Here is a 55,683-nt window from a genome sequence, read left to right on the forward strand (position 1 = left end):
CTCCCCCTGCCCGATCGGACCTTCACGCATGGCCATAACCCGCCGCCGCAGCCGCCTGGCGGTCGCCGTGACCCTCATGATCGCGGTCTCGTTCCTGGTGGATGCCTGCGGCGGCGCGGGAAGCGAGGGCGGTGCCAAGGCGGGTACGGCCACCGCCTCGGGCGCGCACTTCGACGCCTCGTCCATGCTCAAGCCGTCCGGCCGCGCGCTGGGCGTCGTCGACGACAAGACGCCCTGGCAGTACGGCATCGTCGACACCTTCACCAAGGAGGCCGGGCGGGCCCCCGACATCCGCGAGTACTACAGCTCCTGGGGCGACGACTTCGACACGGAGGGCAACGCCTTCCTGTGGCAGCACGGCCAGTTGCCCATGATGGCGCTGGTGCCCTCCGACACCCCGCTCGCCGACATCGCCGAGGGCGAGGACGACGCGTACATCCGCCGGCTGGCGGGCCAGATCGCCGCCTACGACGGCCCGCTGGCCCTCTCCTTCGCCGGCGAGATGAACGGTCCATGGAACTCCTGGGGCCCCAAGGACACCAAGCCCGCCGACTTCGTCGCGTCATGGAAGCACGTGCACGACGTCTTCGCCGCGCGGGGCGTCACCAACGTGATCTGGGTGTGGACTCCGCACGTGGTCGACTCGGGCACCACCGCCACACTGCGTCCCTACTACCCGGGCGACTCCTACGTCGACTGGGTCGGCCTCATCGGCTACTACGGGCCGATCGACGGCGTCGCCTTCTCCAGCCTGTTCACCCCCACCATGCGTCGGATCGCGGACTTCTCCAGCAAGCCGGTGCTGATCGCGGAGACCGGGGTGGCGCAGAGCGACCGCAAGGAAGCTGACATCCGCGACCTGTTCCACGGCGCCGCGAAAGCCGGCGTCATCGGGCTCGTCTGGTACGACCAGCGCAAGGACTGGCCGGGCGGCAAGCAGTTGATGGACTGGCGGATCAGCACCTCGGTGGGCGCGCTGGCCGCGTTCCGGGTGGAGACGGCCCGCAACAGCTTCGGCCATTCGCTCAAAAACCGCTGACCCGGGGCAATCAGGGGAAGCCGGGCGCAAGCCCGCAAGGAACGACATTCACCACGGCGCATCACCGCGGCTGGCACATGCGGATGCCCGACCAGGGGAGATCACGGAGATGACGACGGAATCGTCGCCGGGCCAGGGGGCTCCGCAGGAGGATCACGGCTGGGCCTTCCGGCCCCGCAATGCGGCTGCCGGCCCGCAGCCGCACCGGGAACAGCAGCCGGGGCCGGCCACACGGTGGGACGGCCGGTCGTCGGCCGAGCGGTACGGCGGGGCCTCCGGCACGCGGTGGGACACCACCGTCCCGCTGCGGTTCCCCGAGCCCCGCGCCGGCGACCACGAGGCCATACGTGAGCCGGGCCCCCGGACACCCCCGCACGCCCGGCGCGGCGGCGGAACGGCGGACCAGGAGGCCGGATACCCGTCAGCCGCCACCACCGTCCTCGACCGGGCGGCCGTCCGCCTCCCCGAGGCCGTCGCCGCGCAGCCGCGCCCCCCTGCGGGCGCGGGCGGCGAACGGGCCGGCAGGACCAGGTGGGTGGGCAGGATCGCGCTCACCCTTGCCGTCCTCGTCGCCGCCGGCGGGGCCGCCGCCGTCCTGCTCAAGCAGCAGGACGCCGCGGCCGTCGCCTCGGAGAAGCTGACGCAGGAGTGGCAGATACCGGCGCCCGCCGCCGACGACGCGCTCATCGGCAGCTGGCTCACCGACAAGCTGCTCGTCCGGGCCAGCAGCCGGGGCAGCCTGCGGGCCTACGGCCTCACCGACGGCAAGCAGGTATGGAGCGCCGCGTCCGTCGCCACCGCCGCCGCCGGGCGCGGCACCGTCCCCTGCGCCATGTCGCCGACGCTCGGTGCCCAGGGCATCGGCACGGTCGCCTTCGGCAAGGACGGCAGCACCTGCACCTGGCTGGCCGGTGTCAAGGCGTCCACCGGCAAGATCCTCTGGTCCATGCCGCTGACCAGCACCAGACACCCCACGGCGGCGACCGCCTCGACCTACCTGCAGGGTGATGTCGCCACGATAGTCAGCGAGAACCTCCTCGGCGGTGTGGACGTCCGCACCGGCAGCCGCGTGTGGGGCTACAAGGCCCGCGGTCACTACTGCAACGCCTACGACTGGGGCGCCGACGGCACCGTCCTGGTGGACGAGTTCTGCCTCGACAAGAAGACCAGGTTCACCCTCACCGCGTACGACGGCAGGACCGGGAAGGTGGTCTGGCGGAAGTCCGAGAAGGCTCACTCGGACGTGACGCACATCCTGTCCGGCTCACCGCTGGTCGCCGCCGTCCACACCGCGCGCCAGGACGCCGTGCGGGTCTTCGGCAGCACCGGGCCCGGCCGCAAACTGGCCGTGGGCGACGACGAGTTGACGCCCGGCAACGACACCGGCGCCGACCACTCCGCCCGGCTCTACGGCAAGGTGCTGGTCACCCCGGCCTCGGCCGCCGGCAGCGCGGTGATCGACGGCTTCGACACCACCACCGGCGCCAAACTCTGGACCCACCGCTCCGCCGCGCTCGCCGTTCCCGCGTCCGGCGCGGACGGCAAGGTGTACGCCGTCACCACGTCCGGCGCCCCGCAGCTCGTGAGCATCGACCCGCGCACCGGTCACAGCACCCCGGTCGCGGGCCTGCCGGTGGGGACCGGCAGGTGGAGCTTCACCTCCGGGACGGTGTACGTCACCCCGGACGGCGGCGTGCTGGAACTCAACGCCCTCGGGTCGAACGGCGGCGTGCGGCTCTATCACCGGTAGAGCCTTGCGCCGATCAGGCTGAGGCGTCGCCGGGCGAGCGGCCGGAAGGTCACGACCGCTCACCTCGAGATGCGGTCACCGGCATCCGCTGGCTACGCTCGCTGAGTGGCCGGGTGACGATGGCCCGAGGCAGGGCCGTGGCGCGGCAGCCGCCTCACCCCGCCCCGCGGAAACGAGGACGTCCGCAGTCCAAGCCTCCGCAGTGCTCACGCCTCCACGGGAGGAAGGTCGCGATGAGGTTCACCCGCACGCGTACAGCAAAGGCCGCCGCGGCAGCCGTGTTCGCCATCCCGCTCACCCTCGGGGGGATGGCGTCGCAGAGCCACGCACAGGACGCGTCTCCCAGCCCGTCGGGGACGTTCGGTTCCGGTTGCTCGGCGCTCGCGCAGAAGGCCGACACGGCGAAGGACAAGGTCGTGGAAGCCGCGTCCGCGTATCCACAGCTCAGCCAGCTCGTCTCGGCCGCGGTCAGGGCGAAGTTGACCGACACCCTGGACGGCAGGCCCGACGTCACCGTCTTCGCCCCGAACGACGAGGCCTTCAAGAACGTCACCGCCTCGCAGCTCGCCTCGCTCCTCAGCAACCAGGGGCAGCTCAAGAAGGTGCTGACCTACCACGTCGTGGACAAGCAGATCACCCCGGACCAGCTCTCCGACGGCTCCTTCACCACGGTGGAGGGCGGCAAGCTGACCACGTCGGGCTCGGGCAGCGACTTCAAGGTCAACGGCAAGGCGAACATCGTCTGCGGCAACATCAAGGCCGCGAACGCCACCATCTACGTCATCGACCAGGTTCTCCAGCCTCCGTCCTGACGCTGCCCGCGCCAAGGCCCTCCGGTCCCGTCGACCGGAGGGCCTTCGCGCGTACGGACACCGCTGTCCGGCCCTGGCCCAGGGCCGGACAGCCCCTGCCGCGGGTGGCCGGTGGCGCGGTGTGATGGACCGGGGCCGACCCGATGGCCGCCGCGCCGGACGGACCGAGGTACGTCGGGAACCCCATCACCGGCTGGGAGCACTACGCCGTCGGTCCTGCGGCCGCCCTAGAGCTGACGGACCGCAAGCCGGTGGTGGGTTCGCCCGCCACCACCGGCGTTGCGTTCGCCCGCATTCTTGACGGTTTCATGACGCGGGTGGCCGCACCCTTTGCCGCCGGGCGGGTGTCCTATCCGGTGTCTCTGCCTGGAGTGAGGATTGGAGTGCCATGGAAGGCACCGTCGTCGCAGTGGTCGTGGTGGCCGCTCTGCTGCTGATCGTGCTGAAGAGCGGGATGCGCGTCGTCAATCAGGTGGAGCGTGGTGTGGTGTTCCGGTGGGGCAAGGCCCAGCCGGCGCACCGCCAGCCGGGCATCACCTTCCTCATCCCGTTCGCCGACCGGATGCGCAAGGTGAACGTGCAGGTCGCGACCATGCCGGTGCCCACCCAGGAGGGCATCACACGGGACAACGTGTCGGTGAAGGTCGACGCCGTCGTGTACTTCAGGGTGACGGACCCGGTGCGCGCCACCATCGAGGTGCAGGACTACGTCTTCGCCGTCGGGCAGGTCGCCCAGTCCTCCCTGCGGTCCATCATCGGCAAGAGTGATCTGGACGACCTGCTCAGTGACCGGGAGCGGCTGCACGAGGGCCTGGCGCTCATGATCGACAGTCCGGCCGCCGGGTGGGGCATCCACATCGACCGGGTCGAGATCAAGGACGTGCAGCTCCCCGAGTCGCTGAAGCGGTCCATGTCGCGGCAGGCCGAGGCCGAGCGTGAGCGGCGGGCCCGGGTCATCACCGCCGACGGCGAGTTCCAGGCCGCGCAGCAGCTCGCCAACGCCTCGCGGATCATGTCCGACACCCCGGAGGCCATGCAGCTCCGTCTGCTCCAGACGGTCGTCGAGGTGGCCGCCGAGAAGAACTCCACGCTCGTCATGCCGTTCCCGGTGGAGCTGCTGCGGTACTTCGACCGGGCCGTGCAGAAGATCGACGCCGAGATCGGGGAGAAGGGGCAGGGTCAGCGTGTCGTTCCGGAGCAGCAGGCCCCGGCCCCGGAAGGGGAGCAGCGGGCGCCGGCTGGCGTGGAGCAGGTCTGAGCCGCCCGGACCGGCCGGTCCGGGCGGTCCGGCCGGTGGCGGAGCGGGCTAGCATCCGGGCATGACTGCTACTGACCACAACGCTTCCGTGCTGGACACCGAGATCGGGGCCCTCAAGGGCGGCTCCGCGAACCTGCCGGGCTACGCCGGCCAGGCCGTGCTCATCGTGAACGTGGCCTCCAAGTGCGGGCTGACCCCGCAGTACACGGGTCTTGAGCGGCTGCAGGAGCGGTACGCCGAGCAGGGCTTCACCGTGCTCGGCGTGCCCTGCAACCAGTTCCTCGGGCAGGAGCCCGGCACCGCCGAGGAGATCGCCGAGTTCTGCTCGGCCACGTACGGGGTGACCTTCCCGCTGACCGAGAAGGTCGAGGTGAACGGGGAGGGGCGGCACGCGCTGTACGAGCGCCTCGTCGGTTTCGCGGACGGCGAGGGGCACAGCGGGGACATCCGCTGGAACTTCGAGAAGTTCCTGATCGGCCGGGACGGGCAGGTCGTCGCCCGGTTCTCGCCGCAGACCGAGCCGGAGGCGGCCGAGGTCGTCGCGGCCATCGAGGGACAGCTGGGCCGGTAGTACCGGAACACTGACTGGATGGGCGCGACGCTCGGATGCGCAGAGCCCTCTCGGCAAGGACGGCGACTGGTCGAGAGGGCTCCGTGAGTGACGCTTGTGCAGTTGTCGTAGAGCGACGTCTATGCGCGAGGGGCAGAGAGAGCCCCCTAGGCCTTGACCGAGGTGACGAAGACGTTCCACGCCTCGGCGGGGAAGGCCAGGGTCGGGCCGTCGGTGACCTTGGAGTCGCGTACGGCGAGTTCCGCGGTGGTGGGCGACTTGACCTCGACGCAGGCGCCGTTGCCCGCGGAATAAGAAGACTTCATCCACGTCTCCGAAGCGCCCTGAATCAGTGCCATGTCCACTCCTGTTGCCAGTTGCTGTAGTGCGGTTCGCGCCAACCTTGTCGTCTGATTGGCGTGATCGACGCTACCGGGCAACTGCCGCCCGCGGAGTAGTCGTTCACTCAAGCGGATGGCATATTCCAAGTGAGCCTTCCGCTGGAGTGGACCAATGGTGTACGATCCCGCGCTTCTGTGGAAAACGGCTCAGTCCGCGTACTCCTTGGCCACCTTCGCGATGAGTTGCCGGGACTGTTCCACATTGAGGGACTGTGCCCGCAGATGTTCGTACATCACGGCGTACTTCTGCACGTCCTGCGCCTTCTCCAGGTACAGGTCGCTGGTGACGCCCTCGAGGTAGACCACGCTCGAGTCGGCGGCGTCGGTGAACTCCAGGATCGCGTACTGGCCGTTGAGCCCCGGATGGGCGCCCACCTCGAACGGCAGCACCTGCACGGTGACGTGCGGGAGTTGGGACATCTCGATGAGGTGCTCGAGCTGTTCGCGCATCACCAGCCGGCTGCCGACGACCCGGCGCAGCGCCGCCTCGTCCAGCACCACCCACAGCCGCAGGGCGTTGCCCTCGGCGGTGATACGTTCCTGTCGCCGCATGCGGACCTGCACGCGCTTCTCGATCTCGGCCGTCGACGTCTCCGGCAAGGCGCCCTGCACCAGGGCCTCCGCGTATGCGCGGGTCTGCAACAGGCCGGTCACGAGTTGGGGCTCGTACACCCGCAGCGACTCGGCGTCGGTCTCCAGGCCGATGTACACGCTGTACGGGATGTCCCCGAACGTGTGCCACCAGCCCTGCTGACGGGAGTCACGGGCCATCTCCATCAGCGAGTCGACGATCCGCTGGTCCTCGACCTCGTACACCCCGCACAGGTCGCGCACATCGCGCTGGCTGATGCTTCTGCGGCCGTTCTCCAGCCGGCTGATCTTCGACTGCGACACGAGCAGCCGCTCTGCCACCTCTTCGGCCGTCATGCCCTTGAGCTCGCGGAGCCTGCGCAGCTCCTGGCCCAGCCGGCGCCGCCTGACGGTGGGATTGACATTGGACGCCACGGGACGTGCACCTCCGGCTGCCTGCCTGTACTGACCACTTTGTGTATCTGCTGTTGAGCAGACTGCCACCAAGGTGCTTTCCACCGCTGGGAAACGGTGGATATGCAGCGCGTACGCACCGATTCGGGCGTGGTTCGACGCTCCGGACACGGCCGAGCGGGGCGGTGAGACCACGCGGATCTCACCGCCCCGCTCGAACCAGCGGCTCCCGTAACGGTTTTCGGGGACTGCGTACCGGTGTCGTGGGGACCGGCGGTGCGGCTCAGTGGGTCACGGCGCGTGCCATGGACCCGCGGTGCGGCTGCATCGGAACCCCGCGCGCGGGTTCCGCCACGCCCCTGGCTCCGGGCCCCGCCGGGCGTCCGGCCGGGGCCGGACCGCGCCGTGGCTGGGCCACCGCGCCGTTCTGCACGTCCATCACGGCATGCGCCACCAGCCCGCCCATGGGGTCGTGCCGGATCAGGTCCCGCAGCCGGGAGCGGGAGGATCGTCCCTCGTTCCCCGGATACAGGTGCTTGCCGAGCCCGACCGCGTGCGCCAGCGCGGCGAGCGCCGCGGTCCGCGGGTCCGGCGGTACGCCGGTGCGGATCGCGTTGTCCAGCCGGGCTCGGATCTCCCGGCTGATGTCGGTGTCCGTCGCCTGGTAGCGCGTCGTCGGCAACACCCCGCACATCTGGCCCGGTACGGCGGCGACCATGCCGCACCGCTCCAGGTGCGAGAGATAGATCTGGCGGAGCCCCAATCGCGGCCCGCCGATCCAGTGGACGGCACGCACGGGAGCGCCACGCCTTCGCAGCAACTCCAACGCGCAGTCCAAAGTTGGATCTCCAGTCGGCCGTGGCACCACCACGGCGATACGATCCCCGTCTGGGGCTATCCGTCCGGCCAGCGCCAGCTCCACTAGCTGTGCTCCGGCCAGACCGAGGTCGAGCGACTGCGGCTGTGCAGTGGTACCCGTGGCCGGGTCCAGTGCCAGCAGCAGAAGCTCCTCCGGAATTGTTCTGCGGCTCCTGCCCATCCATGCCTCCCCGCGTGGATGAATGACAGGGTGACCCCTCTCACATTGGTCTGTCGAGGGTGCGTGACCGGTTCGTAAGGGAACCGGCAGGTATGTCGTTCTCGTCTACCGCAGGGGCCAAGTCCTCACACAGGACACTGGTACATGGTTCGGACAGGGCGCGCGAGTGTGCGTGCGGCGCATGGAGGAGGCATCGGTGGCGGGCGAGTCCCCCGACAGGTCGAAGCAGCGCGAGTCGTCGGCGGAACCGACGTCGGGGAGCGCGGGTTCGGTTCCCGAGGCGCGCGATCCGCGTCTTGCGGTGTCCCGAGAAAAGGATTCCTCGGGAGCCGTCGACACGGCGACGAAGATCCTTTCGGTGCGGGACGTGAAGACCGCCGACGCCTCGGAGGAGTCCGAGTCCCGGACGCCGGAGGAGGACCAGGACTCCGACCTCCGCGAGGCGGTCTCGGCCTGGATCCGTTCGGCCAAGAACCCGGAGACGGAGTCCGGCTCGGAGGACACCGCGACCGCGAAGGGCGAGGACGCCTCGCCGGCGGACGAGGACACGGAGACCGAGGCGGGGCCTGACGCGGACGAGGGCACCGCCGAGGACTCGGCGTCGGCCACGAGGGACGCCGAGGCGGACTCCGGCGCGGACGCGAAGGCCGACGCGGCCGCGGAGACGAAGTCCGGGACCGGCGCGGGGGCCGAGGCGGCCGCGGGTTCGGGCTCGACGTCCGGCAAGACCGGCACCGAAGCCGACACGAAGGCCGATGCGGACTCGGACGAGAACGCCACCGACGCGCGGGCGGACGACGCCGCCGACACGAAGGTGAGCGCGGGCTCGGACCCGAAGACGGCCACCGACGCGGCAGCCAGGGGCACCGGCACGGGCCGCGACGCCGCCCGGAAGGCCGGGGCAGGCTCGGACGCGAAGGCGGACGCCCACGACGGGAAGGCCGCCACCGGCGCCGACACGGCTTCGGCGAACGCCGACGCGGGCCGGAAGGGCGAAGCGGGCTCCGACGCGAAGGAGGACACCGACGACGCCGGGAAGGCCGCCACCGGCGCCGACACGGCTTCGGCGAACGCCGACGCGGGCCGGAAGGGCGAAGCGGGCTCCGACACGAAGGCCGACACCGACGACGCCGGGAAGGCCGCCAAGGGCCCGGGCACGGCTCCCGCGGACGCGGACGGCGACACCGGGGCGAAGGCTGCCGCGGCCACCGACGCGAAGGCCGCCAAGGTCACCGACGCGAAGGCCGCCAAGGTCGCCGGTGCGAAGGCCGCGGCGGCTGCCGCCAGGGCGGCGAAGGGCGCGGCGGAGGCCGGCGAGTCGAAGGACGCCGACGGCGAGGACGCCCCGCAGGGGCCTGCGGCGGCCGACGACGAGGGCCGCACGGGTGGTGCGGGCAAGAAGACCTCGGCCGCCGAGGGCGAAGCCCAGGCGAAGGGCGTCGATCAGCCCACCACCGCCTTCAAGGCCGTACGCCCGAAGAAGCCCGCGGTCGACCAGCCCACCACCATGCTCAAGCTCGGCACGGCCAGGCCGAAGCCCGAACCCAAGGGCGAGAGCAGCGCCAGGACCGAACCCAAGGCCGGGGCCAAGCCCCCCGCCCCCGAAGCGGAGCGCGCCAGCAAGTTCGTTCCGCTGCGCGACTCCGAGCTGACCGCGCCCACCAGCGCCATCCCGCAGGTCGGCCCCGAGCGCACCACCCAGCAGCCCCTGCCGCCCAAGCCCCCGCTGGACCTGCTGGCGGAGCTGACGAACACGCCCCCGCCGCCGGAGACCCCGGTCCGCACGCTGGTCCGCCGGGTCAAGATCTGGACGCCGCTGGTCATCCTGCTGGCGATCGTCTTCGCGGTCGTACAGGCGATGCGCCCGCTCCCCCAGCCCACGCTGGACCTCACCGCGAAGGACTCCTACACCTTCGACGGCGCCCGGACGGACATCCCGTGGCCGGCCCAGGGCCAGGCCGCTCTGGACGTCCAGGGCATCGGCACGTTCGGTTCCTCGGGCACCCAGAAGCCCGTGCCGATCGCGAGCGTCGCCAAGGTCATGACGGCCTACATCATCCTGCGCGACCACCCGCTGAAGAGCGGCGCCGACGGCCCGAAGATCAAGATCGATCAGGCGGCCCAGGACCAGTCGAAGGCGGGCCAGGAGTCCACGGTCGACGTCACGGCCGGCGACAGCATCTCCCAGCGCGAGGCCCTGGAGAGCATTCTCATCGCGTCCGCGAACAACGTGGCCCGGCTGCTCGCACGCTGGGACGTCGGCTCGGAGAAGGAGTTCGTGGCGAAGATGAACTCCACCGCCAAGGGCCTCGGCATGACCGACACCACGTACACCGACCCCTCGGGTCTGACGAACTCGACGGTGAGCACGGCCGTGGACCAGGTGAAGCTGGCCAAGGCCGCGATGGAGGAGCCCGCGTTCCGCGAGGTCGCGGCGATGATGTCGTACGACGACTACAAGGGCGTCAACCACTCCAACTGGAACCACCTGGTCGGCCACAACAACGTCGTCGGCATCAAGACCGGTACCACCACCTCCGCCCTCGGCAACCTGGTCTTCGCGGCCAAGCAGGAGGTCGGCGGTGAGACGCGGACCATCGTCGGCGCCGTGGTCCGCCAGCCCGCCGGCGGCTCGGACAACACCATCCTCAGCGGGGCGCTGGACGCGGCCGACAAGCTGATCCGCTCCGCCCAGGGCGCGCTGAAGTCGGCGACGGTGCTGAAGAAGGGCGACGTCGTCGGGTACGTGGACGACGGGCTCGGCGGCCGTACGCCGGTGGTGGCCACGAAGGACGTCGCCGCGGCCGGCTGGTCGGGCCTGAAGGTGAAGCTGTCCTTCGCCTCCGACGTCGTACCGCACACCGCGAAGGCCGGTACCAAGGTCGGCACGCTCACCGTGGGTGACGGCGGTGCCGGGGCGGTGAAGGTGCCGGTGGCCCTGCAGAAGGACCTGGCCGAGCCCGGCTTCACGGCCAAGCTGACCCGCCTCGGCTGAGCCGGCCCCTGGCCCGACCTGGCACGCACCCCGTCGACGGAGCCCCTCGGCGGGGTGCGTGCTAGCGTCACGAAACGGGGCAGGCCGACGGTCGGGGAACGAGACCGCGAACTGAACGGGAAACGGCCGGGAACAAGAGGGACACGGCCGAGAACAGAAGACGGGACACGGGGAGTGCCTTCAGGTGGCCACAACCGAGCGGACACGCTCCGACGACGCCGATCCGGACCCGGGATCCGGCCGGCGAATACGCCCGTCCGCGACTGACACGGACGGTCATCACACCGGTCACGCGGACAGCCGTCACGACGACCGCGTTGCCCGGCACCACGGCGACCGCGCGGGTGGCCCTGCCCCGGCGCGGCGGAGCCTGCCGCTCATCCGGCTGCGCCTCGCCGTCGAGCCCCTCCGGCAGCGGTTCCTGCGGCACCCCGTGCTGTCCGTGACCGTCCTCTCGGGCGCCCTGCACATCATCTGGTTCTTCACGTTCGCGAACAGCGGTGGCGACCTCGCGGCCCAGGACGCCTGGGCGGAGTTCGTCGGCCGGCACCCGGACTCGGCGTACAACCTGGCCTGGTACGGCGGCATGCACCCGGTGTCGTACAGCGTGGTGTCGCCGTACCTGATGTCGGTGCTCGGCGTCCGGACCACGATGATGCTCGCCGGGACGGTCTCCGCCGGCCTGCTGACGCTGGTCCTGCTGCGCAGCCGGGTGGTGCGGAACCCGCTGTGGGCCTCGCTCGCCGGGGTCCTCGCGTTCGTCTGCAACGCGGTGTCCGGGCGGGTGACCTTCGGGCTGGGCACCATGTTCGCGCTCGGCTCGGTCGCCGCCGTGTTCTGCTGGCCTCACCGGTGGCGCTACAAACGCTGGGCCAAGGCACTGGTGGCCGCTCCGCTGGCCGCGCTCGCCACGATGTCCTCGCCGGTCGCGGGGCTGTTCGTGGGCCTGGTCGCGGTCGCGCTGTTCCTGCAGAAGCGGCGGCCCGGCGCGTGGGCGCTGGGGCTCGCGCCGTCGGCGGTGGTCGCCGTCTCGGCGTGGCTGTTCCCGTTCTCCGGCACCCAGCCGATGACGTTCGGCTCCGTGGTGATGCCACTGCTGTACGGGCTGCTGTGCCTGTTCCTGGTACCCAAGGAGTGGATCACCGTCCGGCTGACGGCGGGCGTCTACAGCCTGAGCGTGGTGCTGGTGTGGCTGATCAACTCGCAGATCGGCTCGAACATCTCCCGGCTGCCGATGCTGTTCGCCGGTGCGACGCTGATCGCCGCACTCCCCTACACCGTGCCGCGCTCACGCAAGTGGTACGTGACCGTCCTGGCGTTCCTCGGCTTCGCCGGCTGGATCGGCTTCAAGTCGGTCGACGACATCGTGCACACGACCCCGGCCGCGTCCTGGGCCCGTGAGCTGGCCCCGCTGGTCAACCAGTTGCAGAACGTCGGCGCCGAGAAGGGCCGCGTCGAGGTGGTCCCGGCGCGCTCGCACCGGGAGGCCTCCGCGCTCGCTCCGTACGTCAACCTGGCGCGCGGCTGGAACCGGCAGGCGGACATGGAGCGCAACCCGCTCTTCTACGACGACACGCTCAACTCGGCGAACTACCACGAGTGGCTCCAGCGGTGGGCCGTGCACTTCGTGGTGCTGCCGAAGGACAACCCGGACGGCAACGGCGGCGGCGAGCGCGAGCGGACGCTGCTGCGGCGCGGGATGCCGTATCTGCGGCAGATCTGGGGCGACGCCAACTGGCAGTTGTTCAAGGTGACCGACCCGGCGCCGCTCGCCGAGCCGAACGCCGTGGTGGACCGGGCCGAGCAGGGCGAGATGACCCTTCAGGTGCGCGAGCCCGGACGGATCCTCATACGGATCCCGTACTCGCCGTGGCTGAGCATCGTCGACGCCGAGGGCAGGAGCCTGAAGCCGCCGCAGGAGACGGACGCCTCGAAGCAGCGGGACGGGGGCACGCCGAGGACGTACGAGAACGTCAACGGGTGTCTGACGGAGACGGCGGAGGACGCGAAGGGCGACCGGTGGACGGTGCTGCTGGCGCCGAAGGCCGGGACGTACCACCTGGCCGCGCCGTACCAGCTGCCGCGCGGCACTCCCTGCCCCGACGAACTCAAGTAGCCCCCCAGGCCCCCCGGCCGGGGGGGCTCCCCATTTCCATTCCGTTCATGAATATGAACATCGATCATCACAACGAACAATTTTACTCTCTCTTGACGTTCCCCTTCCTTGCCGCGCGTACACCTCCGAAACCAGAGTTCACGTGCCTGACCCTGGCCCGCGAACTCTGGAAGGGGACACATGAATGGTCTCGACTGGGCCGTCCTGATCGGTTACTTCGGAGTGATGGTCGCGATCGGCGTCTGGTCGCACAAACGGGTGGACAACGTCTCCGACTTCTTCACGGCCGGCGGCAAGATGCCCTGGTGGCTCTCCGGCATCTCGCACCACATGTCGGGCTACAGCGCGGTGATGTTCACCGGGTACGCGGGCATCGCCTACACCTACGGCGTCACCTCCTTCGTCACCTGGTCCTTCCCGATCGCGCTCGGCATCGCCATCGGCGCCAGGCTGTTCGCGCCGCGCATCAACCGGCTGCGGTCCCGGCTCCACGTGGCATCGCCGCTGGAGTACCTGAAGAACCGTTACAACCTCTCCACCCAGCAGGCGCTCGCCTGGTCGGGCATGCTGCTGAAGATCGTGGACGTGGGCGCCAAGTGGGCCGCCATCGCGACCCTGCTGTCGGTGTTCACGGGTGTGTCGCTGAACCAGGGCATCCTCATCACCGGCGCCATCACCGCCGTCTACTGCACGATCGGCGGCCTGTGGGCGGACGCGCTGACCGAGCTCGGCCAGTTCGTCATCCAGTTGCTCGCCGGCGTCTCGATGTTCGTCGCGGTCGTGCTGAAGCTGCACGACAAGGACATCAGCCTCTTCGGCGCCTTCGACGAGCCCGCGCTGCACGGCCACGGCAAGCCGCTGGTCGGCCCCTACGGCACGGTGTTCCTGCTCGCCTTCCTGTTCATCAAGCTCTTCGAGTACAACGGCGGCATGCTCAACCAGGCCCAGCGCTACATGGCGACGGGCAGCGCGCGGGAGGCCGCGCGGTCGGCGCGGCTGTCGGCGGCACTCTGGCTGGTGTGGCCTGTGGTGCTGTTCTTCCCCATGTGGATGTCCCCGCTGCTGGTCCACGCGCAGAAGCCGGACGGCTCCGACTCCTACGCCCTCATGACCGAACAGCTCCTGCCGCACGGGCTGCTGGGCCTGGTCATCGTCGGCTTCTTCTCGCACACCATGGCCATGTGCTCCTCCGACGCCAACGCGATCGCGGCCGTGTTCACCCGGGACGTGGCGCCGGTGCTGTCGGCGCGGGCCCGGGCGTGGGGCGAGCGGTCGGGGCTGATCGCGGCCCGGGTGACGACCGTCGTCTTCCTCGGCCTGTCCATGGCGGTCGCGACCCAGGTCAACTCCCCCGCCTTCAAGGACATCATCACGGTCGTCATCAAGTGGGTCGCCGGTCTGATGGGGCCGATCGCGATCCCGATGATGCTGGGTCTGCTCCGCCCGTTCCGCCGCTCCGGCCCGACGGCGGCGCTCACCAGCTGGGCGGCGGGCCTGCTGGCCTTCTGGCTGGTGAACTACCCGATCAACTGGAAGGTCGACGGCGGAGTCCCGCTGCAGTACCAGGTGTCCATCCCGCTCGCGGTCTCCCTGGTGCTGTACATCCTGATCGGCTACCTCAAGCCGGAGGACACCCCGGAGCGGCTGGCGGTCATCGAGAAGGTCAACACGGACGGGGACGCGGCGATGGCGGTGCCGGTGCCCGCGAGTGCCGGGGACGACGTGGTGGGAGCGCCGTAGAGGCGCCGCCGGGACGGCTCAGGCCCGGGGGTAGCGGGCCAGCCAGCCCGGTGCGGACCCGGCGGGCCCGTGCAGGGCGGGGCCCTGGGTCATCTCCATCGCGAAGTCGTCGGCCAGTTCCAGGACGGTGGGGCGGCCCTCCAGCTCGGCGAGCCAGGCCGGCGGGAGGGCCGTCTCGCCGTGGAGGGCGCCGAGGAGGCCTCCGGTCAGGGCGCCCGCCGCGGCCGAGGGTCCGCTCTGGTTGACCGCCAGGCACAGGCCGTGGCGTACGTCCTCCCCCACCAGGGCGCAGTAGACGGCGGCGGCCAGCAGCCCGTCGGCGGTGCCGTCGCCCGCCAGCTCCTCCACCCGGCCCGGGCCGGGCAGGCCCTGCCGTACCGCGCCGAGCGCGTGCTGGAGGGCGTCGGCGACGGGCTGGTGGCCGGGGCGGGCGGCGAGCAGGGCGAGGGCCCGCTGTACGGCCGCGTCCAGGCTCTCGCCGCGGGCGAGGCCGTGCACGATGACGGCGTACGCGCCCGCCGACAGGTAGGCGATGGGGTGCCCGTGGGTCTGGGCCGCGCACTCCACGGCGAGCTGCGCCACGAGCTGGGGCTCCCAGCCGACGAGGAGGCCGAAGGGCGCCGAGCGGGCGACGGCCTCCGGGCCCAGCTCGCCGGGGTTCTTCGGCGTCTCGAGGGTGCCCATGGTCTCGTCGCCGAGGCCCAGGAGCAGGGCCCGGGTAGGGTCCCGGCGGGCGTAGAGCCACTCCTCGCGGGCCAGCCAGCCGTCGTCCTTGCGGCGCTCGTCCGGTCCCCAGTCCCGCTGGGTGGCCGCCCAGCGCAGATACGCCCGGTGCAGATCGGTCGGCGGGTGCCAGGCGCCGGTGTCGCGGCGCACCTGGGCCCGTATCAGCCCGTCCACCGTGAAGAGGGTGAGCTGGGTGTGGTGGGTGACCGTGCCGCGCCGGCCGTGCCCGAAGGCCAGGTCGAGCAGGCCCTCTCCGCCGTACGCGGCACGGATCTCGTCGAGGTCGAGGGCGTCGGCGGGCCCGCCGAGCGCGTCGCCGACGGCCACGCCGAGCAGGGCGCCGCGCACCCGGCTGCGGAAGTCCTGCTGCTCGGCGCGACCCCAGACGGCACCGGACGTCGCCTCCATGCAGGCCTCCTCGGCACCGTCCGTACGTACGACGCCCAGCACTGTAATCGACCGGGGACGACCCGTTCACTGGGGCGAATCGGTCCCGCCCGGTCATTCCCGTACAGCTGTGAGCGCTTCCACCCCGTCCGGGGCGGCAGCCAGCGGTTGGGCCGCGCGGACCCCGGCGCGCTGACGGGTCCAGGGGCGTGAACTCGGCCTGAACCAGGTGGGATTCTGGCGCGATGCGCAGGGGAGAACTCGTCTCGCGACGGGGAGAATCCAGCCATGACCACCACCCCCACCACAGCAGCCACCCCCACCACGCGCACCTCAGGTACCGGTGCTCACCTGGCAGCCGGTGTCCTCACCGGCGTCGTCGCCCTCTACATCGCGCTCGTCGCACTGGGGAACATCACCGACTTCGGGACCAACCAGCAGTTCGTGCGGCATGTGCTGGCGATGGACACGACGTTCAAGGACGACGACCTGATGTGGCGGGCGATCACCAGCACGGCCCTCCAGGACACCGCCTATGTGGCGATCATCGCCTGGGAGTCGGTGGCGGCGCTGGTGCTGATGGCGGGCACGTACCTGTGGGCGCGGCGGGACCACGACCGGGCCCGGCGGTTCTCCGCCTACGGGCTGCTGATGCTCGTGCTGCTCTTCGGCGCCGGGTTCATCGCCATCGGCGGCGAGTGGTTCGCCATGTGGCAGTCGAAGACCTGGAACGGACTGGACGCGGCGACCCGGGTGCTCGTGCTCAGCGGGGTCGCGCTGATCGTCAACCTCCTGCCGGGCGGACGGCGGAGCGGCGCTAGCTGACGACGGTCACCTTGGCGCCCAGATCCCCGAAGGACCACAGGGCGGCGCCGTCCTGCTTGTGCATGCGTATGCCGCCCAGCTTCTGGCCGCCGGCCGGCGGGGGCGAGGAGCCGTCGAGGGCGTTGGAGAAGGCTATGTTCACGCCCTCCACCTTGGTGAAGTACATCACGTGCTCGATCTCGACGCCGTCCGAGCCCTTGAGGGACTGGGTGCGCAGGGTGACCGAGTAGCGGCCGGGCTGTGGGCTCACCGTGCCCGGCCACACCGTGAACGTACGGGCCGCGTGGCCGGTCGCGTCGACCAGCCACACCCGCTTCTCGCCGACGGAGTAGACGATCCGGCGGCCCGACCCGGACCCGTCGGGCAGGGCGGGCGGGGCCGACGGCTTCGGGGTCGCGGACACGTGCGGGCGCGGCGACGCCGACGCGCTGGGCCGGGCCGCCGCCGCCGTGGGATGCGGCCCGTGCTCGGCCTGCACGCCAAGGGCGACGACGGCGGCGGTCGCCGCCACCGTCAGACCGGAGACCCAAACCCACGAGGGCAGTCGGGCAGCCACGGGTACGCATCTCCTCCGCTATGGATCCCCTTGTCGGAACCGGGGTCGGATCATCGTACTCAGTCCGCTCTCAGTCCAGGACCGGCAGCAGGTCGGGCAGATGGCCGTCGGAGGCCTCGGCCGCCCGCCGCCGCTCCTCGGACACCTCGCCGTACAGGGTCGTGCGCGGCTTCGCCGGGCGGCCGGCCGCCTCCGCCACGGCGATCAGGTCGCGGACCGACTTGTACGAGCCGTAGGACGAGCCCGCCATGCGGGAGATCGTCTCCTCCATGAGCGTGCCGCCCAGGTCGTTCGCGCCGGAGCGGAGCATCTCCGCGGCACCTTCGGCGCCCAGTTTCACCCAGCTCGTCTGGATGTTGGGGATCCAGGGGTGCAGCAGCAGCCGCGCCATCGCGGTCACCGCCCGGTTGTCGCGGGTGGAGGGGCCGGGCCGGGCGATGCCCGCCAGGTACACGGGCGCGTTCGTGTGGATGAAGGGCAGGGTGACGAACTCCGTGAAGCCGCCCGTCTCGCGCTGGATCCCGGCCAGGGTGCGCAGGTGGCCGAGCCAGTGGCGGGGCTGGTCCACGTGGCCGTACATCATCGTCGAGGAGGACCGGATGCCCAGCTCGTGGGCGGTCGTGATCACCTCGGTCCAGGTGGCCGTGGGCAGCTTGCCCTTGGTGAGCACCCAGCGGACCTCGTCGTCCAGGATCTCCGCCGCCGTGCCGGGGATGGAGTCAAGGCCCGCCTCCTTGGCGGCGGCCAGCCACTCCCGGATCGGCATGCCCGTCCGGGTGGCGCCGTTGACCACCTCCATCGGCGAGAACGCGTGGACGTGCATGCCGGGGACGCGCTCCTTCACCGCCTTCGCGATGTCGAAGTAGGCCGTGCCCGGCAGGTCCGGATGGATGCCGCCCTGCATGCACACCTCGACCGCGCCCACGTCCCACGCCTGCTGGGCGCGGTCGGCGACCTGCTCAAGGGAGAGCGTGTAGGCGTCGGCGTCGGTGCGGCGCTGGGCGAACGCGCAGAAGCGGCAGCCGGTGTAACAGACGTTGGTGAAGTTGATGTTGCGGGTGACGATGTACGTGACGTCGTCCCCCACCGCCGACCTGCGCACGTCGTCGGCCACCCGGCACAGCGCGTCCAGCGCCGGGCCGTCCGCGTGGAACAGGGCCAGGGCCTCGGCGTCGGTCAGACGGGTCGGGTCGTCGGCCGCCGTGCGCAGCGCCTGCCGTACGTCGGTGTCGATGCGCTCCGGCGCCATGCCGGGGGCGGCCGCCTCGCGCAGCGCCTGCCAGTCGCCGTACACCTCGTCGAAGTCGGCGCGCCGGTCGGCGGTACGGCCCTCGCTGTCGATCGCGGTGTGCAGGTCCGTGCGGCCGGTGGCGGTGAACGCCTCCTCCGGTTCCTGCCAGGGGCGCCCCTCGACCACCGCGTCCGGCCGCGCGAGTCCGGTCTCCGGGTCGGCGAGCGCGTCGACGTGCGGGCGCAGCCGCGGGTCCAGCCAGGGTTCGCCGCGGCGGACGAACTCCGGGTAGACGCAGAGGCGTTCGCGCAAGTGGAAGCCGGCGGCCCGGGACTTGGCGGCGAGTTCCTCGATCTGCGGCCAGGGGCGTTCGGGGTTGACGTGGTCGATGGTGAGCGGGGAGACCCCGCCCCAGTCGTCGATGCCGGCGCCGATCAGCCGCTCGTACTCGCTGTCGACGAGGTTGGGCGGGGCCTGCAGACAGGCCGAGGGGCCCATGATGTGCCGGGCCACGGCCACCGTGGCGACCAGTTCGTCGAGTTCGGCGTCCGGCATGCCCCGCATCGCCGTGTCCGGCTTGGCGCGGAAGTTCTGGATGATCAGTTCCTGGACGCCGTGGTAGGCCCGGGAGACCTTGCGCAGCGCGAAGAGGGACTCGGCGCGTTCCTCGTAGGTCTCGCCGATGCCGATCAGCAGGCCGGAGGTGAAGGGGACGGAGGAACGCCCCGCGTCCTCCAGCACCCTGAGCCGTACGGCCGGTTCCTTGTCCGGGGAGCCGAAGTGCGGGCTGCCGGGCTCGGACCAGAGCCGGGTGGCCGTCGTCTCCAGCATCATGCCCATCGAGGGGGCGACGGGCTTCAGACGCTGGAAGTCCGTCCAGGTCATGACGCCCGGGTTGAGGTGGGGCAGCAGGCCGGTCTCCTCCAGGATGCGGATGGAGACGGCCCGTACGTAGGCGATGGTGTCGTCGTAGCCGTGCGCGTCCAGCCACTCGCGCGCCTCGGGCCAGCGGTCCTCGGGCTTGTCGCCGAGGGTGATGAGGGCTTCCTTGCAGCCGAGGGCGGCGCCCTTGCGGGCGATGTCCAGCACCTCGTCGGGGGACATGAACATCCCGTGGCCCGCGCGGCGCAGCTTGCCGGGGACGGTGACGAAGGTGCAGTAGTGGCACTTGTCGCGGCACAGCCGGGTGAGCGGGATGAAGACGCTCTTCGAGTAGGTGATGACGCCGGGACGGCCGGCCGCCTCGAGGCCCGCGTCACGCACCCGGGCGGCGGACGCGGCGAGACCGGTGAGCGCCTCGCCGCGGGCCTGGAGCAGCACCGCCGCCTCGGCGACGTCGAGGGCGACGCCGTCCCGGGCACGTTTGAGGGCGCGACGCATGGAGTTCTCGGTGGGGCCGGTTCCGGAGGTCGCGGAAGTCGTCATCCCTTGAGCATACGTTCGGGGTGATCAACGCACGGGGCCCGCCGCCCGCACCCCGAACGCGTTCGCCAACTCTTCGCTTCCCGGGACTGCTTGATCTGCTCCGCCGCCCACTCGGCCCACTCCTGCCGCATCGCGTTGAAGCGCAGGCCGTACTCCAGGGCGATGCGGCCGTAGACGGACAGGTTGTCGTGGTCCCAGTCGATGGAGTCGGCCAGTCGCCGCAGCCGCTCGGGATCCCGCCGGCAGTCGGCCGGCCGTTCACGGTGGGCATCGCCAAGCGGACCACGCCGCGCGAGGTCTGGGGGCTGAGGCCGTTCATCCGGACCGACGTCGTCATCACGGCCGTGTGGACCGCCGCCTTCGCCCTGACCGCCGCCGTACTCGCCCTGCCGGCCCCCGCCGGGGACGCGCACTCGACGCCCGCGACCGTCGTCCAGATCGCCGGCTTCGCCGTCCCGATGGTCTTCACCGTCCGCTACGTCGCCCACGTCCAGGCGAAGGCGGCCGCGCGGCTCGCCGGGTGAGCCGCCCGGCCCTAGGCCCTGTCGCTCCGGGCACGGGTGTCCCGGCGCAGGCCGATGATCTCGGCGACCGTGTCCAGCCAGCGGGCGGTGCGCTCCTCGCCCTCCGGTGTGTCCGCGACCTGCGCCGCCGTCTCCAGCCAGTCGAGCAGCAGCGCGGAGGCCTCCCGGGACGGCAGCGGCTCGGTCAGCTCCGCGGCGCGCCGCGGGCCGCCGGCGCGGACGATCTCGGCGACGTAGGCCACCGAGCGCGCCACGACGCCGAGCCGGTCCAGTGTGACGGCGGCCGCGACGGCGCCGTCACCGAACAGCGCGGTCCGGAAGGCGTCCTGGGTGAGGCCGTAGCGGAGCAGGACGGTCACGTCGGTGGCGGCGAGGACCTCGTCGTCGGTGCGGGGTGCGGAGGGCATGGCAGACGCTTCCGGTTCTCGAGTGGGTCAGCGGACCGTGATCGTGTAGACGAAGAACGCCGGCCTGTCGTCCGGGGTGCCCGTCGCCGTCGGGTACGGGCTCGACGAGGCGGTACCGGAGACGGACGCGCTCGGGTACGGGTACGCCGACTCGGTGCCGCTGTGGCAGCTCCCCATGGGGCAGTGCAGCAGCTTTACCGTGGTCCTGCCGGGCTCACGTGCCGTGAAGTCGAAGAACTGGGTGCCGTCGCCGCCGCCGATGAGGCCGCCGCCGCCCTCCTCCTCCTCCCGCTTGCCCCGGTACTTCACCACGTGCCCGTCCGGCCGAGGTTCGGCCAGGTACCAGTTCTGCCCGAGCGCGGGGTTCGCCGGCACCTTCAGGGTGAACTCGTCCCCGGCGTCCACCGTGACGGCGCGCTTCTGCGTGCCGTACTCGTCGGCTCCCCCCGAGGAGCCGCAGCCGGTCAGGACGAGGATCCCGGCCGCGGCCAGAGGGGTCAGTGCGGTGCGCATGTTCACGGTTGCTCAGTCCTGCTGGATGTAGACGCGGTTGACATTGCCCTTGTGCGCGGTCGAGTACCGGTCGTCCGCGGCGGCGCTGAGGTCTCCCTTGACGAAGTCCTCCTCGCTGACCCAGGTGGTGGTGCCCCAGGGGTTGTAGATCTGGAGCTTGTCCCCCTCCTGACCGATGATCATCATGCTGTGGCCGTGCCAGTCGTCGTTGTCGTCGTACCGCTCGATGTTGATGGGCACGGGCTTGCCCTCGGCGACGGACCGCTCGATGTCGGGCAGCACGTCCCGCCGGTCGTCCTCGCCGCCCATGTCCTGGCTCTCGTAATGGTCACCGGTGTGCGGGCTGAGCTCCTTCTCGGAGATCTCCACCTGCCCGTCCGAGTCCATGCCGGCCGGCTTGCGGTCCCACAGCCAGCCCGAGTTGTCTCCGTCGCCCTCCTCGTGCAGACGCAGCTGCTCGTCGGTCAGGCGCTCACGGAAGTGATCCGGGTCGTCGTCGGTGCCGTCGGGGCCGCCGGTCAGCTCCAGGGCGTAGACGGGGTCGACGATGGCGCGCGCGGTGACCGTGGAGGAGGGCACACAGGTCTCGCCGTCCTGGTCCCACAGCTTGCCGTTGAAGTCCTGGTTCTCCTGGCCCTCGGCCGACGGGCCGTTGCCCGTCGTGACCGGTGCGAGGTGCTCCCGCAGCCACACCGCGTCCTTGCCGTGGATCTTGTCGCCGAACTCCTCGACCTCGTCGACGGAGTACCCGGCCGCCAGGGCCTTCATGAGGTACGCCTTCTCCTGCGGCGTCGAGGCATCGGCCAGCAGCCGGTCCATCCGGGCCCGGTCGGCGGCCGGGAGCCGGTCCATGGCGCGGCCGGAGCGTTCGAGGTCGTTGGCCGTGAGGATCTCGTTCAGCTCTCGGTCGCCGCCCACGTTGCCGGTGTCGGCCAGCGCCAGCCGGTCCGCCGCCGTCAGCCCCTTCGTCTCCAGCTTCCCGGCCCGTGCCTCCGAGGCCCATTTGTTGAGGTCGCGGGCAGCGGCGCGGGCGGCGTCGTCGGCGGCGTCCGCGGCCTTGAGCAGCAGGCCGGCGCCGGCGGAGGCGACCGACCGGGCCTTCAGCCGGGTACTCTCCTCCTCGTCGTCCTCGTGCCAGTCGTCGAAGAAGCCGTCCTTGCCGCCGAGCATCGTGCGTGCCGAGTGCAGCTTGGTCCGTCCGTCACGGTCCTGGCCCTGCGCGTCCTTGATGGAGTCGGCGAGGCTCAGCAGCGCCTTGGCGCCGCCCTCGAACGCCTCGGCCATCTGCTGGGCGTCCCGCGAGGCGGCGGACACCACGTCGGAGGCGAGGACGCTCGTCTCGCCCACCCACACCTCCGGCAGGCCCTTGCGGGCCACCTTGTCGACGCGGTCCCGCACGTCGGTGGCCTTCTCGACCTGACCGCGGTAGGTCTTGGCCAGCGACTCCAGCGTCGCGTGGTCGCCCATCGGGGACGCCACCGCGAGGGCGTCGTCGATCGCGTCGATCAGGTCGTTCTTGCTGCCGGCCGAGGAGATGCTCCTGACCAGGCCGGCGAGCCGCTTGCGGCGGTCGGTGGTGTCCTCCGTCGTCATCGTGCGCGCTCTCCTCAGTAACCCGACAGCGCCGACGGGCGGGCGGTGCGGGCGGGCAGGGTGGTGACGGGGCCGCCGGTGGCGGGCACGCTGCGGACGCTGGTGTCCACCAGTGCGTCGCTTCCGTCGTAGGCGCCCTTGGCGAGCCGGACCTTGTCCGCCAGCTCGTGCAGCGCCGACTCCAGGGTGCGGGCCTCCGCCTCCCAGGCGGCGGCGTACGCGTTGAAGGCCGTGGCCGCGTCGGGGCCGCCGAGGGCGTCGTCCGTGTAGCAGAGGCCGGGCGCGATCGCCTTGCGGATCCTCCCGGTGTCGTCGCCCGCCCCGTCCAGTTCCTTCGCCTGTCCGGACACGCCGGACCTGACCGTGTAGCCGTCCGCAGACGCGCCCATCAAGCTCCCCCGTTGCGATGGTTCATGACCGCGGGGGAGGCTAACACGCGGCAGTCGTAGGAAAGTCCAGGTGTCACAGGGCTCGCACGGGGTCGGCACAGCGTCCGTGCGGAGGCCCGCGGGCCGCAGAGAGCGGGAGATCCAAAGACATGTCAGACCGTACGGACCTCAAGCAGCGCGTCGTCACCCGGTTCCAGCGGTATCTCGCCAATCCGCTCAACCGGCGCCTGCCCTTCCAGACCCTCCTGGAGACCACCGGCCGCAGGAGCGGTGAGCCCCGGCGGACGCCGGTGGGCGGGCGCCGGGTCGGCGGGTCGTTCTGGATCGTCTCGGAGTTCGGCTACAAGTCGCAGTACGTGCGCAACATCCAGGCCGACCCGCGGGTCCGCGTCCGCGTCGCCGGCCGCTGGCACCACGGCACCGCCCATCTGCTGCCCGACGACGACGCCGTGGTCCGCCTGCGCTCGCTGCCGCGATTCAACAGCGCGGCGGTACGGGCGTTCGGCACGGATCTGCTGACGGTGCGGGTGGACCTGGCGGACTGAGCACGACCGAGCGTGACCGCCCGGCCGCACGGTCAACCAAGGGACCGGTCCTCCATCTGAGGAGACCGTGTGCAGACCATGTGGACCCAGGTGTACCGGTCTGTGATCGGCGTCTCCCGCTGCTGACGCAACCGCCCCGAACAAGGCAAACTGACGGGGTTGTTCGGGATGACGGGTCCTAGGGGGTCGGACGCATGGACGGTGGGCCGCGAGTGCCTGAGCAGCGGCGTCCCGGCTCCGCGGCCGTCGCGGAACCGGAGGCGACGCGCTTCGGCGTGCTCGGTCCGGTGCGGGCCTGGCGCGGCACGGAGCCGCTGAACACCGGCTCACCCCAGCAGCGCGCCCTGCTGGCCGCCCTGCTGCTGCGCGAGGGCCGGACCGCGACGGCGGCGGAACTCATCGACGCGCTCTGGAGCACCGAGCCACCGTCCCAGGCGCTGGCGGCGGTGCGCACGTACGCCTCCCGGCTCCGCAAGGTCCTCGGCCCCGGCGTCCTGGTCAGCGAGTCGGGCGGCTACGCGGTACGGGGCCTCGGTGAGGGCGCGCTGGACCTGGCGGTGGCGCAGGAGCTGGCGACGGAGGCGGACAAGGCGCGCGGCAGCGGGGACCTGAGGCATGCGCGGGAGGCGCTGGGCCGCGCCCTGGCCCTGTGGGACGGCGAGCCGCTCGCCGGTGTCCCCGGGCCGTACGCGGAGGCGCAGCGGGTACGCCTGGAGGAGTGGCGGCTGCAACTCCTGGAGTCCCGGCTGGACATGGACCTGGAGCAGGGCTGCCACGCCGAGGCGGTCTCGGAACTGACCGCCCTCACGGCCGCGCACCCGCTGCGTGAACGCCTGCGCGAGCTGCTGATGCTGGCGCTGTACCGCAGCGGCCGCCAGGCGGAGGCCCTCGCGGTGTACGCGGACACCCGCCGGCTGCTCGACGAGGAACTGGGCGTCGAACCGCGCCCGGGCCTGCGGGAACTCCAGCAGCGCATCCTCCAGGCGGACCCGGCCCTGGCCGAGCCGTCCGCCCCCGCCGCGGAGCCCGCCGTGGTGGCGGTCCGGCCGGCGCAACTCCCGGCTTCGGTGCCCGACTTCACCGGCCGCGCGGCCTTCGTGGACGAGTTGAGCGAGGTCTTGGCGTCGGCGTCCGAGGCGGAGGGACGGGTGATGGCCGTCTCGGCGCTGGCCGGGATCGGCGGCGTGGGCAAGACGACGCTGGCGGTGCATGTGGCGCACCGGGCGCGTTCCGCCTTCCCGGACGGCCAGTTGTACGTGGACCTGCAGGGCGCCGGCCCGCGCTCAGCCGAGCCGGAGACGGTGCTGGGCTCCTTCCTGCGGGCCCTGGGCACGGCGGACTCGGCGATCCCGGACAGCCTGGAGGAGCGGGCGGCCCTGTACCGCTCGGTGCTCGACGGCCGCCGTGTCCTGGTCCTGCTGGACAACGCGAAGGACGCGGCCCAGGTGCGGCCCCTGCTGCCGGGCACGGAGGGCTGCGCGGCGCTCGTCACCTCCCGGGTGCGGATGGTGGACCTGGCCGGTGCCCATCTGGTGGACCTGGACGTCATGTCCCCCGACGAGGCCCTGGCCCTCTTCACGAAGATCGTCGGTGATGAGCGGGTGGCGGCGGAGCGGGAGGCCGCGCTGGACGTGGTCGCGGCGTGCGGCTTCCTGCCCCTGGCGATCCGCATCGCCGCGTCCCGCCTGGCGGCGCGCCGCACCTGGACGGTCTCGGTCCTCGCGGCCAAGCTCGCGGACGAGCGGCGCCGGCTGGACGAACTCCAGGCGGGCGACCTGGCGGTCAAGGCCACGTTCGAGCTGGGCTACGGTCAGCTGGAGCCGGCCCAGGCCCGCGCGTTCCGCCTGCTGGGCCTCGCCGACGGTCCCGACATGTCCCTGGCAGCGGCGGCAGCGGTCCTGGACCTCCCGCCGGAGGACACGGAGGACCTGCTGGAGTCCCTGGTCGACACCTCGCTCCTGGAGTCCGCGGCCCCCGGCCGCTACCGCTTCCACGACCTGGTCCGCCTGTACGCCCGCTCCTGCGCGGAACGGGACGAGCAGCCGCCGAGTGAGCGGGAGGCGGCGATGTCGCGGTTGCTGGACTTCTATCTGGCCACGGCGGCGGGGGTCTACGCGCTGGAGCGGCCGGGGGATCGGACCGTCGCTCATCTCGAGCGGACCCGGTACGACGGTCAGCGGTTCTCCGACGCCTCGGAGGCAACGGACTGGCTGCACGCGGAAGCGGAGCCCCTCCTCGCGTGCGTCCAGCAGTCGCTGAAGCCCGCGACGCTGCGTCGCGCCGTCGACCTCCTGCTGACCACCATAGATCTGGCGGAGTCCGGGGCCGGATCCCGGCGGTACGAGACGACGGCCATCGCGGCGTGCGATGCGGCCGCGGCTGCCGGAGACCAGCACGCCGAGACGCGGTCACGCATCACCTTGGCCCAAGTCCTGAGTCAGGCGGGCCGGTTCGAGGAAGCGGAGCAGGAGGCCAAGAGGGCGGATCTGCTCAACGAGAGCGCCAACGACCCCTGGGCCAGCAGCACCGCCCCCAACCAGCTGGGCATCATCGCCATCTGCCGGTCCCTGTACGCCGACGCGGAGGGCTACCTCCTCAGGGCGATCAGGGCCTTCCAGAACGATGAGAACAAGCCCGGCGAGGCGAGCGCGGTCTGCAACCTCTCGCGCTCACTCGCGTCGATGGGCCGCGGCGCACAGGCCATCGAGCTTGCCCAGCGCGGGATCAAGATCTACGACGAGCTCGGCATGTCCGTGCGCCTCGCCAACGCGCGTTACGCCTCGGGAATCGTCTTCACGCAGGCCGGCAGGCTGTCGGACGCCCTGGAACAGCTCGAGAAGGCGCTGCACATCTTCCTGGAGAGCCGTCAGCGCCTCTGGGAGGGGACCACGCATTTCCGCATCGCCCAGGTACATCTGGCAGCACGCCGTCCGGCTCAGGGGGCCCAGCACGCCGAGCAGGCACTGGCGATCGGTTGCATCGGCGGCGACTGGATGCGGGCCAACGCCCTGACCATTCTGGGCAAGGCACTGGAGGCTCTCGGTCAGCCGGACCGGGCCCGTGCCTGCTGGCTCGACGCTCTGAGGATCTACGAGGCGACGGCTTCGTCCGAAGCGGACGAGGTGCGGATCCTGCTCACCCCACTCGCAGCCGCCTAGGCGGTTGCCGGGAGCGTTCATCGAACGTTTATGGGCCGCTGCCACTCTCTTCTAAGCGATCCGCCGTGTCGGGGGGCAGACGGATCTCCTGGGCCTCACGGCTACTCTGAGGCCTCCGGAACGCCCGTTCGGCAGCCCTCGGGGGAGTTGCCGAACGGGTGGGCCCACCAAGTACGTCATCTGTCTATCGGGGAGTCCCGCCATGAGCGAAGCCAAGAAGGCCGAGGAGATCACCACGCTGGACCAGCACGCTCCTGCGCCGCCCAAGGCGGTCGAGGAGATCACCACGCTGGACCAGCACGCGCCGGCCCCGCCCAAGGCGGTCGAGGAGATCACCACGCTGGACCAGCACGCCCCGGCCCCGCCGGCCCTGGACCTGAACGGCAAGTAGACCTGACTCCCAGCGGGGGAACGGCCGCGGCGGCGCGGAGGGGGAGCCGTCGCGGCCGAGGTGTGTCCGGGGGGCGTCAGCCCACCGGTTCCGCCACCGGGTTCGCCTTGCAGTGGTGGACCTCGAGGATGAGCCCGTCGTCCGGGTCTCCGAGGCTGTCGACGAGTTTCACCTCGGCGCGGGCCGTGCCCCTGGCGGGGACGGTGACCGTCGTGAAGTTGTCGGCGACGGCCGTGCCCCGCTTGTCGTCGAACTCGACCCGTACGGTGAAGTCGCCCTCGACCGCGTTGGGGTTGGTGACCTCGACGGTCGCGTACTGGGACTTCTGCGTCGCGCAGCTCACCAGCTTCGCCTTCGCGGCCTTCAGGGACGGCGTCGGGCTGGGCGTGTACCTGGTTCCGCCGCCGCTGCCGGACGTGCTTCCGCCGGTGGTGTCGCCGTAGTAGTCGTCGTCGTAGTCGTGGTAGTGCCCGGAGCCCGACTTGCCGACGCTCGACGACGAGTCGTGGTCCTGGCTGGAGCTGCTGCAGCCGCCTCCGCCGGAGTGGCTGTGGCTGTGCCCGTGCCTTCCCGTGAAGCCGGTGAGGGCGAGCACCACCAGCGCCGACACCGCCGTGAGCCTGAGTGTGTGACCGCGTCGCTGCATACCGTCAACCTATCGGCCCACTGTCACGGCCATGTCACCGCACGGCCGCCGTCCCGTACCCGGCGGCGGCCGTCCTGCGCGTCAGGTGGTCCGCGCCGTGCCGGTCCCCTTCTCCGCGTCCAGCGCGTACACGCACCGGTCCTTGCTGCACGCGTACACCACTCCGTCCCTGACGACCGGGGAGCCGGTGATCTCGCCGCCGGTGGCGAGCTTCCAGCGCAGCCGGCCGTCGTCGGACTTGAGGGTGTACAGGAGGTGGTCGGTGGAGCCGAAGTGGATGCGGCCCTCGGCGACCACGGGGGTGCCCACGACGTCCCCGCCGGACTGGAAGCGCCACTTGGGGGTGCCGGTGACGGCGTCCAGCGTGTACAGGCCCTTGCCGCTGCCCACGTGCACATGGCCGGCCGCCACCAGGACCGGCTCGACGGAGGAGCGGGCCTCGGTCGCGATGCGCCAGCGGTCACGGCCGTCGGTGGCGTCCAGGGCGTAGACCGTGCCGAGGTAGTCGGCGAGGTAGATGCCGCCGCCGGTGACGGAGGGGCCGGGCGCGAAGGCGGGCGGGCAGAGGAAGACCGCGGGGGCCTCGAAGTGCCAGCGCACCAGACCGCTCGCCACCTCGATCGCGAGGACCCGGGTGCCGGCGGAGACGTACACGTAGCCGTCGGGGGCCGGGGTGATGCGGACCGGTACTCCGCCGCAGGAGGCCGCGTCGCCGATCGGGTACGACCAGCGCTCCTCGCCGGTGCGGGCCTCCAGGGCGCGCAGCCGGGCGTCCTGCCAGACGTAGACGGTGCCGTCGTGGACGGCGGGCCCGGACTCGGGGGACTCGAAGTCGGTCTGGCAGCCGCTGATCTCCCACAGCTTCTGGCCGTTCGCCGCCTCCCAGGCCTGGACGCCGCCGCCCCGGGTGCCGGTGACGACCGTGCCGTGGTCGGCGTGCAGCGAGTACACCCAGGCGTCCGTGTTCAGCCGCCACAGGTCGCCGCCCTCGCGGGCGTCCAGCGCGAACAGGGTGGGTCCGTCGGAGGCGTGGATCCGGCCGTCCGCGACCGCCATCGACCAGGCCACGTCCCGCGTCTTGAAGCGGCGTCGGCCGGTGGCCACATCCAGCGCGTGCACCTCGAAGGAGGTGACGTAGACCAGCTCGCCGTCGACCGACGGGGTGCCCCATACGTCGTTGGACATGCGGAACCGCCAGGGGCGCCAGCCGTTCGCCGTCTCCGGGGGCACGGCCGGGACGGGCGGCACGGCGGGGTCGGCGCCGGCCACGCCCTGGCGGGGCCGGGACCAGCCGGCCACCAGGCCGGCCTCCGGCGGGGGCGCCTTGACGGCGGCGGCGCGGGCGTCGGCGACGCGCGGGCCGGGGCCGATGGGCACGGCCGCGCCGGCCAGCCGGACCGGTCCGGTGTCGGGGGCGCCGGTCTGCGCGGCGGCCGGGACCGCGGGGTCGTAGGACGGCGGCGGGGGCACGGCCGCCCGGCCGCCGCTGCGCGGGCCGGGCGCGGTGGGGGCCGGCTTGGCGGCGGGGCGGCCACCGCGGCGGGTCTCGATGAGGCCGACCGCCTTCTCGGGCAGCCAGGCGGAGGCGGTGCCGCTGTCGTCGGAGCCGGAGCCGAACAGGTGCGGGGCGAGCTGGGCCTGGAGGTCGGCGGGGTTGGGCCGGCCGGTGGCCTCCATCTGCATGCAGGACTCGATCAGCGGGCGCAGCTCGTCCGGCAGGCCGGTGAGGTCCGGGCCCTCGCGGAGCAGCATGAACACCGTCTCGACCGGGTTGGCGCCGTGGAAGGGCGGGTGGCCGGTGGCGGCGAAGACCAGCATCGAGCCGAGCGAGAAGACGTCGCTGGCGCCGGTGACGCTGCGGGAGTCCTTCGCCTGCTCGGGGGACATGTAGGCGGGGGTGCCGACGGCGACGTTCGTCATCGTCAGGCGGGTGTTCGAGACGCCGGAGGCGATGCCGAAGTCGATCACCCGGGGGCCGTCCTCGACGACGAGGACGTTGGACGGCTTCAGGTCACGGTGGACCAGGCCCGCGCCGTGGATGGACTGCAGGGCCTCGGCCACGCCCGCCGCCAGCCAGCGCACCGCCTGCGCCGGGAGCGGGCCGCACTCGTTCACTATCTCCTCGAGGGAGGGCGCGGGGACGTAGGCGGTCGCGAGCCAGGGCACGGCGGCACGGGGGTCGGCGTCGACCACGGCCGCCGTGTAGAAGCCGGAGACCGCGCGGGCCGCCTCCACCTCGCGGGTGAAGCGGACGCGGAAGAGCTGGTCCTCGGCCAGCTCGGTGCGGACCGTCTTGATCGCCACGCGCCGGCCGGATGCCGAGCGTGCCAGATAGACCAGCCCCATGCCGCCGGCGCCCAGCCGGCCCAGCACCTCGAACGGCCCGATCCGCCGCGGATCGTGCTGCGTCAGCTGATCCACCACTTGCCTGCCACCTCCCCGTACGAGCCGCGCCACCCACATATGTACGCGACCGAAGTGCAGCGTCTCACCACCGCACCGCCATGGCGGCACGCACCCTGATTCTTCCTGGCCGGGCGGCCGGTTGCGAACCCGGTGACGAATCGGGGTGTCTCATGCCGAATAAGGTCATTTCATCGTCGCGGCGCTCTGCCTCACCGTTCCAGCAGGGCGAACGACGCCCCCTGATTGTCGGTGACGACGGCCACTCGTCCGTACGACGTCTCGAAGGGCGGCTTCTGCACCCGGCCGCCGAGCCGCCCCACGGCACCGAGGGCGTCGTCGAGGCCGGTGACGCGGAAGTGGACGAGGAAGTGCGGGGGCATCTCGGCCGGGAAGACCTCGGTGACGTCGGCACGGCCGAAGTCGGGTTCGGTCCCGGTGCCGAACAGGGCGTCGTGGAAGAGGTCGCCGTAGAAGGTGTTGGCGGCGGCCGTGTCCCGGGTGTACAGCTCGGCCCAGACGAACGTGTTCGGCTCGCGCCGCCGGCCGAAACCGGAGTGGGTGCCGGGCTGCCACAGGGCGAACACCGCGCCCTCGGGGTCGGTCACCAGGGCGGCGGTGCCGAGGTCGCCCACCGGGAACGGGGCCATCACCACCTGCCCGCCGGCCGCGACGATCCGCCGGCCGAGGGCCCGGGCGTCCGTGGTCGCGAAGGACACCGTCCACACCGTGGGCATGCGGCCGTCGGTCTTGGGAGCCAGCGAGGCGACGCGGTCGCCGTTCAGCAGGGCCCACACGGAGGAGCCGTACGACTCCTCGAAGTCCCACCCGAAGAGCTCTCCGTAGAACCGCTTGCCCGCCTCGACGTCGGGCAGCTCGGCGTCCACCCAGCAGGGGATGCCCTCGGGGTACGCCTCTTCGTTCGCGGATGCCCTGTTTTCGGCCATGCCGCCAAAGTAGCGGGGGCGCGCGCAGCCCGCAGACCAGCCACACCATGCCCGTTTCCCCCGTGCACCCCATTTGCAGTCGGCCGAATCGCGCTCAGATCACCCGTCGGTAAGCTGACGACATGACAGGACAAGTGCGTACCGTCGACGGCCGCGTGGCCGGCAGACGTGGGCAGGCGACCCGGCAGAAGCTGCTCGACTGCCTCAGCGAGATGCTCAGCTCCTCCCCCTACCGGGACGTCAAGGTCATCGATGTCGCCCGGAAGGCAGGCACCTCGCCGGCGACCTTCTACCAGTACTTCCCGGACGTCGAAGGGGCCGTCCTGGAGATCGCCGAGCACATGGCGACCGAGGGCGCCGGGTTGGCGGAACTGCTCGAGGGACGCTCCTGGGCCGGCAAGTCCGGCTGGCAGACCGCGCAGGAACTCGTCGACGGCTTTCTGGAGTTCTGGCGGCGCAACGACGCCATCCTGCGCGTGATCGACCTCGGCGCGGCCGAGGGGGACAAACGGTTCTACAAGATCCGTATGAAGATCCTGAACTCGGTGAACGGCTCCCTGGCCGAGTCGATCGGCGAACTGCAGGCCAAGGGGCGGGTGGACAAGGACGTGAACCCGGCGGCGATCGCGGGCTCGCTGGTCACGATGCTCGCCTCGGTGGCCGCGCACCAGAAGGGCTTCTCCTCCTGGGGCGTCAAGCAGGCCGAACTCAAGCCCAACCTCGCGCTGTTGGTCCACCTGGGTGTGACCGGCAAGAAGCCGAGCAAATAACGGACGTACCGATATCCGGATTCCAGGTCCTGTCTGGCAGGCGGTGGCTCACCCGAGTGGGCCACCGCCTGCTTTTTCATCGGCCGGGGCCGGCTCTCCTCCAGGGCTTGGGTGACGGGCTCCCGCGCTATCGCGTCGCGGGCAGCGGCCGGTCCCGGACCACGTGCTTCATCACCAGCGTCGAGGTGAGCCGCTGCACCCCGGGCAGGGTCGCCAGCCGCTCGTCGTACAGCCGCTGGAAGGCCGCGAGGTCGGCGGTGGCCACCCGGAGCAGGTAGTCGGGCTCGCCGAACAGCCGCTGGGCGTCCAGGACATGGTCGAGCTCGCCGACCGCCCGCTCGAACTCGGCGACGGTGTCGCGGTCCTCCTGCCGCATGGAGACGAAGACCAGCGCCTCGAAGTTCAGCCCGAGCGCGCCCGCGTCCACCACCGCCCGGTAGCCCTGGATGGCGCCGGAGCGCTCCAGCTCGCGCAGTCGCCGGTGGCAGGGCGAGACGCTCAGGCGCACCCGGGCGGCCAGCTCGGTCACGGTCAGCCGCCCCTCCTGCTGAAGCTCGGCAAGGATTTTCCGGTCCACGTCGTCCATGAGGAAGATTCTCCCTCCTATCGTTGGATGCAGGGCAAACAACAGGAACACTTTCGGGCCATTCACGCCTAATGTCGCCGGTATGGAACCGGGCCTGCTCTTCTCCTTTCTCGCCGTCGACCTGCTGCTGGTGTGCGTGCCGGGCGCCGACTGGGCGTACGTGATCGCGACCGCCCTGCGCGGCGGCCGGGTACCGCGCGCGGTGGCGGGACTGGTCTGCGGGTACGCCCTGCACACGGTCCTGGCGACGGCGGGCCTCGCGGTCCTGGTGGCGGGCTCGCCCCGATTGCTGACGGCCCTGACGGTGGTGGGCGCGGGCTATCTGCTGTGGCTGGGCTGGGGTGTGCTGCGCCGTCCGGCCGTACCGGACGCGGACGCCGGCCCGCCGGCCGACGACAGGCTCTTCCTGCGGGGTGCCACGATCAGCGGCCTCAACCCCAAGGGCCTGCTGCTCTACCTGTCCGTACTCCCCCAGTTCCTCACCCTCACCGGCGACCGGCTGCCCGTACCCGCGCAGACGGCGACGCTGGGCCTGCTCCACATGGCGTGCTGCGCGGCCGTCTATCTCACCGTCGGCGCGCTCGCCCGCGTCCTCCTCGCCGCCCGCCCGGCGGCGGCCCGCGCGGTCACCCGTACCTCGGGCGCGGCGATGCTCGGCATCGGCGCGCTGCTGCTGGTGGAGCGGCTGGCGACGCTCTGAGGGCCGGCGGCTCCTCGGCGAGCGCGCCCCGGTGACGCCGGGCCGGGACCGGGGTGCGTACAGGGCGAGTACGGCCGCCGCGGGCGGCCATACTCGCCCCATGGCACAAAAGGATCTCCACGACATGCTGCGGTCCCTGCGGGTCTGGGCCCCCGGGGTCACCGAGCTGCGCCCCTTCGACCCGGACACCGCTCCCCCGACGCCCCTGCCCCTGTTCACGAGCTGGTTCGCGGAGGCGGTGGAGGCCGGGCAGCCGGAACCGCACACGATGTCGCTGGCGACGACGGACGAGCAGGGCAGGCCTGACGTACGGATCGTCATGATGCACGGCGCCGACGCGGACGGCTGGTCCTTCGCGAGCCATTCGACGAGCCGCAAGGGCCGCGCCCTGGACGCCCACCCCTACGCGGCCCTGGCCTTCTACTGGCCGGCACTGGGCCGCCAGGTGCGGGTGCGCGGCGCGGTGGCGTCGGCCCCGTCGCACGAGAGCCTGGCGGACCTGCACGCACGCTCCACGGGCGCGCTGGCGGCGGCCCTGACCGGCCGGCAGAGCGAGGACCTGTCCTCGTTGGAGGAGCTGCGGCAGGTGTCGGAAGCGGCCTGGGAGCGGGCCCGCGAGAACCCGTCCGAGCCCTCCCCCACCTGGACCCTGTACCGACTGCGCCCGGAGGCGGTGGAGTTCTTCCAGGGCGACCCCGACCGGCGACACGTACGCCTCGAATACCGGCGCACGGAGTTCGGCTGGAGCAAGAACCTCCTGTGGCCGTGACCCACCTCGCCCCGGGGCGGGTTCAGTCCCCGAACCCCCACACCGCGAAGTCCGCCACCCCCCGGTATCCGATCCGCTGGTAGAGGCCGTTGCTGGTGGGGTTGGCGAGGTCGGTGAAGAGGAGCACGTGGGCCACACCGGCCGTCACGGCGGCGCGGCTGACCTCCGCCGTCACCGCGCCCGCGTAGCCGTGGCCGCGCAGGTGTGCCGGTGTGTACACCGGGGCCACCCGGACCTGGCCCGCCGTCTCCGGGGTCGCACCGGCCATGGAGACGGGCGTGCCGTCGGGGGTCTCCCAGAGGGTGAGGCCGCCGTGGGCGATGCGGGCGTCCGCCCAGGGGCCCGCGCCCTGGCCGGCGCTCTGCCCGACCGCGTCCTTGAACTCGTCGTACCAGCGCGTCAGCAGGTCCCGGTCCGCCGGTCCGGCCGCCCTGGCCCGGCCTTCCGGGGGCGGTTGCGGGGCACTCAACTCGGCCAGCTCGTAGAGCCGTTGACGCTGTGCGAGCCGGGCCGGCGCGCCGGTTCGCCGCTGCCAGGACGCGGTGAAGGCCGCCGCCGTGGCGCCCTCGCCGGAGACGCCGGCGAGCGGGTGGCCGGCGTCGGCCAGACGGGTCGCCAGCGCCTCGGTGCCCTCCGGGCCGAGCGGGGTGAGGTGGAGCGGGAAGGGGGGCGTGTGGAGGAACGCGGCGTGGACGCCGTCGGCTCCGTCCCGCAGCATGCCGAACAGTGGGGCCTCGTCGCCGTACAGGTGCCGGCCCCGGCTGCGCAGTGCGTCCAGCACCGTCAGCGGGACCGTGTGCAGGGCCGGACGGGAGCGCAGGAAGCCGCCCGCGCGGGCCATGAACGCGTCCGGGTCGTCGGTCAGCTGCCAGTCGTCAGGGCGCATGCGCCCATGATCCGGCTCGGCAGTCCGGTGAAAACAGCGGATTTCCCGCTCCCTGCCACCGATCCCGCCCACTTTCCCTACACGCGTGATCAATCCGCAACCAATTCCGGTCTTGACCGAGACCCATCAACCGGGTGTGTGATTACGCTCGCGCTCATGGCCGACTCCCGTCCCTCCTCCGCGCGCCCCTCCGCGACCCCCGCCGACCGTCCCGTCTACGTCATAGGCGCCGGCCCCGGCGGACTGGCCGCCGCGCACGCGCTGCGGGCCCGGGGGTTGCGGGCCGTGGTGCTGGAGAAGACGGACCGGGTGGGCGCCTCCTGGCGGCGGCACTACGACCGCCTGCACCTGCACACCACCCGGCGTCTGTCGGCCCTGCCGGGCCTCGCGATCCCCCGCAGGTTCGGGCGGTGGGTGTCCCGGGACGACGTGGTCCGGTACCTCGAGAAGTACGCCGAGCACCATGAGCTGGAGATCGTCACCGGCGTGGAGGTGTTCCGCGTCGAGCGCGCCGGGGACGGCGACGGCTGGCTGCTGCACGCCTCCGGCGGGCGGGAGCTGACCGGCAGCGCGGTGGTCGTCGCCACCGGCCACAACCACACCCCGCGGGTGCCCGACTGGCCGGGCCTGGACGGCTACGGCGGGGAGTTCCTGCACGCCGGGCAGTACCGCGACGCGCGGCCGTACGCGGGCCGGGACGTGCTGGTCGTGGGCATCGGCAACACCGGTGCCGAGATCGCCGTCGATCTGGTGGAGGGCGGCGCCGCGCGGGTGCGCCTGGCCGTGCGCACCGCCCCGCACATCGTGCGCCGCTCGACCGCCGGATGGGCCGCCCAGTACACGGGTGTGCTGGTCCGGCGGCTGCCGGTGCCGATCGTGGACCGGCTCGCGCGGGCCCTGGGCAGGTTCATCACCCCGGATCTCGCCGCCCACGGGCTGCCGCGTCCCGACAGCGGGCTGTACAGCAGGGTGCGCGAGGGGGCCATCCCCGTGCAGGACGTCGGGATCGTCGAGGCGGTGCGCGGCGGGAAGGTGGAGATCGTCGCCGCCGTCGAGGGGTTCGAGGACGGGAAGGTGGTCCTCGCCGACGGCGGCCGCCTCACGCCGGACGCCGTGATCGCGGCCACCGGCTACGAACGGGCGCTGGAGGGGCTGGTCGGGCAACTGGGCGTGCTGGACGGACGCGGCAGGCCCGTGGTGAACGGGCCCCGCACGCCGCACGGGGCCCCCGGCCTGTACTTCACCGGGTTCACCAATCCGATCAGCGGCATGTTCCGGGAGCTGGCGATCGACGCGGAGCGGATCGCCAGGGCGGTGGCCAGGACGCTCGCGGCGGGCGCCCGGCGGTGACCTCGCCGCTCGGACCTCCCTGACGTCGGCTCGGGTCAGCCCTCCCGCGTCAGGACGCACAGCCGGCCCGCGTCCGGATCGCCGAACAGGACGTACAGCTCGGGATCCTCCTCGGTGCCGCCGAAGGTCCAGTCGGTGTCCTCGCCGCAGTCGCCGTCGAGGCTCAGCAGAATGCCGCCGCGGCCCAGGTCGTCCCGGTGGTGCGGCTTCCAGGTGCCGTCGCCCGCGCACTTGACGTACTCGTGGTCGAGCCAGTCGTAGTCCGGGGGCTCGGCGGGCAGCCGCACCGCCGTCGCCCGCCCGTCGGGGCCCAGCCGCAGTTCGGCCCCGTCGTCGCCGTGCCATACCCCGGCGAGCCGGGCGGTGGTCAGCTCGGGGGGCTCGTACTGCTCGACGACGCCCGTCTCGGTGGCGAGGAACCCGCCGCCCAGAGCCGCGAGGAAGAGGACCGCCGATCCGGCCGCCGCGCGCCACCAGACGCCCCACTGCCGCCAGGCGCGCCTGCGCGCGCACCCGACCCAGAGGGTGGGCAGGACGCCCAGGGCCGTCAGGACCGGGACGGACGTGGTGAGGGACCACAGCGGTACCGTCACCCCGCCCCAGACGACGGCCGGGGCGAGCGGCGTCACCAGGTGCCAGAGCCAGGACGGGCCGCCGAGACGGCGGCCGGCCAGGCGGGCGAGGACCACCGCGGGCAGGGTGAGGGCGAAGGTCAGCGCCATGCCCAGCAGCGGCAGCAGCAGCGGCGCGAAGAGGAGCACGCAGAGCGCGCCGAGGGCGCCGCCGGAACCCGCTCCGTAGTCGTCCTGGGCCGTGCTGACGACGATCCACCACAGCAGGCCCGCCGCCGGAAGCTGCGCCCCGCCCATCGCGGCCGCCGCGCCCAGATCGGCGGCCGACCAGTACACGTTCCCGCCGGGTCTTCCCGGTGTCTCTCCCCGCCCCATGGGCGCAGCCTACGGAGCGGGGACGCGACCCTCACCGGCGCCCTCGCCCCGGGCGGTCCCGCTAGACCGGCTGCGCGAGGACCGGTGCCGCGATCGCCGGGCGGCGGCGGATGACCAGGGCCATCAGGGCCGCCACCGCGCACAGGGTGCCGGAGGCGTACCAGACCATGTTGTAGGAGCCGAAGACGTCGCGGGCGGCACCGCCGAGATAGGCGACCAGGGCCGCACCGACCTGGTGGGAGGCAAGCACCCAGCCGAAGACGATGGCGCTGTCCTCGCCGTACTGCTCCCGGCACAGGGCCAGGGTGGGCGGGACGGTGGCCACCCAGTCGAGGCCGTAGAAGACGATGAAGAAGACCATCGGGGGGTGCACCGACGGGCCGAGCAGCATCGGCAGGAACAGCAGCGAGACACCGCGCAGGGCGTAGTAGACGGCGAGCAGGCGGCGCGGCTCGAAGCGGTCGGTGAACCAGCCGGAGGCGATCGTGCCGACGACGTCGAACACCCCGATGACCGCCAGCAGCGAGGCGGCCGCCGTGACCGGCATGCCGTGGTCGTGCGCCGCGGGCACGAAGTGCGTCTGGATCAGGCCGTTGGTGGAGGCGCCGCAGATCGCGAAGGTGCCGGCCAGCAGCCAGAACGGGCCCGTGCGGGCGGCGGAGGCGAGGACGCCGAGGGTGCGGCGGGCGGCGCCGGTGGCCGGGGGCGGCTTCGGTACGAACTCCTGGGCGCCGTACGGCTTCAGGCCCACGTCGGCCGGGTGGTCGCGCAGCAGGATCCACACGAACGGGACCACGGCGAGGGCGGCCAGGGCCACGGTGACGGCCGCCGGGTGCCAGCCGTGGTTCTCGACCATCCAGGACAGCACCGGCAGGAAGATGAGCTGGCCGGAGGCGGAGGCGGCGGTGAGGATGCCGCTGACCAGGCCGCGCCGCTCGGTGAACCAGCGGTTGGTGACGGTGGCGGCGAACGCCAGAGCCATCGACCCGCTGCCGAGGCCGACCAGCAGGCCCCAGCACAGCATGAGCTGCCAGGGCGCCGTCATCCAGACGGTGGAACCGGCGCCGATCGCGATCACGGTGAGCGCGACGGCCACCACCCGGCGGATGCCGAAGCGGTCCATCAGCGCGGCGGCGAAGGGCGCGGTGAGCCCGTAGAGCGCCAGGTTGACCGAGACGGCCGCGCCGATGGTGCCGCGCGACCAGCCGAACTCCTGGTGCAGCGGGTCGATGAGGAGACCGGGCAGGGAACGGAAGGCCGCCGCGCCGATGATCGTGACGAACGTGACGGCGGCGACGTACCAGGCGCGGTGCACCCGGCGGCGCCGGGCGGGCGGGGCCTGGAGCGGAGCGGCGGCTTCGGTTGTCTGAGTCACGTCATAGAGCCTCCTGGAGGCGGTGCCGCACAGCGAGTGGCCCGAAGGACAGCGTTCGCTAGGATCGGGCCATGACCGTAGGCGAGGAGTCCCGCCCGCACCGCATCGTCGTCCTGGCCCTGGACGGCCTGCTCCCCTTCGAGCTCGGCATCCCGCACCGGATCTTCGGCCGCCCCAGGGACGCCGCGGGCCGGCACCTGTACGAGGTGGTGACCTGCTCGGTCCGGCAGCCCGGCCCGGTCGACACGGACGCCGACTTCGCGGTGCACGTCGCGCACGGCCCCGAGGCGCTGGAGACGGCCGACACGGTGATCGTCCCGGCGTCGTACGAACTCGGCCCGCTCTACGACGAGGGCAGGCTGACCGACGAGCTGGCCGCCGCGCTCGCCCGCATCCGGCCCGGCACCCGCCTCGCCTCCATCTGCACCGGCGTGTACGTCCTCGCCGCCGCCGGACTCCTCGACGGCCGGCCGGCGACCACGCACTGGGCCGACGCCGAGCGGTTCCAGCGGATGTTCCCGAAGATCGACGTCGACGCGGACGTGCTGTTCATCGACGACGGCGACGTGCTGACCTCGGCCGGGGTGGCCGCCGGGATCGACCTGTGCCTGCACATGGTGCGCCGCGACCACGGCACGGCCGTCGCCAACGAGGTGGCCCGCCGCACCGTCGTACCGCCGCACCGCGACGGCGGCCAGGCCCAGTACATCGAGCGCCCCGTGCCCGATCCGCAGCTCGCCACCACCACCGCGGCCCGCGCCTGGGCGCTCGGCCGGCTGCACGAGCCGATCCAGCTCCGCGACATGGCCGCGCAGGAGTCCATGTCGGTGCGCACCTTCACCCGCCGGTTCCGTGAGGAGGTCGGCGTCAGCCCCGGCCAGTGGCTCACCAGGCAGCGCGTGGAACGCGCCCGGCACCTGCTGGAGTCCAGCGAGCTGTCGGTCGACCAGGTGGCCCGGGACGCCGGTTTCGGCACGGCCCAGTCGATGCGCCAGCATCTGCAGCAGGCGCTCGGGGTGACGCCGACCGCGTACCGGCGGACCTTCCGCATGGGGTCGATGCGATGAGTCGTCCACAGCCTGTGGACAAGAGCGGTGTCCGGACCGGCGGCGCGCCCCCGCCTCCGGCCCGCGCCGCCGCCCGTCGCGACCCGCGCCCGGCGAGGACCCCGCCGCTTCCCGGGCCCTCGCCGTCCCCTCACGGCGAGCCGTCGCCACCAGCGTGTTCATTCGGTGACGCGTCGTCAACGCGCCAGGGGTGATTGGTCGCTCATGCCCGGTTCGCGGTGACCGCGCATGGATGTGTCCGGGGCGCACCGGAGCGCCGGACGCCTACACCGCCTCGAAGGCGAAGTCCTCGTACGCGGTCAGACCGCCCCCGTACGCCGGTGTCGCGCCCTCCCGGGACTGTGAGCAGCGGTCCACTTCGCACCAGATGCTCTTGCCGGAGCCCTCGGGGTGCCAGCCCCAGCGGTCGGCAAGGCAGTCGACGAGCGCCAGCCCCCGGCCGCCGGTGGCGTCACCGCCCGCGCAGCGCGGGACGGGTGCGCGGGAGCTGGTGTCGGCCACCTCGAGCCGCACGGTGGCCGAGGCGACCGGACGCTTGGCGACCGCCGGGCCGGCGGCGTCCGCCGCCGCGTCGGCTCCCGTGACCGTCGTCGCCCCCGCCGCCGGCTCGGCCGCCACCACCGGCGCCTTCCCCGGCAGGGAGAGCCGCAGCACGGCCGGACGGCCGGTGTGCACCACGGCGTTGGTCACCAACTCGGAGACCAGCAGGACCAGCGTCTCGGCCAACGGCTCGTCGGCCCCTATCCCGAGCCCGGAGAGCCGCGAACGGGCCCATCTCCTGGCCCGCCCCACCTCCGCGGGGTCGGGCCGGATCTCCAGCTGCACTTGAAGCACCTGCACCGCTCACACCATCCGAACCGGCGGACACATGGCCCCGCGCCACACGAACGCCGCGGCACAAACCGCGACGCGCACCACGACGAGGGCCACGATCGTAGCCATTTTCTGCATGGCCAGGACAACGGCCAGAGCAAGGGTCACGGAACGTGATTCCCTTACGAGACAGCATGGTTGACGTACAGTCACCCCAACAAGCGCTTCGGGCATATTCCAGCGCGAAGGAGTACGCGTGCGGCATACTGTGCGACGCGCTCGCCGGGGAGTCGAACAGGCGGGGAAACGGACGGCGACTTGGGCCCGTACCGCCCCGCGAGCAGCGGCGCACACCGCGCGGTCCGGGGACGACCCGGGCGCGCCAACGGCTCGGCACGTACTCGCGGCCACTCGCATCCCACACAAGGTACCCGAGGGGACGCCCGACTCCGGGACGTGACGGGTCACGTCAAGGACACAAGCCGATATCAACGCTCTGTGATGTCGGAACGCCACGATCCGCGACATCGTGGGCCAAGGATCTCCCGAACTGGATGCGCGACCGGGCGTGTTGCACGGCGATCGCTACTCGGGAACGGTGAAGTACCGCGCGAAGGCCGGGACGATCTCCGACTCACCGACCCTGCCGTCTCCGTCGGCGTCGAGGGCGGTGGCGGTCGCCAGGGCGACGTCCTCCGGGACGCGCAGCACGCGCAGCACGCGGACGGTGTCGGGAACGGTGGCACGGCCGTCCGCGTCCGGGTCCGCGACGGCCAGGGCCGCGTGCAGGAAGGGCCGGGCGATCTCGGCGAAGCGGTCGGGGTTGTCACGCAGCCGCTTGACCGCGCCGGTGACGAACTCCTCGCGGGTGATGCGCTGGTCGCCGTCCCGGTCGGCGATGCCCGCCATGCCCTGCCAGAACGCCTCCGCTCCGGCGTAGAGCGCCTGTCCGCGGTCGGAGCGGGCGGGTACGGCGAACTCGGCGAGCAGGGCCTTGGCCGCGGCGCTGAAGTCCTCGCGGTCGATGTAGCCGTTGCCGTCCTGGTCGAAGCCGGCGAACCGGGCGGCGATCCTGCGCTCGTACTCGGTGCTGACCATGTCTGTTAGGGCCGCCTTTGTGTCGACGTGGAGGGTGATCCGGCTGGGAGCGTACGTCGCGGGTGGCGGACAGGTGACGGGAAAACGGCGGTTGTGCCAAGACCGGGGGAATTTCGCGACAACCCTGTGGCGGCGGCCGCGTGATGTGCTCAGGCCGGCGGTCGGGCCTGTGGAGGGCTCAGGCGGACAGCGGGCCGGCCTCGTCGGTCACGGCGGACTCGACGTCGGGGCGGACGTCGAAGAGCCGGCGGACGCCGAGCGCGCCGAGGACCCGGTTGACGTGCGAGCCGTCCTCCGCGCCCCGGTCCGGCAGGATCAGCCGCAGCCGGCCCTGGCAGGAGCGGATCAGCCGGCGGGCGGCGATGAGCACGCCGACGCCGCTGGAGTCGCAGAAGAAGACCTCCGAGAGGTCCAGCACCAGACTGTGGTGCCCCTCGGCGACCACGTCGTGCACCCGCTGACGGAGCACCGGCGAGGTCATCAGGTCGAGTTCCCCGCCGACCTGGAGCACGGCCCACCCGTCCTGTTCGACGCCGGTCACCTTGAATGTCACGGCCACGCCCCTCCGCTCGCCGGTTCGCGGAACCGCCCGGAAACGGAAGCAGTTCCTACGTTTCTTTCCGCGCGGCTGCCCAGCGGCCGTTCCCTGAAACTTCGAGCCGCAAACCGTGCACGATCGACAAGGGGCTTGTTTCAGTCACTATCGATCCTGTTCGATCGTACTTGGACGCCGATTGAGTGAAGGATGTGTGAAGGGGGCACTATCACCTGCGACGTCTCGGGGGGCGCACATTGACACAAAGGGGCGTGCGTTGTCGGACGTGCCGACTACATTCGAGATGACGGTGCAGACACGCTGGACCTGCCGGACGAGGCCGAGGGGAGGGGCGACATGGCGCAGAAGGACGTACCGCCCCGCTGGGACCGCAAGATGCAGCAGCGGCTCGCACGCGGCGAGGCCGCGGCCCTCGGCGAGCTGTACGACCGTTTCGCCTCCCTCGTGCACAGCCTCGCCCACCGGGTCCTCGGTGACGAGCGGGCCGCCGACGGGGTCACCCGCGAGGTGTTCACCCACGTCTGGGAACACCCCGACTCCTACGACCCCAAGCAGGGCCCGCTGCGCTCATGGGTGGCCCAGGTGACCCACCGGCTGGCCGTGCAGCGGCTGCGCGCCACCGAGTCCGCCGCGCTCACCCCGGGCGGGAGCGGCTCCGCGGAGGAGCTGGAGAGCCTGGAGAGCAAGGTGCGCCGCGCCTCGGTCGCCGCCCGCGCCGACTACATCGTCCACTCCATGCCCGCCCCGCTGCGCGCCGCGCTCGAACTGGCCTACTTCCAGCGGCGCGACTACCGGCAGGCCGCCACCGACCTCGGCGTCACCGAGGACGAGGCCCGCCGCCGGCTCCGCCTCGGCCTCCAGCTCCTGTCCACCGCCCACGACGCAGGCAGCCCGCGGGGATACGGAGGTGCGGTGTGAACGGCCCCGAGGGCTTCGCGGCGCACGACGGGCCCGGCAACGGCCGCGAGCCCCGCATCCCGCCGCCCCGCGCCTCGGTCGAGGACAGCGGGCTGCCCCTGCCCGACCTCGCCGATCCTGGGGAACCCGTACCCGTGCCGCTCGAGTTGTCGCACGCCGTCCTGAAGTCCCTCCTCGGCGCCTGGGCCCTCGCGGCCTGCTCGGCGGCGGAGACGGCGGCCGTCGAGGAGCACCTCGGCGACTGCGGGGCCTGCGCGGACGAGGCGCGCCGGCTGCGCGAGGCGGTCGGTCTGCTGCACCAGCCGGAGAGCCTCGACCTGGACCCGGCGCTGCGCACGCGCGTCCTGGAGAGCTGCCTGAACCGCCGTCCGCCGCGTATCCCGCTGCCCGAGTGGGCGGCCCCCTACGACGCCGAGACCGCGCGGCTGGACGCGCTGCTGCAGGACTTCGGGGACGCCGAGTGGCACGCGCCGGTGCGACTGCGGTGGTTCGAGGCCGACGAGGCGACGAGCCGCCGTACCACCGTCGCCGGGGTGATCGCCCATCTGCTGTCGGTGGACGGGCTGGTCGCGGTGGCGCTCGGTCTGGACGATCCGCTCACGGAGGCCGTCGGCCGTGAACAGGCCGCGGCGGGACCGGCCGCGCGCACCGACGCGTACTGGCGCACGTCGCACTTCCCGCCGACGCGGTCGGTGCGGGCGCCCTGGCGGGAGCAGAGCCACCGGCTGGTGCGGACGGTGTCCTTCACGGGCGGCAGCGCCGGCGGACTCACGGTTCGGTACGGCGACTTCGGGCTGCCGTTGCGCGACGCGATGCTGGACCGGGCCTTCGAGTGCTGGGTGCACGCGGAGGACATCGCGGAGGCGGTGGACTATCCCTACGAGCCGCCCGCGCCGCGGCATCTGCACCGGATGATCGACCTGGCGGCCCGGATGCTGCCGGCGGCGCTGGCCGAGCGGCGGCGGGCGGGGCTGTCCGCGACCGGCCGGCGGCCGCGTCTGGTCACGGCCGGAGAACCGGGGCGCAGCCTGCGGCTGGAGATCGAGGGTGCGGCCGGCGGGGAGTGGCTGATCCCGCTGGACTCGCCCGGCGCGGTGGGCTCCGCCGAGTTCGAGGTGGCCCATGTCGCGCTGGACGGCGTGGAATTCTGCCGCCTGGCCGCGGGCCACGTGCCCCCGGAGGAGGCCGCGGCCGGGCAGGTCGGCGACCGCGAGGCGATCCGGGACGTCCTGTTCGCCGCGGCGGGGCTGAGCCGGATGTGAGCGTACGGCCCGGCAGGCCCTAGGCGAACACCACCGTCCGGCGGCCGTTGAGCAGGATCCGGCGCTCGGCGTGCCACTTCACCGCGCGCGCCAGCGCCTGGCACTCCACGTCGCGGCCGACGGCGACCAGGCCCTCCGGGGTGACGTCGTGGCCCACCCGCTCGACCTCCTGCTCGATGATCGGGCCCTCGTCGAGGTCGGCGGTGACGTAGTGGGCGGTGGCGCCGATCACCTTGACGCCCCGCGCGTGCGCCTGGTGGTACGGCTTCGCGCCCTTGAAGCTCGGCAGGAACGAGTGGTGGATGTTGATGATCCGGCCGCTGAGCTGCTTGCACAGGTCGTCGGAGAGGACCTGCATGTAGCGGGCGAGGACGACCAGTTCGACGTGCTCCTCGCGCACGATCTCCAGCAGCCGCGCCTCGCCCTCGGCCTTGTTCTCCTTCGTCACCGGGATGTGGTGGAAGGGGATGTTGTAGGAGCCCACCAGCTCCTCGAAGTCGGTGTGATTGGAGACCACGGCCGCGATCTCCACCGGCAGCGCCCCGATCCGCGCCCGGAACAGCAGGTCGTTCAGGCAGTGCCCGAACTTGCTGACCATCAGCACGATGCGCATCTTCTCGTCGGCCCGGTTGATCTGCCAGTCCATGTGGAAGGAGTCACCGATCGCCGCGAAGCTCGCCCGCAGCTTCTCCACGGTCACCGGAGCCTCGGCCGAGAAGTGGACGCGCATGAAGAACAGGCCCGTGTCGTGGTCGCCGAACTGCTGGCTGTCCTCGATGTTGCAGCCGGTCATGAACAGGTAGCTCGACACGGCGTGCACGATGCCCTGCTTGTCCGGGCAGGAGAGGGTGAGGACGTACTGGTCGGCCGGGTGGGCGGCGGCGCGGGCGGGCTGCTCGTTCATGCACCACAGGTTCCCACACCGGCCGTCCGCCGTGGACGGTCGTCCCGCAGGGCGGGACGGGGCGGAAGCGGCCCGCGGGCACCGGAGGCGGCCCGCGGAGGAGCGCTGCCGCCTACGCGGTCCTCGTCATGATCCGCAGGACGTCAAGGCTGCGCGGGGCCGTGTCCGGATCGTCGCCGTCACTGGCCGCGAGACGCAGGTGCGCGTCCCGTGCCGCCCGCACCGCCTCCGGCCACGCGTGGTGGTCGAGGTAGGCGGAGACCGGGGCGTCCGGGCCGACCTGGTGCATGATCCGCAGCACCCGCAGCACGGCCGTGTCGACCAGCGCCGCCTCCTGGGAGTCGCGGAATATCGTGCCGACGTACTTCTCCGCCGACCAGTTGTCCAGCCAGGTGTCCTCCACCAGCCGGTACACCGCGTCGGTGACGTCGCCGTATCCGTCCACGCCTGCCAGCCAGACGTCCTGCTGGAACACCGGGTCGGAGAGCATGTGCAGCGCGGAGCGCACATTGCTGCGCCAGCGCCACCACGGCATGTCGTTCAGTGGCATGCCGCCCATGGTGGAGGAGCGACGGCCGCGACGGGAAGAGTTCTCCGAACCTTGCACGGTCATCGATCGTACGTTCCTCGCCACACCGGTCGCACCAGCCCCCTGAATTCACCTGGGTGTCACCTTTCATTGACCGAGGGTCACTCTCGGGTTAGTGGTGTGAGGGAATCGTGCGTGTCCATGACCGGCAGGCGACGCATCCGCAGCACCTTCCTCCTCCCCTTCACCCGGCCCGTCAGAGCGACCGTGCTCTCCGCGGGCGCACTGGCCGCGGTCGCGTCGCTCACCGCCGGATGCGGGGTCATCCCCGGTGCCACGGGGGGCTCCGGGGATGACACGATCAAGGTGATGACGTGGGCGCCGCAGAACACGGACGCCACCAACAAGCCGGGCATGCCCGCGATGGCCCGTGCCTACGGCAAGTGGATCAACAGCCGCGGCGGCGTCAACGGCCGCAAGCTGGAGATCCTGACCTGCAACGACCACAACGACAGCGTGGGCGCGGCGAAGTGCGCCCGGCGCGCGGCCGCCGAGGACGTGGTCGCCGTCGTCGGCTCCTACAGCCAGTACGTCGACTCCTACCTCGCCCCGCTGGAGAGCGCGGGCATCCCCTACATCGGCGGCTACGGCATCAGCAACGACGAGTTCACCGGCCAGATGTCGTACCCGGTCAACGGGGGTCAGCCCGCCCTGCTGGCCGGCCTCGGCCGGGCGCTGGCCGCCGCCTGCGGCCCGGTCGCCCTGGTACGCCCGGACAGCATCGCCGGCGACCAGTTGCCCACCCTGCTGGACTCGGGCCTGAAGGAGGGCGGGCACGCGGCGACCGGCGACCAGCTCGCCGCCGAGAACGCCACCGAGTACGACTCCCAGGCCGAGCAGGCGCTGCGGACCGCGACCAAGGACGTGACGAGGAAGGGCTGTGTGGTGCCCGCGCTCGGGGACCGCACCGGCACCTTCATGGACTCCTTCCGGCGGGCCCGCGACGCCTTCCCGGCGGTGCGCACGGCGACCGTGACGGGCAGCGTCGACCAGAGCGTGATCAACGCGACGGGCGGCGCGTCGAGCCCGTACGAGGGGGCGTACATCACCGGCTGGTACCCGGTGACGTCCGACCCGCGGTGGGACCCGATGAAGAAGGTCATCAACGAGGAGGCCTTCGGCGACAACCGCATCGACCCAGCGGACGCCGGGGTGCAGACCACCTGGATCGCCTACACCGTGCTGAAGGCCGTGCTGGAGAGGATCGGCGGCGGCGAGGTGAGCGCCGACAGCGTGCGGCACACCCTCAACAAGGGCCTGAAGGTGTACACCGGCGGCCTCACCCCGACCCTGCACTGGCCCTACGAGGGCAAGCTCGCCGGTCTCGGCCTGCCCCGGCTGGTCAACGCCGACGTGACCCTTCAGGTGGTCCAGGACGGCAAGCTGGTCCAGGCGAAGCAGACCGCGGGCTCGGGATTCGACGGAATCACCGACATGACGAGCACGCTCCAGGGAGCGAACCTCGTCTGACCCGGCCCGCGGCGCGGCGGCCCGGCCACCTCAGAGCTGGGTCGGCTGGCGCTGGGTCAGCCCGTACTGCTTGGCGATGGTGTTCCACAGCGCCGCCGCCCTGACCTTCTGGGCGCTCGCGGTGCCGCTCTCCCGGTTGCCTGCCACGGTCTGGCCGGTGACCCGGGCGTGGCCCTTGTGGCAGCCCTTCCTGCCGCCGACCTGGTCGGCCCAGGCGGCGTAGTCGTTGTCGGCGGCGGCCGAGGCCTGCCAGGCCTTGGTGAGGGCGGCGGTCAGCTCGGCGTTGGCCGGCAGTTTGTCGACCGGGAGCTTGCCCAGCCGGGTCACCAGGCCGTTGCGCTGCTTGGCGGCGTTGCGCAGGTCGGTGGCGGCCTGGCCGAGGTTGTTGCACTGCTTGACGTTCGCCACCGCCTGGATCACCGAGGCCCGGCTGCTGCCGCTGTCGGCGAGCAGCTTGTCCAGGGCGATGGCCTGCTGTTCGGCCGGGTCGGCGGACTCGGCCGCCGAGGGCGAGCCCTGGGTGGCCGGGGCGGAGGCGGCGACGGGCTTGTTGTCGGTGCCCTCGTCCCCTCCCCCGCTGCTGAGCAGCGCGCCGGCGCCCACGCCGATCACCACGATGCCGACGCCGACCGCGGCGATCAGGGCCACCCGCGAGCGGCCCCCGCGCCCGTGGTCGTCGTCCATGGGCGGCTCGTACGAGGGCTGCGCCGGGCCGGGGTAGGCGTTCGGCTGCTGGACGCGCGGCATCTGCTGCGTGGCCCCGGCCGGGGCGGGACCGCCCGGCCCGCTGCGGAAGAGGTTGTCGAACTCGGCGGGCGGCTGCCGCTCACCGCCGTGCGCCTGGGCGGCGTAGGGCGGGATGTACTGCGTGGCGTCCGCGTCGGAGTGGGCGGCCGGCGCGGCCGGCTGCTGGGCCCGCCCGAGGTACCGGGTCTCCTCCCCGGCCGACTCGGGCGGCAGCGCGCCCGGCGTCACCGGCGGGATGTACTGGGTCGCGCCCTCGTCGGCGGAGGAACTCTGGGCGGGCGGTATGTGCGGTATGTACTGGGTGGCACCCTCGTTCGCGTGCGCCGCGGGGACCGGCGGTATGTACTGGGTCGCGCCGTCGGCGGCCGGGGGCAGCGGGGCGCCCTGCGCCGGGTACGCGTCCGGGACGGCTGGCGGCAGGGGCGCCGCGGGAGCGGGCTGCGCCGGGTACTGCTGGTAGGCGTCGGGCGTGCCGTAGCCGGGCTGCGGGGCCGCGCCGTACGGGGACTGCGGGCTCTCGCCGTAGGCGGGCCGGCCGTCGTACCGGGGCTGCGCGCCGTCCGGGCCGTAGCCCGGGGCCTGGCCGTACGCCTGCTCGTCGTACGACGGGGCGGGCGCGCCCTCGGGGGGCAGCGGGCCGGGGCCGCCGGCGGGCTGCTGCCGCTGTTCCGGGGTGCCCCACTGCTGGGCGGCCGAGGGCTGCCAGCCCTGGTCGTGCTGGTGCTGCGGCTGCTGCCGGTCGGGGCCCCAGGCGCCGCCCCAGGCCTGGCCGCCCGCGGGCGCCGCCGGGGCGGGGGTGCCCGTCATGCCCGGAAGCAGGGGCTCACCTCCGTCGGAGGGCAGCACGATGCCTTCGTGCGCGGGCCGCGCCGAGGGCTCCTCGCCCTGTCCACTCTGCGTCACCGGGACTCCTACGAATGGGGGACCTTCGGAATCGTCGGCTCACGCTACCGGGTCCCCGGAGCCGGGTGCCACGCAGCTCAGGACGCGATCTTCTTCCCTGTGACAGCGGTAACAAAACCGCCCCGCGGCACGCTGTATATGGCAACCGTCCTGCGTCCCGGTGCCGTTCGCCGTGCGTTCACGTGTCGCGGGGCTGCCGTTCAGGCGGCGGGCTGGAGGTCGAGGCGGGCCCCGAACTCCCTGACCACCGCCTCGTCCCGGAAGGGTTCCAGGCGCTGCTGCAGGTCCTCCAGGTACTCGGCGCCCCGGTTGGAGCGGAGCGTCTCCAGCAGTTCCACCGCCTTCAGGCCGGTGACGCAGGCCTGCTCGATCTCGCGCTGCTGCACCTGGGCCGTGGCGAGCAGCACATAGCCGATGGCGCGGCGCCGGGCCCGGGTCTCCGGGTGGCCGGCCAGCGACTGCTCGGCGTACCGGGCCGCCGCCTCGGCCTGGCCGAGATCGCGGTGGCAGTGCGCCAGCTCGTCGGCCAGGTAGGCCTCGTCGAAGTGCGCGATCCACGCCGGGTCGTCCCCGGAGGCCGCGTCCGCACGCTCCATCGAACCGACCGCCCGGCCCTCCGCCGCCTGTGCCGCGCGCGTGTCACCGAGCAGGGCGTGCCCGCGCGCCTCGGCAGCGTGGAACATCGCCTCCGCGCGCGGGGTCACCCGCCCGCGCGCCCCCTCCTGTGCCGCGCGGGCGAGCTGGGAGATCTCGCGCGGGTTACCGAGCTCCGCGGCCAGGTGGCTCATGGAGGCGGCGAGGACGTATCCGCCGTAGCCGCGGTCGCCGGCCGCCTGGGCCAGCCGCAGGGACTGGATGTAGTAGCGCTGGGCCAGGCCGGGCTGCCCGGTGTCGACCGCCATGTAGCCGGCCAGCTCGGTGAGCCGGGCCACGGTCGCGAAGAGCTCCCGCCCGACCGCCTCCCGGTACGACCCGGCGAGCAGTCCGGAGACGACGCTGTTGAGGTAGTGCACGACCACCGGGCGCACGTGCCCGCTGCCGTACTGGTGGTCGAGGTCCGTCAGCGCCTGGGTCATCGACCGCACGGCCGCCACGTCGGACAGGCCCACGCGCGGGCCCGCCTGCCGGGACACCTGGGCGTCCGGCGCCGAGATCAGCCAGTCACGGCTGGGCTCGACCAGCGCGGAGGCGGCGACGGAGGAGCCGGACAGGAAGTCCCGCCGGCCCACGTCGCTGCGCCACAGCTCGCAGACCTGCTCGATGGCCCCCAGTACCGTCGGCGAGAACTGGAGACCGACCCCCGAGGCGAGGTTCTTGCCGTTGGCCATGCCGATCTCGTCGATCGTGACCGTACGGCCGAGCTTGCGCCCGAGTGCCTCGGCGATGATCGCCGGGGCCCGGCCCCGTGGCTGCTGGCCGCGCAGCCAGCGGGCCACGGACGTCTTGTCGTAGCGCAGGTCGAGACCGTGCTCGGCGCCGCACATGTTGACCCGCCGGGCCAGCCCGGCGTTGGAACACCCCGCTTCCTGGATGAGTGCCTGCAGCCGTTCGTTCGGCTGCCTCGCCACGAGAGGCCTTGCGGCCATGCGCTACCCCCTGCGAACCCCTGGAGCGTGAAGATCCGGCCGGAGGGTTCCGGCCGAGAAGATCACTGCCCACCTGACATACCGTCAATGCGTGACATGTGCGGTTTGCCGGGGTAAAGGCAGATGCCACCCCCTCTCTGGCTACCCAGCTCCCACCCCGGTTCCTCCCGCGCGCCCCCACCCGTGCACCCATGCGCCCCAAATGCGAGGAGGATGCTCCTCCCCCGCGCGCGTTCCGGCCGTAACCCGAGGTGAGCGCGGGAGTTGAGTGGAGCGTGGAAGAGACGATCGCGGGCACCAAAGCCGCCCAGATTCCGCAGCAGCGCGGGCAGTCGCTGCTGGAAACCGCCGTACGCTACGCCGAGGAGCGGCACTGGGACGTGTTCCCGGGCACCTGGCTGGAACCCGTCGACGGAGTGCAGCGCTGCTCGTGCGGCGATGCCTCCTGCCCCGCGCCGGGTGCGCACCCCGCGCGCCCCGACTGGGCGGCCCAGGCGACCGGCAGCGCGAGCGCGGCCCGGCGGATGTGGCAGAAGCAGCCGGCGGCGTCGATCCTGCTGCCCACGGGGCTCACCTTCGACGCGGTGTCCGTCCCGGAGAGCGCCGGGTTCCTGGCGCTGGCCCGGATGCAGCGGATGGAGCTGCCCCTCGGGCCGGTGGCGCTGACCCCGGACCGGCGGATGCAGTTCTTCGTGCTGCCGGGGGCGACCGTCAAAGTCCCCGACCTGGTGCGGAAGCTGGGCTGGTCGCCGGCCTCGCTGGATCTGGTGGCGCTGGGCGAGGGGAGCTACGTCGCCGCTCCCCCGACCCGGTTCGGCTCCCGGGGTGCCGTGCAGTGGGCCTGCCGGCCGACCCCCGCGAACCGGTGGCTGCCGGACGCCGAGGAGCTGATCCCGCCGCTGGCCTACGCGTGCGGCCGGGACCGCCGGGACCGCTGACGCCCCACGCGGCGGGCCCGGTCCCGCATTCCTGGGGGGACCGGGAGCGCCGTAGCCTTCCTGCATGACCGAAGCTGCGGTGTGTGTACGGGGGCTGTGGAAGCGATTCGGGCAGCAGGTTGCCGTCGGGGGCATCGATCTCGACCTGCCCGCCGGGAAGTTCGTCGGGCTGGTCGGGCCGAACGGCGCCGGGAAGACCACCACCCTGTCCATGGTGACCGGGCTGCTGCGCCCCGATCAGGGGTCCGTCGAGGTCGTCGGGCACGACGTGTGGCGCGACCCGGTGGCCGTCAAGGCGCGGATCGGCGTACTGCCCGAGGGGCTGCGGCTGTTCGAGCGGCTGTCGGGGCGCGAGCTGCTCGGGTACTCGGGGCGGCTGCGGGGGCTGCCCGGCGCCGAGGCCGACAAGCGGGCGGCGCAACTGCTGGACGTGCTCGATCTCGCCGGGGCGCAGCACAAGCTCGTCGTCGACTACTCGACCGGCATGCGCAAGAAGATCGGTCTCGCGGCCGCTCTCCTCCACAATCCCGAGGTCGTCTTCCTCGACGAGCCGTTCGAGGGCGTCGACCCGGTGTCCGCGCAGACGATCCGGGGCGTGCTCGAGCGGTACACGGCCTCGGGCGCCACCGTCGTGTTCTCCTCCCATGTCATGGAGCTGGTCGAGTCGTTGTGCGACTGGGTGGCCGTCATGGCGGCCGGCCGCATCCGCGCCACCGGGACGCTGGCCGAGGTGCGCGGGGAACACCCCACGCTGCAGGCGGCCTTCCTGGAGCTGGTGGGGGCGCGCGGCCGGGACTCCGCCTCCCGGCTGGACTGGCTGGGCGGTGGGGCGGCCCGATGACCAGCACCACCTCCGTCGTAGTGAGGCTGAAGCTGTCGCTGCTGCGCAACGGGCTACGGCAGTCGGCGGGTCGGCGGGCCGCGTTCGTCGCCTCGGCCGTCGTCGCGCTGCTGTTCGCCCTGCTGCAACTGCTGGGCCTGCTCGCGCTGCGCGGACACGCGCACGCCGAGGCCGTCGCCGTGCCCGGCACCGCCGTGCTGGCGCTCGGCTGGGCCGTGATGCCGCTGTTCTTCCCGGGCGGTGACGAGACCCTGGACCCCACCAGGCTGGTGATGCTGCCGCTGCGGCCGGGCCCCCTGGTGCGGGCCCTGCTGGCCGCCTCACTGGTCGGGATCGGGCCGCTGTTCACGCTGCTGGTCCTGGCCGGATGCGCGCTGTCGGTGGCGCACGGCACCGCCGGGTACGTCGCCGCGGTGATCGCCGTCGCCCTCGCGCTGCTGGTCTGCGTGGCGCTCGCCCGGGCCGTCGCCGCCGCCAACGTACGGCTGCTGACCAGCAGGAAGGGCCGTGACCTGGCCGTCCTCAGCGGGCTGGTGATCGCTGTCGGGGCCCAGCTCGTCAACTTCGGCGCGCAGCGCCTGGGTTCGGCCGGGCTCGGGCCGCTGCGGCCGGCCGCGGACGTGCTGTCCTGGGTGCCGCCGGCCTCCGCGGTGGGCGCGGTGCGCTCGGCGAGTGAGGGGTCGTACGGTGTCGCGGGCGGTCAACTGCTGCTGTCACTGGCGGCTTCGGCGCTGCTGGTCGCCGTGTGGGCGCGGAGCCTGAACCGGCTGATGACCGCGCCGGACGGGTCCACTCTGCAGGACCAGGACGCCGGAGCCGGGGACCGCGCCTCCTCGGGCGGGCTCGGCCGGCTGCTGCCCGGCGGGCGCACGGGCCCGGTCATGGAGCGCACCCTGCGCTACATCTGGCGCGACCCGAAGACCAAGTCGGCCTGGGTGACCTCGCTGGCCATCGGGCTGATCGTGCCGGTCTTCAACGCCGTCCAGGGCACCGGTTCGATCTACTTCGCGTGCTTCGCCGCCGGGATGCTCGGCATCCAGATGTACAACCAGTTCGGCCAGGACACCTCGGCGTTCTGGATGGTGGCCATGACGATCTCCTCGCCGCGCGACGCCTACGCCGAACTGCGCGGGCGGGCACTGGCCCTGCTGGTGATCACCCTGCCGTACGCCGCGCTCGTCACCGTGCTGACCACCGCGCTGCTGGGCGCCTGGGACCGGCTGCCCGAGGTGCTGGGCCTGTCCCTTGCCCTGCTCGGGGCCATGCTGGCCACCGGCGCCTGGACCTCGGCCGGCTTCCCGTACTCCATCCCGCAGGAGGGCCACAAGAACGTGGCACCCGGCCAGGCCGGGCTCGCCTGGATCTCCGTCTTCGGCGGCATGGTCGCCTCCGCCCTCCTCTGCTCCCCCGTCATCGCGGTGACGATCTGGCTGAACGTCAGCGCGGGCGGGGACGCGCGGAGCTGGGTACTGCTGCCGCTGGGGGCGACGTACGGAGCGGGGATCGCCCTCGGGGGCCTGAGGCTGGCCGCGCCGCGTACGGCGGCCCGCCTGCCGGAGATCCTGACGGCGGTGAGCAAGGGGTGACCTGAGGGGGGTTCAGCCCGCCGCGAGGCGCTCGAGGAAGGGTTCGACGGCCGCTCGCCAGGCCACCGGCTGGTCGTAGTGGACGAGGTGGCCGGCGTCGGCGACCTCCGCGTACTCGCCGAGCGGCAGCACCCGTACCATCTCCTGCGCCTCGGCCCGGCCCAGCTCTCCGTCCAGCCCGCGCACGACGAGCGTGGGGCAGCGCACCTGGGCCAGCTCCTCCCAGTGGGCGTCGTACACCCAGCTCTCCCGGGTGCGGAGCATCTGGTCGGGTTCGAAGACGGGGCGCCAGCCGTCGGCGGACTCGTGCATCACCTCGGCGTAGAACTCGCCGCGCGAGGGATTGGGCCGCTCCACCCAGGGATCGTCCTCGCCGAACCACTTGCGGACGTCGGCGAGGGTGGCGAAGGGGACGGGCCAGGAGCGGAACCACTCGGCCCACTCCCGCTGCGAGGCCGCACCGAGCGCGGAGGCCCGCATGTCGCAGACGACGAGGCCGCGCACCAGGTCCGGGCGCCGCGCGGCGAGCTGCCAGGCGGTCAGGGCGCCCATGGCGTGGCCGACCAGGACGGCGGGGCCGAGGCCGAGCTGTTCCAGGGCCGCCTCGGCGTCGTCGACGTAGGCCTCCCGGCCGTACGCGGCCTGCGGGTGCTTGTCGCTGCGGCCGTGGCCGCGCTGGTCGAGGGCGACCGCGCGGTAGCGTTCGGCGAGCCAGCGGGCGGTGGACGCCCAGTGCGAGGCGCGGCCCATCAGGCCGTGCAGTAACAGCACGCCCGGGGCTCCCGGCTCCGCCTCCGGTTTCGGAGGGTCGGCATACTCCCAGGCGGCCAGGCTCACCCCGCCCGTCCCCATCACGTCGATACGCCGTGCCATCGGCCTGGTACCCCCCAGCTCCGCCTGCCTCGTACCGGTGTACTGCCGTTCTCGCCGTCCGTCGTTCCTGCCGCCGCAGACTATCGAATGCCTTTTCGAAAATACTGCCTCTGCTAGCAACACCCCTCATTCGAGTGACGCCTCCCGAGGAATGATCGCCGCCGCCGAGGGGATCTTTCTGGCGGGAGGCGGACCACTCGGGGAAAAGCGGTCCGAGGGGAATGACCCTGAGAGCTCGGGGCTCCGGGTCAGCAACAGGGGAGGACAGGCCCCGGTGCCGAAAGGCGCCGGGGCCCTCCCATGTCAGCGCTTGGCGACGAACACGTGCGAGGCGACGTCCGCCTCCAGCTCGGCCGCCTCACCGCCACTGCCGACGAGCACACCGCCCGCCGACTCCGTCACGCTCACCACCGAACCGGGCTGCACGCCCGCCCGGCGCAGCGTGTACATGAGCTGCGCGTCCGTCTGGATCGGCTCGCCGATACGCCGGACCACGACCGTCTTGCCGTCCGTCCCCGCGTCCAGGTCGGCCAGCGACACCATGCCCTCGTCCAGGAACGGGTCGGCCCCGTCCTTCTCGCCCAGCTCCTCCAGGCCCGGGATCGGGTTGCCGTACGGCGACTCGGTGGGGTGCCGCAGCAACTCGAGCACCCGGCGCTCCACGGCCTCGCTCATCACGTGCTCCCAGCGGCACGCCTCCGCGTGCACCTGCTCCCACTCCAGGCCGATCACGTCGACCAGGAGACACTCCGCGAGCCGGTGCTTGCGCATCACGCGCGTGGCCAGCCGGCGCCCCTCG

The 55,683-nt window shown here is 72.3% G+C and carries 51 protein-coding genes (1 of these 51 only partly in view); 24 read left to right on the forward strand and 27 right to left on the reverse strand.

Features of this window, described 5'->3' with window-relative positions; all coding sequences use genetic code 11:
- Positions 1-28 precede the first annotated feature (28 nt).
- The 5 genes from ACZ6B1_RS16650 to ACZ6B1_RS16670 all read left to right on the forward strand — a co-directional run bounded on the left by ACZ6B1_RS16650 (position 29) and on the right by ACZ6B1_RS16670 (position 5,430).
- On the forward strand, positions 29-1,039 hold the full coding sequence (locus ACZ6B1_RS16650) for a glycoside hydrolase family 26 protein (RefSeq protein WP_468778957.1): 1,011 nt from the start codon (positions 29-31) through the stop codon (positions 1,037-1,039).
- 109 nt (positions 1,040-1,148) lie between these two features.
- A complete protein-coding gene (locus tag ACZ6B1_RS16655) occupies positions 1,149-2,789 on the forward strand; it encodes an outer membrane protein assembly factor BamB family protein (protein WP_468778959.1) in 1,641 nt (546 codons plus the stop codon).
- 308 nt (positions 2,790-3,097) lie between these two features.
- Positions 3,098-3,601, forward strand: a complete 504-nt coding sequence (locus tag ACZ6B1_RS16660; RefSeq protein WP_468778961.1) for a fasciclin domain-containing protein — start codon at positions 3,098-3,100, stop codon at positions 3,599-3,601.
- Between the two features lie 388 nt (positions 3,602-3,989).
- Positions 3,990-4,859, forward strand: coding sequence for a slipin family protein (locus tag ACZ6B1_RS16665; protein ID WP_468778963.1), 870 nt, complete (start codon positions 3,990-3,992; stop codon positions 4,857-4,859).
- A 61-nt stretch (positions 4,860-4,920) separates the two neighbouring features.
- On the forward strand, positions 4,921-5,430 hold the full coding sequence (locus tag ACZ6B1_RS16670) for a glutathione peroxidase (RefSeq protein WP_468778964.1): 510 nt from the start codon (positions 4,921-4,923) through the stop codon (positions 5,428-5,430).
- A 146-nt stretch (positions 5,431-5,576) separates the two neighbouring features.
- On the opposite strand, the gene ACZ6B1_RS16675 is transcribed toward ACZ6B1_RS16670, so the two are convergent.
- From ACZ6B1_RS16675 to ACZ6B1_RS16685, 3 genes are all read right to left on the reverse strand, one after another.
- The gene (locus ACZ6B1_RS16675) at positions 5,577-5,768 is read right to left on the reverse strand and encodes a DUF397 domain-containing protein (protein WP_468778966.1); all 192 of its coding nucleotides are present in this window, start codon (positions 5,766-5,768) and stop codon (positions 5,577-5,579) included.
- A gap of 189 nt (positions 5,769-5,957) precedes the next feature.
- The gene (locus ACZ6B1_RS16680; RefSeq protein WP_468778968.1) at positions 5,958-6,815 is read right to left on the reverse strand and encodes a helix-turn-helix domain-containing protein; all 858 of its coding nucleotides are present in this window, start codon (positions 6,813-6,815) and stop codon (positions 5,958-5,960) included.
- Positions 6,816-7,077: 262 nt separating this feature from the next.
- Positions 7,078-7,833: a GOLPH3/VPS74 family protein gene (locus tag ACZ6B1_RS16685; protein ID WP_468778970.1), complete on the reverse strand. Its 756-nt coding sequence runs from the start codon at positions 7,831-7,833 to the stop codon at positions 7,078-7,080.
- A 181-nt stretch (positions 7,834-8,014) separates the two neighbouring features.
- Between ACZ6B1_RS16685 and ACZ6B1_RS16690 the strand changes: the two genes are divergently transcribed.
- The 3 genes from ACZ6B1_RS16690 (at position 8,015) to ACZ6B1_RS16700 (ending at position 14,684) form a co-directional block, all read left to right on the forward strand.
- Complete coding sequence (locus ACZ6B1_RS16690) at positions 8,015-10,828, forward strand: D-alanyl-D-alanine carboxypeptidase (RefSeq protein ID WP_468778972.1); 2,814 nt, start codon at positions 8,015-8,017, stop codon at positions 10,826-10,828.
- Positions 10,829-11,012: 184 nt separating this feature from the next.
- Positions 11,013-12,944 carry an MFS transporter gene (locus ACZ6B1_RS16695; protein WP_468778975.1) on the forward strand — a complete coding sequence of 644 codons (1,932 nt, stop codon included), beginning with the start codon at positions 11,013-11,015 and terminating at the stop codon, positions 12,942-12,944.
- Between the two features lie 180 nt (positions 12,945-13,124).
- Positions 13,125-14,684 (forward strand): sodium:solute symporter family protein, encoded by a 1,560-nt coding sequence (locus ACZ6B1_RS16700; protein WP_468778977.1) that lies wholly within the window; start codon positions 13,125-13,127, stop codon positions 14,682-14,684.
- A gap of 18 nt (positions 14,685-14,702) precedes the next feature.
- Here the strand turns inward: ACZ6B1_RS16700 and ACZ6B1_RS16705 are convergent, their stop codons facing one another.
- Positions 14,703-15,818 carry an ADP-ribosylglycohydrolase family protein gene (locus ACZ6B1_RS16705; RefSeq protein WP_468778979.1) on the reverse strand — a complete coding sequence of 372 codons (1,116 nt, stop codon included), beginning with the start codon at positions 15,816-15,818 and terminating at the stop codon, positions 14,703-14,705.
- A 267-nt stretch (positions 15,819-16,085) separates the two neighbouring features.
- Between ACZ6B1_RS16705 and ACZ6B1_RS16710 the strand changes: the two genes are divergently transcribed.
- Positions 16,086-16,622, forward strand: coding sequence for a DUF2165 domain-containing protein (locus ACZ6B1_RS16710; RefSeq protein ID WP_468778981.1), 537 nt, complete (start codon positions 16,086-16,088; stop codon positions 16,620-16,622).
- On the opposite strand, the gene ACZ6B1_RS16715 is transcribed toward ACZ6B1_RS16710, so the two are convergent.
- The 3 genes from ACZ6B1_RS16715 to ACZ6B1_RS16725 form a co-directional block, all read right to left on the reverse strand.
- Positions 16,615-17,178, reverse strand: a complete 564-nt coding sequence (locus ACZ6B1_RS16715) for a hypothetical protein (protein ID WP_468778983.1) — start codon at positions 17,176-17,178, stop codon at positions 16,615-16,617. The two genes, ACZ6B1_RS16710 and ACZ6B1_RS16715, sit on opposite strands and share 8 nt — an antisense overlap.
- Before the next feature lie 70 nt (positions 17,179-17,248).
- Positions 17,249-19,834 (reverse strand): bifunctional FO biosynthesis protein CofGH, encoded by a 2,586-nt coding sequence (locus ACZ6B1_RS16720; protein ID WP_468778985.1) that lies wholly within the window; start codon positions 19,832-19,834, stop codon positions 17,249-17,251.
- Positions 19,831-20,058: a hypothetical protein gene (locus ACZ6B1_RS16725; RefSeq protein ID WP_468779394.1), complete on the reverse strand. Its 228-nt coding sequence runs from the start codon at positions 20,056-20,058 to the stop codon at positions 19,831-19,833. The genes ACZ6B1_RS16720 and ACZ6B1_RS16725 overlap by 4 nt, the downstream gene beginning before the upstream one ends.
- On the opposite strand from ACZ6B1_RS16725, the gene ACZ6B1_RS16730 reads away from it, so the two are divergent.
- Positions 20,023-20,358 (forward strand): hypothetical protein, encoded by a 336-nt coding sequence (locus ACZ6B1_RS16730; RefSeq protein WP_468779412.1) that lies wholly within the window; start codon positions 20,023-20,025, stop codon positions 20,356-20,358. The genes ACZ6B1_RS16725 and ACZ6B1_RS16730 overlap by 36 nt on opposite strands.
- Positions 20,359-20,369: 11 nt before the next feature.
- On the opposite strand, the gene ACZ6B1_RS16735 is transcribed toward ACZ6B1_RS16730, so the two are convergent.
- Genes ACZ6B1_RS16735 through ACZ6B1_RS16750 form a run of 4 tightly spaced genes read right to left on the reverse strand, consistent with a single transcriptional unit; the run spans position 20,370 to position 23,260 of the window.
- On the reverse strand, positions 20,370-20,765 hold the full coding sequence (locus ACZ6B1_RS16735) for a hypothetical protein (RefSeq protein WP_468778987.1): 396 nt from the start codon (positions 20,763-20,765) through the stop codon (positions 20,370-20,372).
- A gap of 27 nt (positions 20,766-20,792) precedes the next feature.
- Positions 20,793-21,278, reverse strand: coding sequence for a protease inhibitor I42 family protein (locus ACZ6B1_RS16740; RefSeq protein ID WP_468779396.1), 486 nt, complete (start codon positions 21,276-21,278; stop codon positions 20,793-20,795).
- A 12-nt stretch (positions 21,279-21,290) separates the two neighbouring features.
- Positions 21,291-22,871, reverse strand: a complete 1,581-nt coding sequence (locus ACZ6B1_RS16745; protein WP_468778990.1) for a peptidoglycan-binding protein — start codon at positions 22,869-22,871, stop codon at positions 21,291-21,293.
- 14 nt (positions 22,872-22,885) lie between these two features.
- Positions 22,886-23,260 carry a hypothetical protein gene (locus ACZ6B1_RS16750; protein ID WP_468778992.1) on the reverse strand — a complete coding sequence of 125 codons (375 nt, stop codon included), beginning with the start codon at positions 23,258-23,260 and terminating at the stop codon, positions 22,886-22,888.
- A 149-nt stretch (positions 23,261-23,409) separates the two neighbouring features.
- On the opposite strand from ACZ6B1_RS16750, the gene ACZ6B1_RS16755 reads away from it, so the two are divergent.
- From ACZ6B1_RS16755 to afsS, 3 genes are all read left to right on the forward strand, one after another.
- On the forward strand, positions 23,410-23,805 hold the full coding sequence (locus tag ACZ6B1_RS16755) for a nitroreductase/quinone reductase family protein (RefSeq protein WP_468778994.1): 396 nt from the start codon (positions 23,410-23,412) through the stop codon (positions 23,803-23,805).
- Positions 23,806-23,999: 194 nt separating this feature from the next.
- Positions 24,000-26,963: an SARP-family global regulator AfsR gene (gene afsR, locus ACZ6B1_RS16760; protein ID WP_468778996.1), complete on the forward strand. Its 2,964-nt coding sequence runs from the start codon at positions 24,000-24,002 to the stop codon at positions 26,961-26,963.
- 202 nt (positions 26,964-27,165) lie between these two features.
- A complete protein-coding gene (gene afsS, locus ACZ6B1_RS16765) occupies positions 27,166-27,354 on the forward strand; it encodes a regulatory protein AfsS (protein ID WP_468778998.1) in 189 nt (62 codons plus the stop codon).
- 76 nt (positions 27,355-27,430) lie between these two features.
- On the opposite strand, the gene ACZ6B1_RS16770 is transcribed toward afsS, so the two are convergent.
- The 3 genes from ACZ6B1_RS16770 to kbpA form a co-directional block, all read right to left on the reverse strand.
- On the reverse strand, positions 27,431-28,000 hold the full coding sequence (locus ACZ6B1_RS16770) for a hypothetical protein (protein WP_468779000.1): 570 nt from the start codon (positions 27,998-28,000) through the stop codon (positions 27,431-27,433).
- Between the two features lie 81 nt (positions 28,001-28,081).
- Complete coding sequence (locus ACZ6B1_RS16775; RefSeq protein WP_468779002.1) at positions 28,082-30,424, reverse strand: outer membrane protein assembly factor BamB family protein; 2,343 nt, start codon at positions 30,422-30,424, stop codon at positions 28,082-28,084.
- A gap of 191 nt (positions 30,425-30,615) precedes the next feature.
- Positions 30,616-31,350 (reverse strand): AfsK-binding protein KbpA, encoded by a 735-nt coding sequence (kbpA, locus tag ACZ6B1_RS16780; RefSeq protein WP_468779004.1) that lies wholly within the window; start codon positions 31,348-31,350, stop codon positions 30,616-30,618.
- 134 nt (positions 31,351-31,484) lie between these two features.
- On the opposite strand from kbpA, the gene ACZ6B1_RS16785 reads away from it, so the two are divergent.
- Positions 31,485-32,120 (forward strand): TetR family transcriptional regulator, encoded by a 636-nt coding sequence (locus ACZ6B1_RS16785; protein WP_468779398.1) that lies wholly within the window; start codon positions 31,485-31,487, stop codon positions 32,118-32,120.
- A gap of 127 nt (positions 32,121-32,247) precedes the next feature.
- Here the strand turns inward: ACZ6B1_RS16785 and ACZ6B1_RS16790 are convergent, their stop codons facing one another.
- Positions 32,248-32,706: an Lrp/AsnC family transcriptional regulator gene (locus ACZ6B1_RS16790; protein WP_468779006.1), complete on the reverse strand. Its 459-nt coding sequence runs from the start codon at positions 32,704-32,706 to the stop codon at positions 32,248-32,250.
- An 82-nt stretch (positions 32,707-32,788) separates the two neighbouring features.
- On the opposite strand from ACZ6B1_RS16790, the gene ACZ6B1_RS16795 reads away from it, so the two are divergent.
- Both ACZ6B1_RS16795 and ACZ6B1_RS16800 read left to right on the forward strand, forming a co-directional pair.
- Positions 32,789-33,406, forward strand: coding sequence for a LysE family translocator (locus tag ACZ6B1_RS16795; protein ID WP_468779008.1), 618 nt, complete (start codon positions 32,789-32,791; stop codon positions 33,404-33,406).
- A 100-nt stretch (positions 33,407-33,506) separates the two neighbouring features.
- Positions 33,507-34,175, forward strand: a complete 669-nt coding sequence (locus ACZ6B1_RS16800; RefSeq protein WP_468779010.1) for a pyridoxine/pyridoxamine 5'-phosphate oxidase — start codon at positions 33,507-33,509, stop codon at positions 34,173-34,175.
- A 22-nt stretch (positions 34,176-34,197) separates the two neighbouring features.
- Here ACZ6B1_RS16800 and ACZ6B1_RS16805 read toward each other — a convergent pair whose 3' ends face one another.
- Positions 34,198-35,061, reverse strand: coding sequence for a GNAT family N-acetyltransferase (locus tag ACZ6B1_RS16805; RefSeq protein ID WP_468779012.1), 864 nt, complete (start codon positions 35,059-35,061; stop codon positions 34,198-34,200).
- Between the two features lie 156 nt (positions 35,062-35,217).
- On the opposite strand from ACZ6B1_RS16805, the gene ACZ6B1_RS16810 reads away from it, so the two are divergent.
- The gene (locus tag ACZ6B1_RS16810) at positions 35,218-36,411 is read left to right on the forward strand and encodes a flavin-containing monooxygenase (protein WP_468779014.1); all 1,194 of its coding nucleotides are present in this window, start codon (positions 35,218-35,220) and stop codon (positions 36,409-36,411) included.
- A 35-nt stretch (positions 36,412-36,446) separates the two neighbouring features.
- Here the strand turns inward: ACZ6B1_RS16810 and ACZ6B1_RS16815 are convergent, their stop codons facing one another.
- On the reverse strand, positions 36,447-37,358 hold the full coding sequence (locus ACZ6B1_RS16815; RefSeq protein WP_468779017.1) for a hypothetical protein: 912 nt from the start codon (positions 37,356-37,358) through the stop codon (positions 36,447-36,449).
- Between the two features lie 61 nt (positions 37,359-37,419).
- Positions 37,420-38,733: an MFS transporter gene (locus ACZ6B1_RS16820; RefSeq protein ID WP_468779020.1), complete on the reverse strand. Its 1,314-nt coding sequence runs from the start codon at positions 38,731-38,733 to the stop codon at positions 37,420-37,422.
- Positions 38,734-38,804: 71 nt separating this feature from the next.
- Here ACZ6B1_RS16820 and ACZ6B1_RS16825 point away from each other — a divergent pair, with 71 nt between their 5' ends.
- A complete protein-coding gene (locus ACZ6B1_RS16825; RefSeq protein WP_468779021.1) occupies positions 38,805-39,800 on the forward strand; it encodes a GlxA family transcriptional regulator in 996 nt (331 codons plus the stop codon).
- Positions 39,801-40,064: 264 nt separating this feature from the next.
- Here ACZ6B1_RS16825 and ACZ6B1_RS16830 read toward each other — a convergent pair whose 3' ends face one another.
- From ACZ6B1_RS16830 to ACZ6B1_RS16840, 3 genes are all read right to left on the reverse strand, one after another.
- Positions 40,065-40,625 (reverse strand): ATP-binding protein, encoded by a 561-nt coding sequence (locus ACZ6B1_RS16830; RefSeq protein ID WP_468779023.1) that lies wholly within the window; start codon positions 40,623-40,625, stop codon positions 40,065-40,067.
- Positions 40,626-41,198: 573 nt separating this feature from the next.
- The gene (locus ACZ6B1_RS16835; RefSeq protein WP_468779025.1) at positions 41,199-41,711 is read right to left on the reverse strand and encodes an EF-hand domain-containing protein; all 513 of its coding nucleotides are present in this window, start codon (positions 41,709-41,711) and stop codon (positions 41,199-41,201) included.
- A gap of 178 nt (positions 41,712-41,889) precedes the next feature.
- Positions 41,890-42,270: an STAS domain-containing protein gene (locus tag ACZ6B1_RS16840; RefSeq protein WP_468779028.1), complete on the reverse strand. Its 381-nt coding sequence runs from the start codon at positions 42,268-42,270 to the stop codon at positions 41,890-41,892.
- Between the two features lie 333 nt (positions 42,271-42,603).
- On the opposite strand from ACZ6B1_RS16840, the gene ACZ6B1_RS16845 reads away from it, so the two are divergent.
- Together ACZ6B1_RS16845 and ACZ6B1_RS16850 are read left to right on the forward strand one after the other, a co-directional pair.
- Entirely contained in the window at positions 42,604-43,185 is a 582-nt protein-coding gene (locus ACZ6B1_RS16845; protein ID WP_468779030.1) for an RNA polymerase sigma factor, read from the forward strand.
- The gene (locus ACZ6B1_RS16850) at positions 43,182-44,447 is read left to right on the forward strand and encodes a zf-HC2 domain-containing protein (protein ID WP_468779032.1); all 1,266 of its coding nucleotides are present in this window, start codon (positions 43,182-43,184) and stop codon (positions 44,445-44,447) included. Before ACZ6B1_RS16845 ends, ACZ6B1_RS16850 begins: the two co-directional genes overlap by 4 nt.
- A 19-nt stretch (positions 44,448-44,466) precedes the next feature.
- Here the strand turns inward: ACZ6B1_RS16850 and purU are convergent, their stop codons facing one another.
- Positions 44,467-45,351, reverse strand: coding sequence for a formyltetrahydrofolate deformylase (gene purU, locus ACZ6B1_RS16855; RefSeq protein ID WP_468779034.1), 885 nt, complete (start codon positions 45,349-45,351; stop codon positions 44,467-44,469).
- Positions 45,352-45,463: 112 nt separating this feature from the next.
- Positions 45,464-45,964 (reverse strand): SCO4402 family protein, encoded by a 501-nt coding sequence (locus ACZ6B1_RS16860; RefSeq protein ID WP_468779036.1) that lies wholly within the window; start codon positions 45,962-45,964, stop codon positions 45,464-45,466.
- Positions 45,965-46,081: 117 nt separating this feature from the next.
- Between ACZ6B1_RS16860 and ACZ6B1_RS16865 the strand changes: the two genes are divergently transcribed.
- Positions 46,082-47,410 carry an ABC transporter substrate-binding protein gene (locus ACZ6B1_RS16865; RefSeq protein WP_468779037.1) on the forward strand — a complete coding sequence of 443 codons (1,329 nt, stop codon included), beginning with the start codon at positions 46,082-46,084 and terminating at the stop codon, positions 47,408-47,410.
- 30 nt (positions 47,411-47,440) lie between these two features.
- Here ACZ6B1_RS16865 and ACZ6B1_RS16870 read toward each other — a convergent pair whose 3' ends face one another.
- Both ACZ6B1_RS16870 and ACZ6B1_RS16875 read right to left on the reverse strand, forming a co-directional pair.
- On the reverse strand, positions 47,441-49,060 hold the full coding sequence (locus ACZ6B1_RS16870; protein ID WP_468779039.1) for a hypothetical protein: 1,620 nt from the start codon (positions 49,058-49,060) through the stop codon (positions 47,441-47,443).
- Positions 49,061-49,260: 200 nt separating this feature from the next.
- A complete protein-coding gene (locus ACZ6B1_RS16875) occupies positions 49,261-50,646 on the reverse strand; it encodes a transcriptional regulator (protein WP_468779041.1) in 1,386 nt (461 codons plus the stop codon).
- Positions 50,647-50,921: 275 nt separating this feature from the next.
- Between ACZ6B1_RS16875 and ACZ6B1_RS16880 the strand changes: the two genes are divergently transcribed.
- The 3 genes from ACZ6B1_RS16880 (at position 50,922) to ACZ6B1_RS16890 (ending at position 54,011) form a co-directional block, all read left to right on the forward strand.
- Positions 50,922-51,584 (forward strand): bifunctional DNA primase/polymerase, encoded by a 663-nt coding sequence (locus ACZ6B1_RS16880; RefSeq protein WP_468779043.1) that lies wholly within the window; start codon positions 50,922-50,924, stop codon positions 51,582-51,584.
- A gap of 64 nt (positions 51,585-51,648) precedes the next feature.
- Complete coding sequence (locus tag ACZ6B1_RS16885) at positions 51,649-52,425, forward strand: ABC transporter ATP-binding protein (RefSeq protein WP_468779045.1); 777 nt, start codon at positions 51,649-51,651, stop codon at positions 52,423-52,425.
- Positions 52,422-54,011 carry a transporter gene (locus tag ACZ6B1_RS16890; RefSeq protein ID WP_468779047.1) on the forward strand — a complete coding sequence of 530 codons (1,590 nt, stop codon included), beginning with the start codon at positions 52,422-52,424 and terminating at the stop codon, positions 54,009-54,011. Before ACZ6B1_RS16885 ends, ACZ6B1_RS16890 begins: the two co-directional genes overlap by 4 nt.
- A gap of 12 nt (positions 54,012-54,023) precedes the next feature.
- On the opposite strand, the gene ACZ6B1_RS16895 is transcribed toward ACZ6B1_RS16890, so the two are convergent.
- Complete coding sequence (locus ACZ6B1_RS16895) at positions 54,024-54,884, reverse strand: alpha/beta fold hydrolase (RefSeq protein ID WP_468779049.1); 861 nt, start codon at positions 54,882-54,884, stop codon at positions 54,024-54,026.
- A gap of 303 nt (positions 54,885-55,187) precedes the next feature.
- Positions 55,188-55,683 carry the 3' portion of a metal-dependent transcriptional regulator gene (locus tag ACZ6B1_RS16900; protein WP_020940714.1) on the reverse strand. 197 nt of this gene lie beyond the right edge of the window, so only the last 496 of its 693 coding nucleotides appear in the window; its start codon lies off the right edge, out of view; it ends in the stop codon at positions 55,188-55,190.

It is taken from the genome of Streptomyces sp. NPDC041129 (assembly GCF_055592265.1).

Coding starts and splice junctions, on each gene's coding strand:
- ACZ6B1_RS16650 (WP_468778957.1), top strand. CDS start 29: ATGGCCATAACCCGCCGCCGCAGCCGCCTGGCGGTCGCCGTGACCCTC.
- ACZ6B1_RS16655 (WP_468778959.1), top strand. CDS start 1,149: ATGACGACGGAATCGTCGCCGGGCCAGGGGGCTCCGCAGGAGGATCAC.
- ACZ6B1_RS16660 (WP_468778961.1), top strand. CDS start 3,098: ATGGCGTCGCAGAGCCACGCACAGGACGCGTCTCCCAGCCCGTCGGGG.
- ACZ6B1_RS16665 (WP_468778963.1), top strand. CDS start 3,990: ATGGAAGGCACCGTCGTCGCAGTGGTCGTGGTGGCCGCTCTGCTGCTG.
- ACZ6B1_RS16670 (WP_468778964.1), top strand. CDS start 4,921: ATGACTGCTACTGACCACAACGCTTCCGTGCTGGACACCGAGATCGGG.
- ACZ6B1_RS16675 (WP_468778966.1), bottom strand. CDS start 5,768: ATGGCACTGATTCAGGGCGCTTCGGAGACGTGGATGAAGTCTTCTTAT.
- ACZ6B1_RS16685 (WP_468778970.1), bottom strand. CDS start 7,833: ATGGGCAGGAGCCGCAGAACAATTCCGGAGGAGCTTCTGCTGCTGGCA.
- ACZ6B1_RS16690 (WP_468778972.1), top strand. CDS start 8,015: ATGGAGGAGGCATCGGTGGCGGGCGAGTCCCCCGACAGGTCGAAGCAG.
- ACZ6B1_RS16700 (WP_468778977.1), top strand. CDS start 13,125: ATGAATGGTCTCGACTGGGCCGTCCTGATCGGTTACTTCGGAGTGATG.
- ACZ6B1_RS16705 (WP_468778979.1), bottom strand. CDS start 15,818: ATGGAGGCGACGTCCGGTGCCGTCTGGGGTCGCGCCGAGCAGCAGGAC.
- ACZ6B1_RS16710 (WP_468778981.1), top strand. CDS start 16,086: ATGACCACCACCCCCACCACAGCAGCCACCCCCACCACGCGCACCTCA.
- ACZ6B1_RS16720 (WP_468778985.1), bottom strand. CDS start 19,834: ATGACGACTTCCGCGACCTCCGGAACCGGCCCCACCGAGAACTCCATG.
- ACZ6B1_RS16735 (WP_468778987.1), bottom strand. CDS start 20,765: ATGCCCTCCGCACCCCGCACCGACGACGAGGTCCTCGCCGCCACCGAC.
- ACZ6B1_RS16740 (WP_468779396.1), bottom strand. CDS start 21,278: ATGCGCACCGCACTGACCCCTCTGGCCGCGGCCGGGATCCTCGTCCTG.
- ACZ6B1_RS16745 (WP_468778990.1), bottom strand. CDS start 22,871: ATGACGACGGAGGACACCACCGACCGCCGCAAGCGGCTCGCCGGCCTG.
- ACZ6B1_RS16750 (WP_468778992.1), bottom strand. CDS start 23,260: ATGGGCGCGTCTGCGGACGGCTACACGGTCAGGTCCGGCGTGTCCGGA.
- ACZ6B1_RS16755 (WP_468778994.1), top strand. CDS start 23,410: ATGTCAGACCGTACGGACCTCAAGCAGCGCGTCGTCACCCGGTTCCAG.
- afsR (WP_468778996.1), top strand. CDS start 24,000: ATGGACGGTGGGCCGCGAGTGCCTGAGCAGCGGCGTCCCGGCTCCGCG.
- afsS (WP_468778998.1), top strand. CDS start 27,166: ATGAGCGAAGCCAAGAAGGCCGAGGAGATCACCACGCTGGACCAGCAC.
- ACZ6B1_RS16770 (WP_468779000.1), bottom strand. CDS start 28,000: ATGCAGCGACGCGGTCACACACTCAGGCTCACGGCGGTGTCGGCGCTG.
- kbpA (WP_468779004.1), bottom strand. CDS start 31,350: ATGGCCGAAAACAGGGCATCCGCGAACGAAGAGGCGTACCCCGAGGGC.
- ACZ6B1_RS16790 (WP_468779006.1), bottom strand. CDS start 32,706: ATGGACGACGTGGACCGGAAAATCCTTGCCGAGCTTCAGCAGGAGGGG.
- ACZ6B1_RS16795 (WP_468779008.1), top strand. CDS start 32,789: ATGGAACCGGGCCTGCTCTTCTCCTTTCTCGCCGTCGACCTGCTGCTG.
- ACZ6B1_RS16800 (WP_468779010.1), top strand. CDS start 33,507: ATGGCACAAAAGGATCTCCACGACATGCTGCGGTCCCTGCGGGTCTGG.
- ACZ6B1_RS16805 (WP_468779012.1), bottom strand. CDS start 35,061: ATGCGCCCTGACGACTGGCAGCTGACCGACGACCCGGACGCGTTCATG.
- ACZ6B1_RS16810 (WP_468779014.1), top strand. CDS start 35,218: ATGGCCGACTCCCGTCCCTCCTCCGCGCGCCCCTCCGCGACCCCCGCC.
- ACZ6B1_RS16815 (WP_468779017.1), bottom strand. CDS start 37,358: ATGGGGCGGGGAGAGACACCGGGAAGACCCGGCGGGAACGTGTACTGG.
- ACZ6B1_RS16825 (WP_468779021.1), top strand. CDS start 38,805: ATGACCGTAGGCGAGGAGTCCCGCCCGCACCGCATCGTCGTCCTGGCC.
- ACZ6B1_RS16835 (WP_468779025.1), bottom strand. CDS start 41,711: ATGGTCAGCACCGAGTACGAGCGCAGGATCGCCGCCCGGTTCGCCGGC.
- ACZ6B1_RS16845 (WP_468779030.1), top strand. CDS start 42,604: ATGGCGCAGAAGGACGTACCGCCCCGCTGGGACCGCAAGATGCAGCAG.
- purU (WP_468779034.1), bottom strand. CDS start 45,351: ATGAACGAGCAGCCCGCCCGCGCCGCCGCCCACCCGGCCGACCAGTAC.
- ACZ6B1_RS16860 (WP_468779036.1), bottom strand. CDS start 45,964: ATGACCGTGCAAGGTTCGGAGAACTCTTCCCGTCGCGGCCGTCGCTCC.
- ACZ6B1_RS16865 (WP_468779037.1), top strand. CDS start 46,082: ATGACCGGCAGGCGACGCATCCGCAGCACCTTCCTCCTCCCCTTCACC.
- ACZ6B1_RS16875 (WP_468779041.1), bottom strand. CDS start 50,646: ATGGCCGCAAGGCCTCTCGTGGCGAGGCAGCCGAACGAACGGCTGCAG.
- ACZ6B1_RS16885 (WP_468779045.1), top strand. CDS start 51,649: ATGACCGAAGCTGCGGTGTGTGTACGGGGGCTGTGGAAGCGATTCGGG.
- ACZ6B1_RS16890 (WP_468779047.1), top strand. CDS start 52,422: ATGACCAGCACCACCTCCGTCGTAGTGAGGCTGAAGCTGTCGCTGCTG.
- ACZ6B1_RS16895 (WP_468779049.1), bottom strand. CDS start 54,884: ATGGCACGGCGTATCGACGTGATGGGGACGGGCGGGGTGAGCCTGGCC.